Annotated in this window: 38 protein-coding genes and 1 pseudogene (1 of these 39 cut by a window edge); 24 read left to right on the forward strand and 15 right to left on the reverse strand. The window is 39.1% G+C overall.

Annotated elements, in window-relative coordinates; translation table 11 throughout:
- Positions 1-828 carry the start of a tetratricopeptide repeat protein gene (locus tag R2Q94_RS14950; RefSeq protein WP_316822272.1) on the reverse strand. 1,959 nt of this gene lie to the left of the window's left edge, so only the first 828 of its 2,787 coding nucleotides appear in the window; its start codon is at positions 826-828; its stop codon lies off the left edge, out of view.
- A gap of 107 nt (positions 829-935) precedes the next feature.
- On the opposite strand from R2Q94_RS14950, the gene R2Q94_RS14955 reads away from it, so the two are divergent.
- The 10 genes from R2Q94_RS14955 (at position 936) to R2Q94_RS15000 (ending at position 8,063) form a co-directional block, all read left to right on the forward strand.
- Positions 936-1,151, forward strand: a complete 216-nt coding sequence (locus tag R2Q94_RS14955) for an AtpZ/AtpI family protein (RefSeq protein ID WP_316822273.1) — start codon at positions 936-938, stop codon at positions 1,149-1,151.
- A 150-nt stretch (positions 1,152-1,301) separates the two neighbouring features.
- Positions 1,302-1,598, forward strand: a complete 297-nt coding sequence (locus tag R2Q94_RS14960) for a hypothetical protein (RefSeq protein WP_316822274.1) — start codon at positions 1,302-1,304, stop codon at positions 1,596-1,598.
- Positions 1,599-1,612: 14 nt separating this feature from the next.
- On the forward strand, positions 1,613-2,767 hold the full coding sequence (gene atpB / locus R2Q94_RS14965; protein WP_316822275.1) for a F0F1 ATP synthase subunit A: 1,155 nt from the start codon (positions 1,613-1,615) through the stop codon (positions 2,765-2,767).
- A 41-nt stretch (positions 2,768-2,808) separates the two neighbouring features.
- Positions 2,809-3,018: an ATP synthase F0 subunit C gene (atpE, locus tag R2Q94_RS14970; RefSeq protein ID WP_062551197.1), complete on the forward strand. Its 210-nt coding sequence runs from the start codon at positions 2,809-2,811 to the stop codon at positions 3,016-3,018.
- Between the two features lie 77 nt (positions 3,019-3,095).
- Entirely contained in the window at positions 3,096-3,590 is a 495-nt protein-coding gene (locus R2Q94_RS14975) for a F0F1 ATP synthase subunit B (RefSeq protein WP_316822276.1), read from the forward strand.
- Between the two features lie 31 nt (positions 3,591-3,621).
- Positions 3,622-4,170 carry an ATP synthase F1 subunit delta gene (gene atpH / locus R2Q94_RS14980; protein ID WP_316822277.1) on the forward strand — a complete coding sequence of 183 codons (549 nt, stop codon included), beginning with the start codon at positions 3,622-3,624 and terminating at the stop codon, positions 4,168-4,170.
- 51 nt (positions 4,171-4,221) lie between these two features.
- Positions 4,222-5,796, forward strand: coding sequence for a F0F1 ATP synthase subunit alpha (gene atpA, locus R2Q94_RS14985; RefSeq protein WP_316822278.1), 1,575 nt, complete (start codon positions 4,222-4,224; stop codon positions 5,794-5,796).
- Positions 5,797-5,824: 28 nt separating this feature from the next.
- Entirely contained in the window at positions 5,825-6,709 is an 885-nt protein-coding gene (atpG, locus tag R2Q94_RS14990) for an ATP synthase F1 subunit gamma (protein WP_316822279.1), read from the forward strand.
- A gap of 152 nt (positions 6,710-6,861) precedes the next feature.
- Positions 6,862-7,077 carry a hypothetical protein gene (locus R2Q94_RS14995; RefSeq protein WP_316822280.1) on the forward strand — a complete coding sequence of 72 codons (216 nt, stop codon included), beginning with the start codon at positions 6,862-6,864 and terminating at the stop codon, positions 7,075-7,077.
- A 140-nt stretch (positions 7,078-7,217) separates the two neighbouring features.
- Entirely contained in the window at positions 7,218-8,063 is an 846-nt protein-coding gene (locus tag R2Q94_RS15000; RefSeq protein ID WP_316822281.1) for a DUF4349 domain-containing protein, read from the forward strand.
- Between the two features lie 19 nt (positions 8,064-8,082).
- Here the strand turns inward: R2Q94_RS15000 and ruvC are convergent, their stop codons facing one another.
- Entirely contained in the window at positions 8,083-8,646 is a 564-nt protein-coding gene (gene ruvC, locus R2Q94_RS15005; RefSeq protein ID WP_316822282.1) for a crossover junction endodeoxyribonuclease RuvC, read from the reverse strand.
- 43 nt (positions 8,647-8,689) lie between these two features.
- Between ruvC and R2Q94_RS15010 the strand changes: the two genes are divergently transcribed.
- The 7 genes from R2Q94_RS15010 (at position 8,690) to R2Q94_RS15040 (ending at position 15,799) form a co-directional block, all read left to right on the forward strand.
- Positions 8,690-9,667: a lysylphosphatidylglycerol synthase domain-containing protein gene (locus R2Q94_RS15010; protein ID WP_316822283.1), complete on the forward strand. Its 978-nt coding sequence runs from the start codon at positions 8,690-8,692 to the stop codon at positions 9,665-9,667.
- Positions 9,645-10,781 carry a glycosyltransferase family 2 protein gene (locus R2Q94_RS15015; protein ID WP_316822284.1) on the forward strand — a complete coding sequence of 379 codons (1,137 nt, stop codon included), beginning with the start codon at positions 9,645-9,647 and terminating at the stop codon, positions 10,779-10,781. Before R2Q94_RS15010 ends, R2Q94_RS15015 begins: the two co-directional genes overlap by 23 nt.
- The gene (locus tag R2Q94_RS15020; protein WP_316822285.1) at positions 10,781-11,869 is read left to right on the forward strand and encodes an ABC transporter permease; all 1,089 of its coding nucleotides are present in this window, start codon (positions 10,781-10,783) and stop codon (positions 11,867-11,869) included. The genes R2Q94_RS15015 and R2Q94_RS15020 overlap by 1 nt, the downstream gene beginning before the upstream one ends.
- 78 nt (positions 11,870-11,947) lie before the next feature.
- Positions 11,948-12,559, forward strand: a complete 612-nt coding sequence (locus R2Q94_RS15025; RefSeq protein WP_316822286.1) for a ribonuclease HII — start codon at positions 11,948-11,950, stop codon at positions 12,557-12,559.
- A gap of 18 nt (positions 12,560-12,577) precedes the next feature.
- Positions 12,578-13,780 (forward strand): glycosyltransferase, encoded by a 1,203-nt coding sequence (locus tag R2Q94_RS15030; protein WP_316822287.1) that lies wholly within the window; start codon positions 12,578-12,580, stop codon positions 13,778-13,780.
- A gap of 169 nt (positions 13,781-13,949) precedes the next feature.
- On the forward strand, positions 13,950-15,029 hold the full coding sequence (gene gcvT / locus R2Q94_RS15035) for a glycine cleavage system aminomethyltransferase GcvT (protein ID WP_316822288.1): 1,080 nt from the start codon (positions 13,950-13,952) through the stop codon (positions 15,027-15,029).
- A 53-nt stretch (positions 15,030-15,082) separates the two neighbouring features.
- A complete protein-coding gene (locus R2Q94_RS15040; RefSeq protein ID WP_316822289.1) occupies positions 15,083-15,799 on the forward strand; it encodes a 2-phosphosulfolactate phosphatase in 717 nt (238 codons plus the stop codon).
- 84 nt (positions 15,800-15,883) lie between these two features.
- Here the strand turns inward: R2Q94_RS15040 and R2Q94_RS15045 are convergent, their stop codons facing one another.
- Together R2Q94_RS15045 and gldB are read right to left on the reverse strand one after the other, a co-directional pair.
- Positions 15,884-16,681, reverse strand: a complete 798-nt coding sequence (locus tag R2Q94_RS15045) for a patatin-like phospholipase family protein (protein WP_316822290.1) — start codon at positions 16,679-16,681, stop codon at positions 15,884-15,886.
- Positions 16,682-16,739: 58 nt separating this feature from the next.
- Positions 16,740-17,720 (reverse strand): gliding motility lipoprotein GldB, encoded by a 981-nt coding sequence (gene gldB / locus R2Q94_RS15050; protein ID WP_316822291.1) that lies wholly within the window; start codon positions 17,718-17,720, stop codon positions 16,740-16,742.
- Positions 17,721-17,907: 187 nt separating this feature from the next.
- Between gldB and R2Q94_RS15055 the strand changes: the two genes are divergently transcribed.
- Both R2Q94_RS15055 and R2Q94_RS15060 read left to right on the forward strand, forming a co-directional pair.
- Positions 17,908-18,579, forward strand: a complete 672-nt coding sequence (locus R2Q94_RS15055) for a porin family protein (RefSeq protein ID WP_316822292.1) — start codon at positions 17,908-17,910, stop codon at positions 18,577-18,579.
- 27 nt (positions 18,580-18,606) lie between these two features.
- Positions 18,607-20,247 (forward strand): NAD+ synthase, encoded by a 1,641-nt coding sequence (locus R2Q94_RS15060; protein WP_316822294.1) that lies wholly within the window; start codon positions 18,607-18,609, stop codon positions 20,245-20,247.
- 115 nt (positions 20,248-20,362) lie between these two features.
- On the opposite strand, the gene lnt is transcribed toward R2Q94_RS15060, so the two are convergent.
- From lnt to rsmI, 3 genes are all read right to left on the reverse strand, one after another.
- Complete coding sequence (gene lnt / locus R2Q94_RS15065) at positions 20,363-21,991, reverse strand: apolipoprotein N-acyltransferase (protein ID WP_316822295.1); 1,629 nt, start codon at positions 21,989-21,991, stop codon at positions 20,363-20,365.
- Between the two features lie 78 nt (positions 21,992-22,069).
- A complete protein-coding gene (locus tag R2Q94_RS15070) occupies positions 22,070-22,729 on the reverse strand; it encodes a PH domain-containing protein (protein WP_316822296.1) in 660 nt (219 codons plus the stop codon).
- Positions 22,730-22,865: 136 nt separating this feature from the next.
- The gene (rsmI, locus tag R2Q94_RS15075) at positions 22,866-23,582 is read right to left on the reverse strand and encodes a 16S rRNA (cytidine(1402)-2'-O)-methyltransferase (RefSeq protein WP_316822297.1); all 717 of its coding nucleotides are present in this window, start codon (positions 23,580-23,582) and stop codon (positions 22,866-22,868) included.
- Positions 23,583-23,702: 120 nt separating this feature from the next.
- On the opposite strand from rsmI, the gene serS reads away from it, so the two are divergent.
- Positions 23,703-24,974 carry a serine--tRNA ligase gene (serS, locus tag R2Q94_RS15080; protein WP_316822298.1) on the forward strand — a complete coding sequence of 424 codons (1,272 nt, stop codon included), beginning with the start codon at positions 23,703-23,705 and terminating at the stop codon, positions 24,972-24,974.
- Between the two features lie 100 nt (positions 24,975-25,074).
- On the opposite strand, the gene R2Q94_RS15085 is transcribed toward serS, so the two are convergent.
- From R2Q94_RS15085 to ileS, 5 genes are all read right to left on the reverse strand, one after another.
- Positions 25,075-25,389 carry a hypothetical protein gene (locus tag R2Q94_RS15085; RefSeq protein WP_316822299.1) on the reverse strand — a complete coding sequence of 105 codons (315 nt, stop codon included), beginning with the start codon at positions 25,387-25,389 and terminating at the stop codon, positions 25,075-25,077.
- 202 nt (positions 25,390-25,591) lie between these two features.
- On the reverse strand, positions 25,592-26,293 hold the full coding sequence (locus R2Q94_RS15090) for an SIMPL domain-containing protein (protein WP_316822300.1): 702 nt from the start codon (positions 26,291-26,293) through the stop codon (positions 25,592-25,594).
- Positions 26,294-26,501: 208 nt separating this feature from the next.
- Positions 26,502-27,104 (reverse strand): lipoprotein signal peptidase, encoded by a 603-nt coding sequence (locus R2Q94_RS15095; protein ID WP_316822301.1) that lies wholly within the window; start codon positions 27,102-27,104, stop codon positions 26,502-26,504.
- Positions 27,104-27,487 (reverse strand): TraR/DksA family transcriptional regulator, encoded by a 384-nt coding sequence (locus R2Q94_RS15100; RefSeq protein ID WP_062550535.1) that lies wholly within the window; start codon positions 27,485-27,487, stop codon positions 27,104-27,106. Before R2Q94_RS15100 ends, R2Q94_RS15095 begins: the two co-directional genes overlap by 1 nt.
- 4 nt (positions 27,488-27,491) lie before the next feature.
- Positions 27,492-30,878, reverse strand: coding sequence for an isoleucine--tRNA ligase (gene ileS / locus R2Q94_RS15105; RefSeq protein WP_316822302.1), 3,387 nt, complete (start codon positions 30,876-30,878; stop codon positions 27,492-27,494).
- 239 nt (positions 30,879-31,117) lie between these two features.
- Between ileS and R2Q94_RS15110 the strand changes: the two genes are divergently transcribed.
- Positions 31,118-31,381 carry an isoleucyl-tRNA synthetase gene (locus tag R2Q94_RS15110; RefSeq protein ID WP_316822303.1) on the forward strand — a complete coding sequence of 88 codons (264 nt, stop codon included), beginning with the start codon at positions 31,118-31,120 and terminating at the stop codon, positions 31,379-31,381.
- Positions 31,382-31,455: 74 nt separating this feature from the next.
- On the opposite strand, the gene R2Q94_RS15115 is transcribed toward R2Q94_RS15110, so the two are convergent.
- On the reverse strand, positions 31,456-33,840 hold the full coding sequence (locus R2Q94_RS15115) for a phosphocholine-specific phospholipase C (protein ID WP_316822304.1): 2,385 nt from the start codon (positions 33,838-33,840) through the stop codon (positions 31,456-31,458).
- Between the two features lie 218 nt (positions 33,841-34,058).
- Between R2Q94_RS15115 and R2Q94_RS15120 the strand changes: the two genes are divergently transcribed.
- Positions 34,059-35,516, forward strand: a complete 1,458-nt coding sequence (locus tag R2Q94_RS15120; RefSeq protein WP_316822305.1) for a PQQ-dependent sugar dehydrogenase — start codon at positions 34,059-34,061, stop codon at positions 35,514-35,516.
- On the opposite strand, the gene eboC is transcribed toward R2Q94_RS15120, so the two are convergent.
- A complete protein-coding gene (eboC, locus tag R2Q94_RS15125; RefSeq protein WP_316822306.1) occupies positions 35,509-36,402 on the reverse strand; it encodes a UbiA-like protein EboC in 894 nt (297 codons plus the stop codon). The two genes, R2Q94_RS15120 and eboC, sit on opposite strands and share 8 nt — an antisense overlap.
- A 252-nt stretch (positions 36,403-36,654) precedes the next feature.
- Positions 36,655-37,806 (reverse strand): glycoside hydrolase family 105 protein, encoded by a 1,152-nt coding sequence (locus tag R2Q94_RS15130; protein WP_316822307.1) that lies wholly within the window; start codon positions 37,804-37,806, stop codon positions 36,655-36,657.
- 224 nt (positions 37,807-38,030) lie between these two features.
- Here R2Q94_RS15130 and R2Q94_RS15135 point away from each other — a divergent pair, with 224 nt between their 5' ends.
- Together R2Q94_RS15135 and R2Q94_RS15140 are read left to right on the forward strand one after the other, a co-directional pair.
- The gene (locus R2Q94_RS15135; protein ID WP_316822308.1) at positions 38,031-38,852 is read left to right on the forward strand and encodes an ATP-binding protein; all 822 of its coding nucleotides are present in this window, start codon (positions 38,031-38,033) and stop codon (positions 38,850-38,852) included.
- Between the two features lie 2,306 nt (positions 38,853-41,158).
- Positions 41,159-41,371: pseudogene (locus tag R2Q94_RS15140) on the forward strand (hypothetical protein); the annotation flags it as partial.

Below are 41,371 nucleotides of genomic sequence, written 5' to 3' on the forward strand. Positions count from 1 at the left end.
GTTGAGTTTGATGCGGTTTAAGTTCGCATTAAAATACATTTCAAAAGGGGCGCTGCTTTTTTCTACTTTACGGTAATAACGCAGAGCCTCGTTGTAGTTTTCCTGTTTTTCATATAGCTGAGCAAGGATGTAATTCCATCGGATGCGTTGCGGCTGTGTAGGGCCTTCCTGGATGGCTTGTTCCAGCATGGCTATCGCGTCTCCTGCCATGCGTTGATGAATATAGATTTGAGCAATGGTAGCCAAGGGCTCTGCTTTATTTTTTTTTAAACTGGAGACGGTGTTGGATAAAGTATCCAGTACTTTGGCTGCCTGACTATATTTCCCCAGTTGCATTAAGCTCCTGGCTTTCCAGTCTAAAGCTTGTACGCGGCTTTTTATCTGATTAGGGTAAGTCTTTGCGGTATAATCAAAATACTCTTCGGCATTAAAGTAGTTACCATTGTAGAAATTGGCTTTTCCGAGCAGTAGGTAGGCATCGTCCTGATAGTTGCCATAAGTTTTTTCCAGGAGGAGTACCCTGGCCTTTTTGATGATTTCTCCCATCTCGGGTAAATTGCCTCCAGGTTGGTCATTAAAGATGTCGTAGGGCTCGGGACTGATATATACGGGCAATACCTCATCATAGTTGTCGGCATAAGCTTCCGCAAGTTCTTCCTGATGCTGATTCAGGATCTGGTTTGCATTGTATATATAATTGTATCTGGAGGTCAGATTTTGCATGGCCCTGCTCATGGCAGTATCCTTATTGGAACTACAGGCATATAAGAGAGCAGAACAAAGGATAAACAGCGTTACCTTAAGAGAGTTGATTGCGTAATTTTCCAAAAAACAGGTTGAGTTAATTTTATAAACAACAAAATATATACAAAAGTATTTTATTCGGCATTAAGTTCTTAACAAAATAGGTTTTATTTGTGCCAGATTTTAATCATATGGATCCAAAAGAAGAGAAAAAGAACGTCAATACTTTCGCGAAGTATTCGTCGATTAGCTTTCAAATGTTGGCTACAATAGGCGTTTTAGCGTTTGCAGGCTATAAAATAGATGAATACCAGCATACTAAGCACCCGATTTACACCGCAGTTTTAGGACTTTTAGGAGTAGTAGTTTCCTTGTATCAGGTTGTAAAACAACTGAATAAAAACTAAAATGGATTATTTAAAACCGTTGTAAATCCTTACTTTTGTAAAAAAATAGATACTGATTTGAGTTTAATCCGGTTTACCCTTTATTATTTAGCGTTCTGCATCGTTCTCGGTGGCATCGCTTATGCCCTTCCTTCTATATTCCCTGATCAGTTGATCTTAGTTCCTAAATTCTGGTTGCTGTTTGGCTTTTTGGCGGGCATTACATATATCGCTTATAGCGTGGCAGATTTGGGCTTAAAACGCAATCCAGATGTTGGCGTTATGGCCATAATGGGGTCAATTGCACTGAAGATGATTTTCGCAATGGCTTTTGTGCTGATTTACAGCCTTAAAAGCAAGGAAAACGGCTTTGTTTTCGTGCTGAACTTTTTTTCTTTATATTTATTGTTCAGCTTCTTTGAAATATACTGTTTGTTACGTAACTTGCGCCACCAAAATAAAAAGTAAAAATCTGCGAGTAAATGGATTGTAGCCACGTTTTTGAGTTTAAAGTGAAGAGGTTAATTGTTGTTTTTACGCTCTTTTTAGCGTTTTTTTCTGTTACACCTGCTGCTTTCGCACAGGTAGACACAGCGCAAGTAACAGAAGGTTCTCATGCCCAGCCGGCAGCTGAGAAAAAGTTTGACATTGGTAAGTTTGCACTACACCACATTGCGGATTCGCATAGTTGGCATGTAATCGGACATACTTATATCGACCTTCCGGTAATTTTGTACACCAAAGCTGGTGTTGTAAACTTCAGCTCTGCTGATTTCACCACGCTGGAGGACGGAAAAGTTGTTCGCGATGATGAAGCTAAAGTAGTAGTAGAGCGAAAAGGACAACGCTTTGTGAAGATGCACGAGAAAATCTATTATGCATCTGATGTTGCGAATGAGCACGGTCAGTTTGTGGATTTAGATGAGAAGCATCATGCCACAAATGCACGCCCGTTGGACTTGTCAATTACAAAGAATGTTTGCACATTGTTTTTGTCTATCATTATCTTATTGGTGGTGTTCCTGAATGTAGCTAAAGGATATAGAAAAAACAAAGGCAAATCGCCAAAAGGAATCCAGTCCTGGATGGAGCCGATCATCTTGTTTGTACGTGATGACATCGCTATTCCAAACTTAGGTCATAAATATGAGCGTTTCATGCCATATTTGTTAACCGTGTTTTTCTTTATCTGGTTTAACAACATGTTGGGCTTAGTTCCATTCTTACCTGGTGGTGCCAATTTAACTGGTAACATTGCTGTAACAATGATTCTTGCTTTGGCTACGTTCTGTCTGACGGTGTTCAATGGTAATAAGTATTATTGGAAACACATCTTTATGCCAGATGTACCATGGTGGATGTATGTAGTTATGGTTCCGGTAGAATTGTTCGGTATCTTTACCAAACCTATCGCACTAATGATTCGTTTGTTTGCGAACATTACAGCAGGACACATCTTGGTATTGTCGTTGATCTGCCTTGTGTTTGTATTCAACAGCCTTTATATTGCTCCGGTTTCTATTGCTTTCGCTGTATTCATTGGCGCTATTGAATTGCTGGTAGCGTTTATCCAGGCCTTTATTTTTACGATCCTGTCAGCCCTGTTTATCGGAATGGCAATTGAAGATCACCACTAATTAGAATTATTTTTTAACAACAATTAATATATAAAATCATGATTACAGGAAGTATTGCTGCAATTGGTGCAGGATTAGCTGCGATTGGCGCTGGTCTAGGTATCGGACGCATTGGTGGTTCAGCTATGGACGGTATTGCTCGTCAACCAGAAGCTGCCTCTAAAATTCAAACTGCAATGTTAATCGCTGCTGCCTTCGTTGAAGCTGTTGCGCTTTTCGCAGTAGTTGTTGCCCTAATGGGTAATGGCTAGAAATTAAACGGTGCCAGATAGTGATATCTGGTACCATTTATTGTTAAAAAAGAACAAAATATTTTATACATACACAGATGGAATTATTATTACCTGAATTCGGCCTAGTTATCTTTCAATCCATTGCTTTCTTATTGCTAATGTTCCTATTGGCAAAATTTGCCTGGAAACCTATTCTAGGAGCAATTAAAGAACGCGAAAAATCGATTGATGAAGCATTAAGCAAAGCTGAATTAGCAAAACAAGAGATGGCTCGTTTAACTTCTCAAAATGAAGAGTTAATGAAAGCTGCCCGTGCTGAACGTGATTTGATCTTGAAAGAAGCAAAGACACTTAAAGATAGCATCATCAATGAAGCAAAAACTTCTGCTCAGGCTGAAGGTGCTAAATTAATTGAGAAAGCTAAGATTGAAATCGAGAACTCAAAGAAAGCTGCTTTATCAGAATTGAAAAATCAGGTTTCTTCTTTATCATTAGATATCGCGGAACGTGTATTGCGTAACCAGTTACAAGACAAAGCTACTCAGCAGGATTTAGTTGCTAATCTTTTAAAAGACGTTGAATTAAACTAATCTGTAGTTTATTTAGCCAAATTAGATAAAAATGTTAGAAAATAAAGCAGCATCGAGATACGCCAAATCACTGATTGACCTTGCGAATGAGCAAAACTCATTAGAGGAAATCAAAAATGATATGGTTCTTTTAGATCAGGTGATTGATCAGAGTCCAGAATTGGAAGCTATCCTTAATAACCCTATCGTTCCTTTGGATAAAAAAGCGGGCATTTTAGAACAGGTATTTGGAGCCAAAGTAAACGCGGTGACGAATATCTACTTAAAACTGATCGTAAACAAAGGACGTTCAGCGATCTTATTTGGAACAGCAAAATCCTTTATTCAGCAATACAATGCCCTTAAAGGGATCGTGACTGCTGAAGTTACTTCAGCAATCGCACTGACTGACGCAAACAGAGCAGAGATCGATGCTTTAGTGAAAAAGGAAATAGGCGCTAAAGAAGTGGTGATTAAGGAAAAAGTTAATGACAAACTGATTGGCGGATTTATTTTAAAAGTTGGAGATAAGCAGTTTGATGCAAGTATCGCCAGCGGTTTGAATAAACTAAAAAAAGAATTTGCTCAGGGTATTGTTTAAACTGAGTATTTAAAATAGAAGATAACATATACTAAGAAATAATATAAAATTATGGTAGAGGTAAGACCAGACGAAGTATCGGCAATTATCAGGCAACAATTGGCGGGCTTTAAATCAGAAGCAGAACTTGAAGAAGTTGGTACCGTATTGCAGGTGGGTGATGGTATTGCCCGTGTTTATGGTTTAACTAAAGTTCAATCCGGTGAGTTAGTTGAATTTGAAAACGGCTTACAAGGTATTGTTTTGAACCTTGAAGAAGATAATGTTGGTGTGGTACTATTAGGCCCATCTGACACGATCAAAGAAGGTGATACGATTAAACGTACTAAGAAAATTGCCTCTATTAAAGTTGGTGAAGGTATGTTAGGTCGTGTAGTTAACACGATGGGTGAACCAATCGATGGTAAAGGACCAATCATTGGACAGACGTATGAAATGCCAATCGAGCGTAAAGCTCCAGGGGTAATCTATCGTCAGCCAGTTACAGAACCTTTACAAACAGGTATCAAAGCGATTGACGGTATGATTCCAATCGGTCGTGGTCAACGTGAGTTGGTTATTGGTGACCGTCAGATTGGTAAAACTGCGGTTTGTATCGATACTATCATCAACCAAAAAGAATTTTATGAAGCAGGTAACCCTGTTTACTGTATATATGTAGCTTGTGGTCAAAAAGCAAGTACTGTAGCAAATATCGTACGTACATTAGAGGAAAACGGTGCAATGCCATATACGGTTGTTGTTGCTGCTTCGGCTGCTGAACCTGCTCCATTGCAGTTCTACGCTCCATTCTCTGGTGCTGCGATCGGTGAATTTTTCCGTGATACAGGTAGACCAGCTTTAATTGTTTATGATGATTTGTCTAAACAAGCTGTGGCTTACCGTGAGGTATCTCTATTATTACGTCGTCCACCGGGCCGTGAGGCTTATCCTGGTGACGTATTCTACCTTCACAGTCGTTTGTTAGAGCGTGCTGCTAAGATTAACTCTAACGATGAGATTGCACAAGCAATGAATGACCTTCCTGAATCTTTGAAAGGTATCGTTAAAGGTGGTGGTTCATTAACCGCACTTCCAATTATCGAAACTCAGGCTGGTGACGTTTCTGCTTATATCCCAACGAACGTAATTTCGATTACAGACGGTCAGATCTTCTTAGAAACTAACTTGTTCAACGCAGGTATTCGTCCAGCGATTAACGTAGGTATCTCGGTATCACGTGTAGGTGGTAACGCACAGATTAAATCAATGAAAAAAGTTGCTGGTACTTTGAAATTAGACCAGGCTCAATACCGTGAGTTAGAGGCTTTCTCTAAATTCGGTTCTGACTTAGATGCTGCTACTAAATCTGTACTTGATAAAGGTTCACGTAACGTAGAAATCCTTAAACAAGGTCAGTTCTCTCCAATGACTGTGGAGAAACAAGTAGCGATCATTTATATTGGTACTAAAAACTTAATGCGTTCAGTTCCCGTAAACAAAATCAAGGAATTTGAAGCTGAGTACTTACAACAATTGGAATTACGTCATCCTGATACTTTGAAAGCTTTAAAAGCTGGTAAATTTGATGATGCAATTACCGGAGTATTGGAAACTGTAGCAAAAGAGCTTTCCAGCAAATACTAAATTACTCTTGACTGAAGAATAAAAAAGAATGGCTAATTTAAAAGAAGTAAGAATTCGTATATCATCGGTGCAATCTACACAGCAGATCACCAAGGCCATGAAAATGGTTTCGGCTGCGAAGTTGAAGCGTGCGACCAATGCGATTGTTCAGCTACGTCCGTATGCTACAAAGTTGAAAGAAATCCTAGGAAATCTTTCAGCGAGCTTAGAAGGATCATCGTCTCCGTTTATTCAGGAACGTGAACCAAATAAGGTATTGATTGTAGTGGTTTCTTCTAACCGTGGTTTAGCTGGTGCCTTTAACATGAACGTGATTAAAGAAACCAACAATTTAATCTCGGAAAAATATAGCGAACAATACAAAAAGGGTAACGTAAGTATCGTCGCTATCGGTAAGAAAGCTCATGATTTCTACGAGAAGCGCGGATACAATGTTATCGGAAATAATAATGAAGTATATGCTGCGCTTACTTTTGAGAATGTAACCAGGATCACCAACTCGATCATGCTGGGCTTTGAAAAAGGCGAATTTGATAAAGTAGAGCTAGTATACAACAGGTTTAAAAATGCGGCAGTTCAGATCTTAACGACTGAGCAGTTATTGCCTCTGCCTAAAACTGAAGTTGCCGAGGGTGCAGCTGCTGCGCATGCAGTAGATTACATCATGGAGCCTTCTCAGGAAGAGATTGTATCGCAGTTGATCCCTAAGTCGATCAAAACTCAGTTGTATAAAGCAGTATTGGATTCTCATGCTTCTGAGCATGGTGCCCGTATGACTTCAATGGATAAAGCAACTGAAAATGCTGGTGATTTGATTAAAGCCCTGAAGCTTTCTTACAATCAGGCGCGTCAGGCTGCAATTACTACAGAGCTTACGGAAATTGTAAGTGGTGCAGCTGCACTAAACGGGTAATACTCCATCAGGTATTAAAGCCCTTATCCATACGGATAAGGGCTTTTTTTATTTAGAATGGTAACGTTTTGGGAGAGATTGAAATTTATCCTTCCAATGTATCGCTTTTTGTTTAATTAATATTATTTTTGTGCCATCAAATAGAAAATACTATGGAACAGACACCAAAGCACAATACGCCAAGCATGAAAAGAGCTAACGAGACATCCATCTATAAATTAATGGCTGTAGGAATTGTAATCAGCGTTCTAGGCGTTTTTATGCGTTTCGCAGGCGATTCTTTAGCTTTGTCATTAACGGCATGGGCAGTTTTATTCATAGGTTCATTCATCGCTTGCAAAGGCGTATTCAAAATATTAGCTGCTTAGTTAAAAAAGCATTGCTAGAAATCCTCCCCGACTTCGGTTGTGGAGGATTTTTTTTGTCGTCACATTTCTATGACGAATTCTTTTCTTAGGTTACCTTCTCTACTGCGCTGTATTAATGGCAGTGCCTAATTACTGATCCTATGAAGAAATATATTATTTATTGCGCTGTGGCGATTGTATTCACGGCCTGTAGCCAGAATAAACAAGCCAATGAAGCAGCTGTTGATGCAAGTGCCATTAGCATACTGAGCGCAGACAGTAGCCTAACTGAAAAAATCATCAAAACTGCCGACATGCGATTCCGTGTTAAAGACGTGCAGCAGACTAAAGTTAAATTGGCTGAACTGATTAAAGAAGAAGGTGGCAGACTCTGGGAATTCTCCATTCAGAGTGAGGTATACCAATCGGAAAAGGTTCGTTATTCTACAGATTCCTTACTGGAACTAACTTCATATCGCACCGAAGGTTTGGTAGTTGCAAAGATACCTGCAGATAAACTGGATGTGTTTACAAATAAAGTGGCAGGTATTGCAGTATTTGTAGACCAGCAATCGATGAAACTAGACGACCAGAGTCTAAATTACCTATCTAACCAGATGAAAACTCAGAACAGGGAAGAGGCTGTCGCTCAGTTGAAAAGTAGTCATAAGAAAAGTACTCAAATAGGAAAGACTGTAGATTTAAAGGACGATGAAATTGACCAGAAAATTCAAAATAAAATGATCAATGATCGTGTAAAGTATAGTGACATCAGGCTTTCCTTTTATCAGGACAATACAGTAAAGAAATTAGTCGTAGGAAACGATAATTTATCGGACTACAAGCCCACTTTTTTTAGAAGATTGGGACTCAATGTCCAAAATGGATGGCTGATCTTTAAAGAGTTTTTGCTGATGCTGGCTAATCTCTGGATGTTGATCCTTCTTGCCATAGCAGGTTTTGTTGCTTACAGACAGTACCGTAAAAGCAGGAAATTAAAAGTTTGATTTTTTAAGATTCTGATCCTTACTTAAGCCGTTTCTTATTGTCTTTGGCAAAGGCCTCCCATCCGGAATAAGATTTTCCGGAGCCTGAAGTATTTACTCTTTGGAAGGAATGACAAACGGCTACAGCCAGTCCATCTGTTGCATCCAAAAACTGAGGCGTTTCCTTAAATTTAAGTAGATTCTGCAGCATTGCTGCTACTTGTTCTTTTCCTGCACTACCACTTCCGGTAATGGATTGTTTGACCTTACGCGGTGCATATTCAGTGATTGGGATGTTTCTGGTTAAAGCTGCTGCCATTGCCACACCTTGTGCGCGACCAAGTTTTAGCATAACCTGAATGTTTTTTCCATAGAAAGGTGCTTCGAGTGCCATTGCATCTGGCTTATACTCATCGATCAATACCATGGTTTTTTCAAAAATTCGCTGTAATTTCAGAAAATGATCCTCCAGGTGATCCATTCGGACAACCCCCATGCTTAGCAATTCAATTTTACTTCCTTTTTCCAATATCACTCCATAGCCCATAATTGAAGTGCCCGGATCTATTCCGATAATCACCCTTTCCTTTTTTTCCACCAACATAGAACAATATTAAGCATATTTGCACAGAGTAAATGCAAAAAAATTGACATCACAGTACAAAAAAATAGTTTCATACATTCTTAAAGCCGGAATTGTACTTGTTGCATTTTGGTTTGTCTATAGCAAATTAACAGAAAACAAAAACCTACAGGATTTCAAAAATCTGCTCAATAATCTACCCACATGGGAAATCGTAGCAGTGATTGGCTCTGTGCTGTTGCTCATGTTAGTAAATTGGGGGCTCGAAGCCATAAAGTGGCAACGACTAATTTCCAGCGTAGAGAAAATCAGCCTTTGGAAATCAGTATCCTCTGTTTTTTGCGGACTCACTTGGGCTATATTTACACCTAATAGGATTGGTGAATATGGGGGAAGGGTATTTTTTCTGTCGCCTAAAAGAAGGGTGATTGGCGTGGTAGCCATGGCTGTTGGTAACATCGGACAAATGGTGCTAACCAATGTATTTGGGGCGATCGCATTCTGCGTTTTTATGTATCGATTCGTAAATATGGATCCTTTGCTCTTTTATGCCCTCGTTTTCCTCGCATTTATCTTTTGCTTGTTTTTCCTGATCTTTTATTTTAATATCAAATGGTTGAATGGATTGCTACTTTCTATGAAGTTCACCCGAAAATATAAAAAGTTTTATAGTATACTGGCCAGATATCAAAAGAAGGAACTGCTGAAGATCCTTACTCTTTGTTTTTTAAGGTACCTGGTTTTTAGCAGCCAATATTTTATCCTGTTTTTCTGGCTCATTCCTAACCTTCAATATATGGACATTTTGATGATGGTGAGTATTCTATTCTTTGTACAATCTACATTGCCTTCTCTGGATTTGTTTGATATTGGAGTGAGAACAGCTACGGCCTCTTATTTCTTTAGCTCTATTACAGATCAAGAAGTAGCAGTGATTGCCTGTACAGCCAGTATCTGGCTGATAAATATTATTATTCCTGCTATATTAGGCACTTATTTCGTATTTAAACTTAATTTTTTTGGAAATCCACAACGTAGCTAGCTATATCACTTCTATTTTAACGATCTTATATGTGTTCGTCGTGTTCAGCTTTATCAGAGGCTGGAATAAATTGCGTCATTATCAACTTGAAAATCCCACTTTAAAAACAAAGGTGTCTATTTTGGTAGCAGCAAGAAATGAGGCTGAAAATATCAGGAAAACTCTGGACGATCTTTGTGCACAATCTTATGATAAATCATTGACAGAAATCATTTTTATAGATGACCATTCTACAGATGAGACAGCTGCAATTATTGCTTCTTATGCTTCAAAAGGAGTTAAGTTAATTCGTTTGAATGAAGATCGCGCACTGAATTCCTATAAGAAGAAAGCCATTCAAACTGCGATAGGAGAATCTACTGGGGATTTAATCATTACTACTGATGCCGATTGTAGAATGGGTAGGGATTGGCTTAAAACGATTATCTCCTTCTATGAGGAAAAAGACTATAAAATGATTTCCTCGCCCGTAGCTTATTTTGAAGAGAAGAGTTTCTTTGAAAGGGCGCAGGCACTGGAATTTTTATACCTGATTGGTTTGGGTGCTTCCACCATTGGCAATAAAAAACCATCTACTTGCAATGGCGCCAATCTCGCTTATGAAAAGGCTGCCTTTTATGAGGTGGGAGGTTTCAAAGGGATTGACGATCTGGCTTCAGGAGATGATGAATTATTGCTTCATAAGATGGCGGCACGTTATGAAAACAATATCGGATTTTTAAAAAATGAGGATGCGGTGGTTTATACCCATGCAAAAGCTACACTTGGTGAATTTATTCAGCAAAGAAAACGTTGGGCTTCCAAAAGTACACGTTATAAAAACAAAGCGATTATTGCCCTGGGAGTGGCAATATGGTTGTTTAATGTGAGTATTTTGTTGAATATTGGTATAGGTTTATTTGTGGGATTCTACTTCAAATTGGCTTTGGTACAGTTACTGATTAAGATTCTGCTGGAGTTTATATTTTTATTTCAGGTTACTGGTTTCGCCAGAAGGAGGGCATTATTGACGTTATTGCCGATACTCAATTTGATGCATATCATTTATATCGTGTATATTGGGATAGCGGGAAATTCAGGTAAATACAACTGGAAAGACAGAATGGTCAAATAATGGAAATCAATAATAGTCCGTCAAAGCAAGTATGGAAGCGGTTTAGGCACAATAAAATGGCTTTCTTCGGATTATTATTTATTCTATTCATGATGTTAATCGCGATACTGGGGTATCTGATCACACCTGATCAAAGCCCTTTTGCCAACACGATGCATTTGCAGCTGAGCAATAAGAAACCTGGCAGGAGCTTCGATTTCCTGATCATCAGCAGAAATCCGGAGGTTAAAAAAAATGGTATTCTGGATAAGATGCTATTTGGACAGGAGCCAGACTTTAAAAGTATTCCTATTACTTCTTATCGGGAATCAGGAAATATGGTATATGCCAGGGAATATATTGGGGATGATGAACAGGCTGAAGAAATGGGGTATCCTTTACTGGAAAATAACAGGTATCGTCAGACTTTCTGGCTCGGAACAGATATTTATGGTCGGGATTTACTGAGCAGGCTGATGATTGGAGTACGTGTTTCTCTATCAGTCGGACTAATGGCTGTTCTGATCTCCCTTTTTATAGGGATCAGTTTGGGTGCATTGGCCGGATATTTTGGTGGAAAAATTGATGCTGCCATTAGCTGGTTTATGAATGTGATCTGGTCTTTACCCTCCTTGTTATTGGTCATTGCCATTTCTTTTGCTTTAGGAAAGGGCTTCTGGCAGATATTTATCGCAGTTGGCTTGTCGACCTGGGTTGATGTATCCAGATTGGTAAGAGGACAGGTGATGGCGTTGAAAAATGTAGAATTTGTAGAGGCTGCAAAAGCACTAGGTTTCCCTACGCCAAGAATTATTACAAGACATCTTTTACCCAATATTGCCGGCCCGATTCTGGTACTGGCTTCCGCAAATTTTGCTGCTGCAATTTTATTGGAAACAGGACTAAGCTTTCTTGGGTTTGGTGCACAGCCCCCCATGCCAAGCTGGGGTAGCATGATCAAGGAGCATTATGGATATATCATTATGGATGCTGCATATCTCGCCGTTTTGCCAGGGCTGGCCATCATGACCACAGTTTATGCATTCAATCTCCTGGCCATAGGTCTGAGGGATGCTTTTGATGTAAAATCTCAAAATATTTCTATTTAGGAATTTCGTCATCTCTTTGGTTAAAAGAGGGGTAATTTTGACTGTCTTGAAAGGTCTTTAATTTATTAACTTTGTAGGATGCTGTTAAATTGTTACCAGAATGAACTAGTAGAAGCCGGCTGCGATGAAGCCGGTAGAGGCTGCCTTGCAGGCCCCGTTTTTGCTGCTGCCGTGATTTTGCCAAAAGACTTTAAGGCCGGTGAATTGAATGACTCTAAAAAACTGAACCATAAACAGCGGGAAGCTTTAAGGTGGATTATTGAAAAGGAGGCAATTGCCTGGGCAGTAGCCGAAGTTGATCACCATGAAATCGATAAGATTAATATTTTGAACGCTTCATTTTTAGCAATGCATAGGGCAATTGAAAAGTTAAGGCTGAAACCAGAATACCTGGTGATCGACGGAAATCGATTTAAAGCCTATCCGGAAATTCCTCATGCCTGTATCGTTAAAGGGGATGGTAAGTATCTTAATATTGCCGCAGCTTCTATCCTAGCAAAAACGCATAGGGATGAGTATATGGAGCGAATTGCAGAAGAATATCCCGTTTATCAATGGAAACAAAATAAGGGATATCCTACCATAGTTCATCGAAATGCCGCGTTAGCACATGGCTTATCACCATATCATCGTAAAACTTTCTCAATTTCTAAACCTCAATTGGCACTGTTTTCCGAAAGCGAAGGATAATTTGTATTTTCACCTAATTTGAAAGCACTCATACTCACTAACAGAATACCCTTTCCGCCCAATAGTGGCTATCCAATTGTGGTTTACAATACCATAAAAGGACTGTTGAAACTGGGGGTAGAAATCACTTTGTTTAGTATCAATCCCAAAAAATATCAGGTAGACATAGAAGAAATCTATGATCCTTTATTTCAGAAGATCAGATTTTATTCCTTTGATCTGGACACTGGAGTCAACGTGTATGGTGCTTTACTGAATATTTTTTCTAATCAATCCTATAATGTTTCCCGCTATTATGATGAGGATGCTGCCAGTTTACTTGGGGAGGTGTTGAAAGAAACGGAATTTGATATTATTCAGTTCGAGGGACTTTTTGTGGTACCTTATCTGGATGTGGTGAAAGAGAACAGCAAGGCAAAAGTGATTTATCGAGCTCATAATATAGAGTTTGATGTGTGGGAGCGGATTGCAATGACCGAGAAATTCACACCCAGGAGGAGTTACCTCCAGTTTCTTGCCCGTCGCCTGAAAGTTTACGAAACAGAACAGATCAATCGTTTTCATCAGGTATTTGCTATTTCTGAGCAGGATAGACAGAGTATTTTAAGATTTGGTTCCGTAACCGCATTGGAAGTGTTTCCAGTGGCGCTGGATTTTGAAAAGTATGTAACTGATTTTTCCAAGACGAGTTTTCCGACTTTATTCCATTTGGGAGCGATGGATTGGCGTCCAAATAGAGAAGGACTGGAGTGGTTTCTGGATGAAATCTGGCCAGATATTGAGAAATTGAATTCCGAGCTTCGGTTTTATATCGCAGGGAAAAATATGCAGCAACAGTTTTTTGAATATGATTCCGATAATCTGGTAGTGGAAGGGGAGGTTTTTGATGCGGTAGAGTTTATCAATTCTAAAGCCATCATGATTGTCCCTTTATTATCAGGAAGTGGAATGCGTGTGAAAATTATTGAAGGGATGGCCATGAGTAAGTGTATCATCGCCACCAGCATGGCTGCCGAAGGAATTCGTTGCGAACATGGAAAAGATATTCTAATTGCAGATACCGCTGACGAATTCTATCGTGCAATTTTGCAGTGTATCACTAACCCAAAGAAGTGGAGGGAAATCGGTGAAAATGCGAGGAAAACTGTGGAAAGAGATCATGATGTTAAAATCATCGCTCAAAGAATGCTGAATATCTACCAAAAATTACTTACTGTTTAATTTTTACGTACTTTTGCCCACGTTTTTGGCCGGTAATGGAGGGGAAGAGTGTGGATACAGCTACCAAAAACAAGAAGAATTCAGAAAAACAACATGGCCGATGAAATCGATCTTCATTACGCGTATCGTATGGGTTGGTTGATAACCGTAAAAAAATAAAATTATTCTAATGAAAAATACCGCATTAACAGAAAAACACATTTCATTGGGTGCCAAAATGGTGCCTTTCGCAGGTTACAATATGCCAGTTCAGTATGAAGGTATCAATGCAGAGCATGCAACCGTAAGAGGAGCTGTGGGCGTTTTTGACGTGAGTCACATGGGTGAATTCATCATTAAAGGTGAAAATGCACTAGATCTGATTCAAAGAGTAACTAGTAATGATGCTTCAAAATTATATGATGGTAAAGTACAGTATTCTTGTCTGCCGAACGAAGATGGTGGTATTGTAGACGACTTGTTGGTTTACAGAATGGATGAAACTACTTACATGTTAGTTGTGAATGCTTCTAACATTGAGAAAGACTGGAATTGGATTCAGAAATTCAATGATAAAGGAGTAGAGATGCACAATATCTCTGATCAGACTTCTCTACTTGCGATTCAAGGACCTAAAGCTGCTGAAGCATTGCAGAGCTTAACAGAGGTAGATCTTGCTTCTATGGAGTATTACAATTTCGTAAAAGGGACTTTTGCTGGTATTGATAATGTTGTCATTTCTGCTACAGGTTATACTGGTGCTGGTGGTTTTGAAATCTATTTCGATAATGCACATGCAGATGTGATCTGGGATGCGATTTTCGAAGCTGGAACAGCATTTGGTATCAAGCCAATCGGTCTCGGTGCTCGTGATACCCTGCGTTTAGAAATGGGTTTCTGCTTATATGGAAATGATATAGATGATACCACTTCTCCAATTGAAGCAGGTTTAGGATGGATCACTAAATTCAGCAAAAAATTCACCAATTCTGAGGCCTTACAAGCACAAAAGGAGGCTGGTGTTGCTCGTAAACTAATTGGTTTTGAAATGATCGACAGAGGTATTCCTCGTCATGATTATGAGATTGTTGATGCAGAAGGAAATGTAACTGGCAGAGTAACTTCTGGTACACAGGCACCATCTTTACAAAAAGCAATCGGTATGGGATATATTGATAAAGCTTTGGCAAAAGAAGGGACAGAGATTTTCATCAATATCCGTAACAATAAAATTAAAGCGAAAGTGGTAAAACTACCTTTCACTAAATAGTGTATACCAGATCAGCAATAGAAAAAATTTAGCGAAACCCCATTCATTTACCCATGCAAAAAAGTATAGAAGTTTGTTTAACACCCGCGTTATTAGATCTTTATTCTATAGAAGACCGTGTTGTGGTCGTTATTGATGTACTAAGAGCAACCTCTTCTATGGTTTATGGCATTGACAATGGGGCTAGCGCAATCATTCCTGTTTCACAGGTAGAAGATTGTCTGAATTATGCAGACAAAGGTTTTCTATTGGCTGCAGAGCGAAATGGAGAAGTGGTTGAAGGCTATGACTTCGGCAATTCTCCATTCTCTTATTCCCGCGGGAAGGTAAGCGGAAAAACAATTGTACTCACCACTACTAACGGAACTAAGGCCTTACATCTGGCTAGAAAACGTGCACATCAGGTAGTTATTGGTTCCTTTTTAAATCTGGAAGCACTTTGTAACTGGCTCCGCAAGCAAGATAAAGGGGTGTTGTTGCTTTGTGCAGGCTGGAAAGATAAATTCAATCTGGAAGATACTTTATTTGCTGGTGCGGTAGTTCGTGAATTGCGAAAGGATTTTACGCATTTCGATGATTCCTGTGTTGCAGCAGAAGATTTGTATGCACTGGCAAAAGATGATTTAAGGAATTACCTTCATAAATCATCACATAGCCACAGATTGGCAGAACTGAACATTGAAGAAGATGTGAAATTCTGTTTACAGCTGAACATTTGTAAAGCAATTCCTGTCCTGGTTGGAGATGCATTGGTTGCAATGGAAGCTTAGTCCAAAATATCTCTTTCGGCTATTATAGCAGTCTTTTTTTAGAGGAATAAATCAGAGAATATAAAAGCGGTTGTATTCCTATTTTTATTCCGGAAAGGATTTTTGTCTAAAGCTCAGGATCAGTTCCTGCAGACTTTCATTCGTTTTAATCGTTTTTAAGGTTTGTTCATAGGCCAGCCAGTAAATGGTTTCTGCTTTGTTCATATCAAAAGTACTGATATCACCCATGCCGGTTGGCTCCATCATAGCATTGCAAAAAGCAGCTTTTTGCTCTGTATCTTTATTAATGGACATTACACCCGCCCTTTTCATCAAGGTAGAGATATTCGTAATCTTATCTACTTTAGTCAAATGATTGCAGGAAGAACCAATGATATAATCGCAATTGCTCAATAATGGCTCAATAGGGAAGTTGTTTAAAATGCCGCCATCTACATACATTTGTTTGTCGATCATGATCGGCCTGAAAATTCCAGGAATACAACTTGAAGCCAATACCGCCCTAATCAGTGGACCGGAAGTAAAATAAACCAGTTTTCCCTCACTAAAGTTGGTAGCAGCAATGGTTAATGGGATTTTTAGGTCCTCCATACGGTCTACCGAAAGATGTTCTTTTAATAATTCTTCTACATGCTCAATATTGATCAATCCCAAAGAGCCCAATGCTGGTCGGATAAAACGGAATAGTTTGGCTTTAATAAAGATATCCAGACCGGCCTCCGGATCTATTCCGGATGCGAAAAATGCTCCGGCAATTGAACCTGCACTGGTTCCACTGATGTGGCTAAACTTGATTCCCGCATTTTTTAAAGCTTTTAAGACACCAAGATGGGCGATTCCCCGAATCCCTCCACCTGATAATACTATTCCTACCTTAACCATAATACTCGTTTCTTTGCTGGATTAACTCGCTTTTTTGTTCAGTAATTTTTTACCACTGCTATTTAGGTTTATATTTTGATAAGTTCAATATTTTTTGAGGATCTTTTTCTGACATTAACTGCTGCAGCGTAACTTCTTTATTTTCACTCATGTATTTTTTTACCATCTGCCAGCCCATCCATACGCCTAATTTTGGTGCTGATTCCTGTTTATCACCTAGTCCAGGAGTAAATGGACCTTCTCCCAAAAATACCTGGATTTTTTGATAGTCGGTTTCGAATAGTAAATTGTTTTGCAATAAATAGGCCCAGATGTCGACTTCGTATGTTTTACACCAATCTATTTGCTTTTTAGTATATCCGATTTTGACAGAATCTGGCACTTCATCTGCCAAAACCTGGTCCATAAAATACAAGATCTTCCCATTTTGGATCATTTTAGACAATAAAGTCCGGTCTTCATCTCTGGCGGGGAATAAATCTTCACGCGCATAAGTTTCTGTTACTCTAGGAACTATATATTCTGGACTGAACCGACGGGAAAGATAAACCGGCACACTCTCTACAATCGCCCCATAAAATTTGCTATCTTTTCCAAGAAACATATCCAATCCAATACCCATGTAATCATCCCCAATAGGTGTCTGCACTGCAAACCCAGAGATAAAAGAGATCATTCTTGGAATTTGGGCATTTGGATAATAATGCTTTATATATTTAAAGGTTTGAGTGAGGTCTTTTTCAATATTGCTCATGTTATTGAAAACACTGTCCACTTCCTTGTTCAGGTCGGTATAGGCCTGATCTTTATAGAGTGTGGTTAAAATCTCAGTACTGGTGTAGCTAGGGTCGCCTACCATACGGTGTACATAATCCTGGAAAAAGTTACCATACTTTTTCCGTAGCATTTCATCGGTCTGTTGCAGGTCTTTCGATTTTCCCCGAAATAGGTCCTGATCGAAACGTTCTACTTTTATGTCTAGCTTAATATCGCTTACATCGGGCTTACTGGCCTGCTTACATGAAAAAAAAGCAAGCATAGAAAGAAAAAATAGATAGATTTGGCTGGGTTTTACGTTATATATCATTTATAGCAAATATATATACATCCCAGAGGAAAATTGCAACACTTATAGATTGAAAATGAAACCCTCATCAGCTTTGGATCAAAATCGTAATGAATCAGCAGATGATGGCTTCATCTAATTAAAAACAAATGAAATACTAATGAAAAACACATACCTTACTTTATTCTTACTTCTTTTAACCGGACAACTCTTCGCACAACAAGGTGGATCCCCATATTATGGCTTTAGATTAGGATTAACGGCGCATCCTACTTTAGGATGGGTGAAACCGGAGGTCGGCAAGACAGAGGGTATAGCCCTTGGATTCTCCTACGGTTTATTGGGGGATTTTAATTTCGCAGAGAACTATTCCTTTGCTACTGGTCTGACCGTTACTACCATTAATGGTAAAAGTACAGAGGTAAATGCAAAACCATATTACAATCCTGCAGATGGTGGAACGGTTGCATATGATTTAAGATACCGATTACAGTACATCGAAATTCCATTAACGATAAAACTAAAAACCAATAAAATTGGACCATTGAGATGGTATGGACAGTTTGGTCTCTCCAACGATTTTAATATTAATGCAAAGCAGAATGCGCAAATGACAGGGAAAAAAGTGGAAAGTGATAGAAACATTTCTAATTATACTAAATTTTACCGCGCAGGAATGGTGGTTGCAGCGGGTGGAGAATACGATCTGGACGATCGGACCAGTGTTGCCATCGGTTTAACATTGAATAATGGATTAACAAATATTGTTAAGGATGGCGACCGCCGCGCTAAAAACCATTACATCGGCCTTAATTTAGGTGTCTTCTTTTAGGAAATTACGAATCTTAAGTACATATACATGAATATCGCACTGGCACAACTCAATTACCATATTGGGAACTTTGAACACAACACAAAAAAGATCATCGAAAACATTGAACTGGCAAAATCAAAGGGTGCAGACCTGGTTGTTTTTGCAGAACTGGCTGTTTGCGGTTACCCTGCAAGGGATTTTTTGGAGTTTGATGAGTTTATTGAATTATGTGAAAGCGCAGCTACAGAGATCGCGAGTAAATGTCATGGTATTGCCTGCATCATTGGATTACCCGTAAAAAATGATATTCTGGCAGGAAAGGACCTTTATAATGCAGCTTATTTTATCGAAGATGGTCATATCAAAAATATTGTAAAAAAGGCATTGTTACCCACCTACGACGTTTTTGATGAATACCGTTATTTTGAACCAGCCAACCATTTCGAATGTATACGTTTCAAGGGGCAAAAGATTGCCTTGACCATATGTGAAGATTTATGGAACATCAATAACAACCCTTTATATGCTTCTTCTCCGATGGATGAACTGATTCGTCAGAAGCCAAATCTGATGATCAATATTGCGGCTTCCCCTTTTTCTTATTGCCATGATGACGAAAGGGTGGTGGTACTTTCTGATAATGCCAAGAAATATAAATTGCCATTACTTTATGTGAACCAGGTGGGTGCGCAAACAGAGATTATTTTTGATGGGGGTTCGATGGTCTTTGATAAAAAAGGAAAGTTGGTTGATGAAATGCCTTATTTTCAGGAAGGACTTAAAATCTATGAACTTAAGGAGGGTCATTTTAAAGGATACGAACCAATTTTACATAAAGCGGCACCAGATATTGAGCAGATTTATGAAGCCCTGGTCCTTGGAATCAAAGATTATTTCGATAAATCAGGTTTCAGTAAAGCTGTTTTAGGGCTTTCCGGAGGAATTGATTCCGCCGTTGTTTGTGCATTAGCTTGTAGGGCATTGGGATCGGAAAATGTAATGGCAGTACTGATGCCTTCAAAATATTCGTCTGACCATTCTATTGATGATGCCTTGGAACTCGTGAAAAACTTCGGTTGTAATCATGAGATCATTCCTATTGCCCCAGCGGCGGAGGCTTTTGATCAAATGATGGCACCAGCTTTTCAAGGATTGCCATTTAACCTGACAGAGGAGAATATTCAGGCCAGATGCAGGGGAATTGTCCTGATGGCCATGTCCAATAAATTTGGCCACATCTTATTAAATACCTCTAATAAAAGTGAATGTGCTGTCGGGTATGGCACATTGTATGGAGACATGTGCGGAGCAATCGGTGTGATTGGGGATGTGTACAAAATTCAGGTTTATGAGTTGGCACACTATATCAATAAAGATGGTATTGTGATACCGGAAAACTCAATAGTTAAACCACCATCAGCAGAGTTGAGACCAGGACAAAAGGACTCGGATTCCCTACCTGATTATGATATTCTGGATAAAATTCTTTTCCAATACATTGAGTTGAAACAAAGTTCTGCTGCGATTATTGCGCAAGGTTTTGACGAAGCCTTAGTAAGAAGGATTCTGAAGATGGTTAATAATGCAGAATTTAAACGTTACCAAACCCCACCAATTTTAAGGGTATCTCCTAAAGCATTTGGAATGGGAAGAAGAATGCCAATTGTAGGAAAGTACCTTTCTTAAGGACTTTTATCCTTTAGTTATCAATAAAAGTTGATTATACACCAACATTTATAAAAGAAAAACGCCTGAATCATGCAAATGATCAGGCGTTTTTTTTATCAGCCGAATTGAAGTTTTATTTTGAGCTGCTTTTTTTAATCCATTTTTTGTAAGGAATGATCAAGGCAAGTAATACGGCAACCAAAGAAAAGAGTTTCGCGATCAGATCGCCACTTTTTACATAGAATGTCAGGTCACTGTTCAGGTTGATGTCTGCTTTTATAGCAGTGCGTGTCCACCATTTGGTCTGCTTGATGATATTTCCTTTTTGATCAATAAAGGCTGAGATCCCGGTATTTGCAGAGCGTACTACCCAACGTCGCGTTTCAATAGCTCGTAATTTCGCATATAAGAGGTGTTGATCCTTTCCGGAGGTGTTGCCCCACCAACCATCATTGGTGATGATAGCGATGAACTGAGCGCCGTCCCTTACCGATTGACCAACCCAGTCGCCCCATAAAGATTCATAACAAATCACCGGAGCAACGCCAACGCCGCTCTGAGCATAGAATACGCCCGGATGATCCTGCCATCCCCAGCCAGCAACAGTGCCACCTAGTTTTGCAAAAACAGGAGTAAGGAAGGCCAGTGTTTTAGGGAAAGGCATTTTTTCGACGCCAGGTACCAGTTTTGATTTATGATAGAATTGTACGTTCGCAGAGTTTTCTACCTGCATCGCTGCATTAAAATTATCGAAATAAAGACCATTATTGGGATTTAATTTAGCACTAATAGTCTGTTTATCATTATAAATTTTAATACTTTCAATTCCGGTGATTAATGTTCCATTTTTATATTTAGAAATGAAATCCTGTAGCTGGATATAATCTGGGTTACTTCTGATTCTTTCTTCATCGCTGTAGTTAGGAATTGCGGTTTCAGGCCAGATGAAATATTCCGTGTTGATCTGTCCTATAGAATCAGAAAGATGGCTGAGAATCCGCAATTGTTCCTGAGGAGAGATGCCTCCTAACTTTTCATAGGGATCGATATTGGGTTGAACAGCCACAACATTTACTGGAAGGGCTTTCTCTATATAAGAGGAGTATCTAATTAGAGATGCGATGATGGGAATCAGAACCACCGCAGCGAAAACCATTGCAGGTCTGAATTTAAGATACCCTTTCTGAATTCTCCAGGCCTGATAAGCTTCAAAGGCGAGGATATTACTTAACAAAATCCACAAAGAACCACCATAAACACCTGTCAACTCGTACCATTGCACCAATTGGTGACTTGCCGCAAAACCATTTCCAAGTGTCATCCAGGGAAAAGCGAGTTCCCAGGTTTGATGGAGGTATTCCATGGCAATCCAGAAACTGATCAATCCGGTATAAGCGATCCATTTGCTGTTATAATTACTTAAACGGTAATACAGCCAGAAAGCAAAAGTCATTAGCAGTGCGCCTAGTCCAAAAGGAATAAGGGAGATCAGGAAAGCAACAAATGGACTATTATAGGCACTAATAGCATTATATACCCAGTAAATGCATGCCGTATTCCAAACCAGAAAAGTAAGTCCGGCAGTTAAAAAAACTTGCTTTCCTTTTTTCTCACTATAGTTGCTACGGATTTTTGCAACAGCAATCAGTAAAGGTACCAGGCCAATCAGTAATAAGGGAGTCGTAAATGGGATAGGTGGCCAGGCTAGCCACATTAGAAAGGCGCTGAGCAAGGCAAGGAGCGTCGTTTTTTTCGAATTCATTGGTGTTAAAATGGGGTGGTGGATTAAGAAAACTGCCGATCGAAGTCAGCAGTTTTAATTTTTTTTTCAGCAATTTGATTAAAAGCTGTCCAGAATGTCAGCTTTTTTCGCTTCATATTCTTCCAGTGTAATCAATTGTTTATCATACAACGTTTTCAATTTTCTTAGTTTCAAGGTCGTTTCATCCTCAGGTTCTTCAACAGGAGCAGCAACAGCAAAGCTGGTTGCTACAGGTGTAGGAGGAATAAAAGTTATTGGCTCTTCTTCTATAGCTGAAGGAACGGTGTTTACCGTAACCGGGGAGGTTGAAGAACGTCTTTCCTCCAGTTCTATTTGTCTTTGTTGCTCTTTAAATGCTTCCAGTTGTTCATGTGCGGCCTGGTATAATTTACGTGCCTGAACCTTTGGGATGTATTCAGTAATGATGTTTTCGCCATAGGTAGGCACACAGATGAATTTAGAGCCGAAGATCTCTTCTTTAAAAGAAACCTCCTTGATCGTTTTCCAGGAAATGTCTTTGAAATTCATCGTGATTCCAAAATTTCCTGGCTCGCAATAGAAAATACGTTTATTACTGACTACAATACAGGTGGGAAGTAGATTTACTGCAGGTCTTTTTTGTACCGCCATATAAATCAGTTCTTCATTTGCACTGAGCATATCGTTTAGTTTTCCTAAAACTTTTTCAACAGCTTTGGGATCTTGTTCATCACTTAAAAATCTATCAATTAATATCATACAAACGCTTTTTATATTACTATCAAAAATTGAACCTGAATTTTCTTTTATATACTTGATTTGTGTTGATTAATCTGGGGTTTAGCCCTATTTAATCTTAAGCAAACAGCCGGCTAACTACTTTGTCGTCCGGAAACTAACCTTCCGAATCCTTCTTGTCATACTTAGACTTCTTCACTTCTGTTTTTCCGGCAATACAGATCACAAACTCGCCTTTAAGTATATTGTTCTCAAAATGTTCTTTGATTTCCAGTAAAGTACCCCTAACGGTTTCTTCATACATTTTAGTGAGCTCTCTACTTACTGAAGCCTGGCGATCTTCACCGCAGTATTCTGCAAATTCTTCCAGGGTTTTTAGTAATCTATGCGGACTCTCATACAGAATGATCGTACGGTCTTCTTCTGCCAGTTTCTTAAAACGTGTTTGTCGACCTTTCTTCACAGGCAAGAAACCTTCAAAGATAAAGGTGTCTGAAGGCAGACCCGAATTAACTAATGCGGGTACAAAAGCCGTAGCACCAGGTAAGCATTCCACAGCAAGATCGTTTTTGATAGCTTCTCTAACCAAGAAAAAACCAGGGTCGGAAATTGCCGGAGTTCCTGCATCAGAAATCAAGGCCACATTTTTTCCTTCCTTTAGAAATCTGATGATTTCCGAAGTTGCCTGGTGTTCATTATGCTGGTGGTGTGAATATGCTTTTTTATCGATTCCAAAATGCTTCAGCATCGGTGCACTCGTACGCGTGTCTTCGGCAAGAATCACATCTGCCTCTTTTAATATCCTTATCGCCCTGAAGGTCATATCCTCAAGGTTGCCAATCGGCGTGGGAACAAGAAATAATTTGCCTTCCATAATATTTTTTCATCAGCTCTGCCAAAATTGACACCAAGTTGAAGGATATTATCCTAATCTGGTACCCCTTAAGGTTCGCAATGACGTTTAAGTTATTATCTTTGTTTAAAATATAAAATAATGCTGCAAGTTAACTATATCCGCGAAAATAGAGACAAAGTTTTAGAACGACTGAGTGTACGTAAATTCAAGCAACCAGAACTGGTTGATGAAATTATTAAAATTGATGAAGAGCGTAGACAGGCTCAAACCTCCTTAGATTCACTTTCTGCAATTGCTAATTCCAGTGCTAAACAAATTGGAGAGCTGATGCGTAATGGAAAAAAAGAGGAAGCGGAAGTATTAAAATCGGAGACTACAGCGAATAAAGAGCAGATTAAAACCCTTTCAGAGCTATTGGTGGCTGCAGAAGAGAAGTTGTTTCAATTGATTGTTCAATTGCCTAACCTACCTCATGAATCTGTGGCGACAGGAAATACTGCTGAAGAAAATGAAGTGATATTGGTCCATGGTGAGCCTGCAATATTGAGCGAAAATGCTGTGCCACACTGGGAGCTGACTACTAAATATGATATTATTGATTTTGAACTGGGAACGAAGATTGCCGGTGCAGGATTTCCAGTTTATAAAGGAAAAGGTGCGCGTTTACAAAGAGCGCTGATCAACTATTTCCTGGATCATGCAGTTGATGCGGGATATAGAGAAATGCAGGTACCTCATTTGGTAAATGAAGCATCAGGTTTTGGAACCGGACAATTGCCGGATAAAGAAGGGCAAATGTATCATGCTGGTGTGGATAACCTTTACCTGATTCCTACGGCTGAAGTGCCGGTAACAAATTTATACCGTGATGTGATTTTGAAAGAAGAAGAGCTTCCGGTTAAAAACACGGCCTATACCCCATGTTTCCGTCGTGAAGCAGGATCTTATGGTGCACACGTAAGAGGTTTAAACCGTTTACACCAGTTTGATAAGGTGGAGGTTGTACAAGTAGTACATCCAGACAAATCTTATGAGACTTTGGAGCAAATGAGTGAATATGTACAAAGTTTGTTAAAAGAACTGGGCTTACATTATCGCGTACTACGCTTATGTGGTGGAGATATGAGCTTTACCTCAGCCATGACTTATGACATGGAGGTGTGGTCTGCAGCACAGCAACGTTGGTTAGAGGTTTCCTCTGTGTCTAACTTTGAGACTTATCAGGCAAATCGACTAAAACTAAGATTTAAAGGAGCTACAGGTAAAACGCAATTGGCGCATACATTAAATGGAAGTGCATTGGCATTGCCACGTATTGTGGCTTGCATCCTGGAGAACAACCAAACTGATAAAGGGGTTAAAGTTCCTGAGGTACTCGTAAAATATACTGGTTTCGAATATATCGACTAATGTTTTTATGGATGACGATTACCTTCCATAAAAGATAGTATACAAAAAAAACCTTCTCCATTACGGGGAAGGTTTTTTTATTCATCGGTAGATGAGAAGCTTATAATATTAGGATTAATAGCAGGATGATAATGATAATCGCTCCAACAGAAAGATAAACGCCGCCACCTAATGCTTTAGATTGTTTTTTCAACTCTCTAAGCTCTTTACGGAGTTCTTTTTTCTCTGTTCTGGACAAATTCGACTTATCCATCGATTTGATTTCCTCAACACGCTCTGTAATTCTTCTCAGTTGTGCCTGTTGTTCAACTGTCATTTCCGTTTTATTTTTTTCAGACTTATCTGCAGCAACAACTGTATTTGCGCTAAAGCCAAGCATAAAAATTAAGGCTAAGGAATAAATGAATTTTTTCATGTAATTAAGGTTAAGTGACTTACTGTGGGATGACAAACAAAAAACCTACCAAAAAATATTGGTAGGTTTTCCCTGAAGGCTTTCTTGTTGATAAATACCTAGTTTTTAGGCTCTCTCAGGTATATACTGGTTAATACATTAATTTCTATATGGAACCTTGTTCCAGCTAAACCAACAGAAAGTGTGTGTTCTTTTGGTCAGCTTATTTAATCTCAAACACGGTATTCATGGTGTAATTTAGTTTGATCTTTTTAAAGTCAATCTCAGGCGCCGGTGCTCCAGCCATATCCGCGCTTTCTGATTTCATCATCATCACATTACGGTACATTGGCTGTGGGTAAGACTCATTGTTTAATTCCTGAATGTCAATGATGCTTCCTAATTTATCTCCAATTGCTTCTACAAGGTATGTGGCTTTTGCTTTTGCGGCCTGTAGCGCCTTAATTTTTAATTCCTTTTTTAAAGTTTCAATTTTCGAATAATCATAGCTATCGATATTGGTATAAGCAATACCTTTTGGATCAATATCCCCAATGATTTCATTGAATTTATTTAGGTCGCTTACTTTCAGACGGTATTGTTTGCTCACCAAAAAGTCAGGATTTTTCTTTTTTTCTGCAATTGTATAACCTGACAAATTATTGATCGTTAAATTCTCTTTTGAAATTCCTGCAGTTTGAACTGCATTGTACAATTGATTTTCCAGAGTGGTGATCTCTACTTTTTTCTTGCTATTGTTATCTTTCAAATATTCTTTAAGAGAGATGCTGATGTAAATAATATCCGGAGTTACCTCTGCTTCTGCAGATCCGCTCACATTAATCTTTTTTCTCAGGTCTACTTGTTGAGCCATGGCACTTAAACTAAATAAGGCAACAAAGGCAAGGGCAAATAATTTTTTCATAATAGATGTTTTTCTTTTTGTGTATTTGAATAGAAGATGTAAATATCGGGCCAATTCCATATCGCTGTAGTTCACAATTTACAAAATATCACTTAACTCGTTAATAATGAGTTGTATTTTTTGTTAAAAATCTTTGCAGCATTGAGGACTAAAAACAAAAGAGCCCGTAAAACATTTGCTTTACGGGCTGATTATATTTTATAATTTTTTAATCTTCTGTAATCTCATTGTTAAGACCAATTTGTTCATTGATCTCTTCTTTGAAGTATGTCTTCTGATTAATCAGGATCAGAACTACACCAATAGAGATCGCTGCATCAGCAAGGTTAAATACGGGTCTGAAGAAGATATAATCTTCACCTCCCCAGATTGGCACCCATTTAGGGAATACGCCTTCTACCAATGGGAAGTAGAACATATCTACTACTCTTCCATGAAACCAACCTGCGTATCCGTAGATCTTTCCATAAAATACCGAGTCAATGATATTACCCAATGCACCTGTAAAGATTAAGGCAACATTCATGATTAAGCCTCTGTGGTATTTTCTTTGGATTAGGTAATGTAAACCATATCCAATACCTGCTACGGCAGCAATTCTGAATAAAGAAAGTGATAGCTTTCCAAATTCACCACCAAACTCAAGACCAAAGGCCATTCCATTATTCTCCGTAAAGTGGATAATACACCAGTCTCCAATAATCTTGAACTCCTGTCCAAGGAACATATTGGTTTTGACCCAGGTTTTAATCAGCTGGTCAGCGATTAAGACTAAAAATATAATCAGTAAAGGTTTAGTGTATCCCTTCATTAGCTCTGCTTCAATTTAGCTTCCATACTTAACGTCGCATGAGGAACTGCGCGCAAACGCTCTTTCTGAATCAGCTTACCTGTTTCACGGCAAATGCCATAAGTTTTGTTCTCAATACGTACCAATGCTGCCTCCAGGTTTTCAATGAATTTCTTCTGACGTGCAGCCAGCTGGTTCAATTGTTCTTTCTCTAAAGTTGCAGAGCCATCTTCTAAAGTTTTATAAGTACCTGAAGTATCTTCAGTTCCGTTAGAGTTCGGGCTACTTAATGAGCTGGTCAGTGAAAGAAATTCTTCTCTCGCCATACGTAGTTTTCCTTGAATAAGTTCTTTAAACTCTTGAAGTTCACTATCTGAATACCGTGTTTTTGTAGCTTTTTCCATAATATTATTGTTTTGCGATCGAAATATCTAGTTCAACATCATCAATGACGATTTTGTTTCCACCTTCTAAATTATCTATTAAATTAATTTTATCCGCTAAAATTTCTGAACAAATGTATGTTTTATTTTGAGCTACTGCATTTGCAATCAGATTATCGTTTTGTAAAGACACGGTAATCCGATCTGTAACCTCAAAGTTTAATTCTTTTCTCAGGTTCTGAATTCTGTTAATCAGCTCACGGGATAATCCTTCCTGCTTCAATTCATCGGTGATGGTCACATCTAAAGCGACAGTCAGGTTGCCAAGATTTGTAACTTGCCATCCCGGAATGTCTTCTGCAATGATCTCCACATCAGACAATTGAACTACATAGTCGGTATTGGGAATCTGGTACTCACCAGTCGCCTCAAAACCTGCTAAATCTTCCGGGCTCATGTTACTGATCAGATCTGCTACCAGCTTCATTTCCTTACCTACTTTAGGTCCTAAAGCTTTAAAGTTAGGTTTGATTTTTTTCTTAATAAAACCTGCAGTATCAGTGATGTATTCAATCGCTTTAATGTTGGTTTCCGATAAAATCAGTTCCTTCACCAATTCCACCTGCTCGGCAAATTTCTTATCCAATACTGGAATTAAGATCTTCGCTAGCGGCTGACGTACATTGATACTGCTTTTTTTACGTAAAGAAAGGACCATCGAAGAGATGTTTTGTGCCAGTTCCATACGTTCGTTTAATGCAGTATCGATCAATGAGTGATCTGCTTCATTCCATATCGTTAAGTGGACTGATGCTTCAGCCGTATTCACAGAAAGATTTTGGAACAACCAATCAGAGAAGAATGGTGCTACCGGCGACATGATCTGTGCGATGCTCGTTAAACAGGTATATAAAGTTTCGTAAGCTGCCTTTTTATCCGCAGTCATCTCACCTTTCCAGAAACGGCGACGAGATAAACGGATGTACCAGTTGCTCAAATGTTCATCTACAAATGTCTGGATGGCTCTTGAAGCCTTCGTAGGCTCATAAGCCTGGTAATTCTCGTCTACTTCTGCAATCAGTGTTTGCAATAATGATAAAATCCATCGGTCAAGCTCACTGCGTTCTGCAACAGGAGTCTGATTTTCTACATCAATCACAAACTTATCAATATTTGCATATAAAGCGAAGAATGAATAAGTGTTGTAAAGGGTACCAAAAAATTTACGGCGAACTTCGTCGATACCATCGGTATTAAACTTAAGGTTATCCCATGGTGAGGCATTACTGATCATGTACCAGCGCGTCGCATCAGCACTATAAGTATCAATGGTAGCAAAAGGATCTACACCATTGCCCAATCGCTTAGACATTTTATTGCCGTTTTTATCCAATACCAGTCCATTGGAAACTACGTTTTTAAATGCTACACCTGGATTACCTACACGTTCATTGATGGCTTTAATCTCTTCACTGGATTCACTTAACATCACCGCAATGGCGTGTAAAGTAAAGAACCAGCCACGTGTCTGATCTACACCTTCGGCGATAAAATCCGCAGGATAAGCATTTGCAAATTCTTCTTTGTTTTCAAAAGGGAAATGCCATTGTGCGTAAGGCATGGCACCGCTGTCGAACCAAACATCAATCAGGTCTAGCTCCCGAACCATTCTTTCGCCATTTTCAGCTGTAAGGATCACCTCATCCACATAAGGACGGTGCATATCTTTCAACTCAAAACCAGCTTCCATATAACCTGCAGCTATAGATTTCTGGATCTCTGCATTCAATTCTTCCACAGAACCGATACATTTTTCATGTTTTCCGTCTTCAGTTCTCCAGATTGGTAAAGGAGTACCCCAATAACGCGAACGGGAAAGGTTCCAATCTACGAGGTTTTCCAGCCAGTTGCCAAAGCGACCAGTTCCGGTTGCCTCAGGTTTCCAGTTGATGGTTTTATTTAAAGCTACCATTTTCTCTTTTACTGCAGTAGTTCTGATGAACCAGCTGTCTAAAGGATAGTAAAGAATCGGCTTATCAGTTCTCCAGCAATGTGGGTAACTGTGTTCATATTTCTTAACGTCGAATGCTTTGTTGTCTTCTTTTAATTTGATGGCAATCAGCACATCTGTAGGTTTAAAATCAGCAGCAGCACGTTCTTCGTCAGTATAGTATTCTTCTTTAACAAATCGACCGGCAAAATCAGTTACCTCCTTTACAAACTTACCTTGTTTGTCAACTAAAGGCACTTCATTCCCATTTTCGTCTTTTACCAAAACCGATGGAACACCAGCTTCTTTGGCGATACGAAAATCGTCTGCACCAAAGATAGAAGCGGTATGTACGATACCAGTACCATCTTCTGTGGTTACGAAATCACCAGAAATTACGCGGAAAGCATTGGCTTCTAAATCCTCATTGGTAACATAAGGCATTAATTGATGATAATGTAAACCGATCAGCTCTTTACCTGTAAATTCTTTAGCAATCGTCCAGGGAATCAGTTTGTCCCCAGCTTTGTAGTCATCCAGCGCCAATACCGAGGCATCCGCTTTAAAGTGCTTCCCAACCAGATCTTTAGCCAGAATCACACTCACCGGAAGGTAAGTATAAGGGTTAAAAGTTTTCACCTTCACATAGGTGATTTTATCACCAACTGCTAATGCACAGTTAGAAGGTAAAGTCCATGGGGTAGTAGTCCAAGCAAGGATTGCAGTTTCTTCCTGATTATTTTCAAAAAGCTGTGCCATCAATGGATGGTTCTGGTCCTTTTTAAGGAAGAATTGAGCCGTGATTGAAGTGTCTTTCAACATTTTGTACGTGCCCGGCTGGTTCAGTTCATGCGAACTTAACCCTGTTCCTGCAGCAGGAGAGTAAGGTTGAACAGTATATCCTTTGTATAAAAGGCCTTTGTCATAGAAAGATTTTAAGATCGACCATAAAGATTCAATATAATCGCTTTCGTAAGTGATATATGGGTTTTCAAGGTCTACCCAGTAGCCCATTTTTTCGGTAAGGTCATTCCATACATCTGTATATTTCATGACCTCCTCTTTACAGGCTGTATTGTATTCTTCTACGGAAATCTTCTTTCCAATATCTTCTTTAGTAATGCCTAATTTCTTTTCTACAGCAAGCTCAATAGGTAGTCCATGTGTGTCCCATCCGCCTTTACGCTTTACCTGAAAGCCTTTTAATGTTTTATAACGGCAAAAAATATCTTTAATCGCACGTGCCATCACGTGGTGAATCCCAGGCATTCCATTTGCTGAAGGCGGGCCTTCATAAAAAGTGAATGGATTCGCTTTTGAACGTGTAGAAATGCTCTTCTCAAAGATGTTTTCCGCTTTCCAAAATTCAAGTATTTCTTTTCCTATTTTAGCTAGTTCCAGCTGTTTAAATTCCCTATACATCAATCAAGTATCTCCAAAAAATTAAGGTTGCAAAGTTACATTTTTAGAATTAAATAATGTAGTCTTATCCTCAGCAATACACCGGGAGTCTCCGCAAACCAAAGGTTATTATATTTAAGGATCGTAAATTAGGAAAAAAAATAGATTTATCTCCTTCCTGTGGGAATACAACCCGATTTCTTTTTGAACATTGGTTTGGTTTTTGTTAACATTAAAAGGTAAACTAAATTCCTCTTGTTATGATTAAAGTCATGAAACTTCAGAAAGCAGTGATTGCAATTATCCTGGGAATAATTGCTTTGATCGCCTATTTCATCATGGTGACAAATGAGCAGCCCGCTGCGATCTATGCACTCGAAGTCACTGGTGTGCTTTTTATTGCTGCGGCAATTCTTTTTTTATACCCTTTATGGAAAGCAAAAGAAGATGAACGGGGAGAAGTAGAGCTCGATGTTGAAAAACAGGAAGAACAGGATTTAGACGAAATTAGTGGAGGGCATTGACAGCCCCCATTAAAATCGATATTCGTATTTTCCGGGGGCTATCAAATATTAAGTAATCACTTGGTTTTAGTTAATTAAACGACTCCGCCCATAAATGGATCGGTAATTCCTTCTTCACCAGTTTCCACATGACCTGCATATTGTTTGCTAAAAGCATCATGACCATCCACCTCAATAGAGAAATCGTACCAAAACCTGTTTTTCTGTAAATCGACGATCACCTTTGCTTTTCCTTTTGGTGCTAAAGTGATTTTCTGGCTTTTATTCTTTTGATAAGTCAGGTCCCTGATCTGAACTTTCATCACCGAATTGCCTTCGTTTTCCAATAGTAATTGAATATTCCCGGTGCCTCTTTTACTTAACAAACCGTTTACTTCGTAACCGCAACTGGTTTTTAAAGCAGGATCATGTTGATTTCCTTTAAATTGGCGGAAGAATCCATTCGGACCATTGATACATAGATGATAATTGTCTTTTTCAAAGTTTGATAATTTCAACTGATCGGTGATCTGATCCCCGGCAACAACTGCATAATTCCAGGTTTTGCCCGGCACTTGTTGATAATTCACAGGCGTGTACATTAAAAATGGAACACCAACAGGAACTAATTTTTGTCCGAAGTTCCCTTTTCCTGATTCAAAATCTATTTTAATAGTTTTATTAATCGGATCAACATGTGCATCAGCAAAAAGCTGGTATGGTAAAGCACAGGCAGGCCTGGTTCCTCTTTCCTGTTGTGGCATAGCCGATGGAGATAACGAATCAAAAGGAGGATGGGCATTGATGGCTGAAATTTCGGCTGTGGTTAGTGCATCTGGTTTTATTTGTGCTGGTTTATTCTTTGCATTTTGAATTCCGGTAATTACAGCCTCTTTTTTTAAAGTGGCTATCGGTTTCGATGAATCTGCCTTAGCAGGTCTGAATACTGAAGTTAAATCGCCACAGATTGCCCTTCTCCAGCTGCTGATGTTTTTACTTCGGATTTTTTTTCCAGTTTTTTGACCCAGGAAATTTTCCAAGAACATCAGACAAGAAGTGTGATCAAATACCTGGGAATTCACATATCCACCTTTGCTCCATGGAGAAGCAACCAGCATGGGTACCCGATAACCCAATCCAATGGGACTATCTTTTGTCTGTTCATGATCGGCTGAAATATCTATCTTTTCAGAAACTTTTCCGGTACTGGCATCCCCAGGTTTGGGCACAACATAAGGAGGGATATGGTCGAAATAACCATCATTCTCATCATAAGTCAAAATAAAAATGGTCTTCTTCCAGACTTCAGGATTTTTGGTCAGGATGTCTATTGCTTCAGAAACATACCAGGTGCCGTATAAAGGAGAGCTGGTATGGTCAGAAAACCGCTGCGGCGCTACCAACCAGGAAACGGTAGGTAGTATGCCCTTGTCTACATCCGAGCGAAACTGATGAAAGATGTCATTTTTGGGAATGTTTACTGTTTGTGTTTTTCCTTGATCATCTGTAAATGAGAAAGGAGCTAATTCCAGATAATTTTCCGGGGCATTAATGTTACTGGCGAAAGCTTTGTCGATGAGGTTCTTTTCTCTGTCACTTAGTTTATTGTATTTTTCTGTCACTTCTGCCGGACTAAGCGGAGGTTTAGCCGTTTTATCTCCATTCTTTCTGAAATAAGCAGCAAGTTTTACATGATAGCGTTTCACATATTCAATGGCATTGTCGCCATAATTACCCAACCAATCGTCTACTGTATCACCCTGCAGATCGGCAGTCCAGATTTCATTCTGGTAGATTTTCCAGCTGATATCATTATCTTCCAGTATTTCCGGGAAAGTATCCCAATCTACAAAGGCGTTCTCTCGTGATTCTGCCTGAGAATTATTGACGGCCGCAATACATGTTCCATTGAGCTCCGGGCGGATGGTTCCCGTCCAGAAAAACAACCTGTTCGGAGTAGTTCCGGTTAAAGAAGAGCAAAAGTTATGGTCGCAAATCGTGAAAGCATCTGCCATTGCATAATAAAAAGGAACATCAGTACGATCGTAATAACCGAGGCATAGATGAGATTTCACAGGCAGCCATTTGTCATATTTCCCTTGATTTCTTGCCGCAAGCTGGTCGGACCAGGAATGTGGTAAGCCACCTTGCCAGGTGATTTTAGTTTTATTGATGTCAACATGAAAAGGAGCATATGTTTTTCCTTGTGCATCTTTTTGTAGCCATACTTTGTCCTGGTTAGGAAGGGTAAAAGTTCTGGGATCATTAAAGCCTCGTACCCCTTTTAGCTTGCCAAACATATGGTCAAATGATCGGTTTTCCTGCATTAGGAAGACCACATGTTCAGCATCATAAAATGTAGATCCAGGGTCGGCACTGATGGCCATTGCCTTCTGAATAGACATTGGGATAACGTTTGGTAGTCCGGCAGCCCCTGATAATAAGGCCGCTTTCTTTAAAAATGATCTTCTTGAATTCATGTGGTTCTTTGGTTTGTGTGTTTTCAAATGTAATAACATTGACCTTAAAAAGTAATGTTCTATAAAAAAACGGCAGCAATAAGAAGGATATGTTATGATAAAATGGATTACTTCATTTTATCATAACAATTATTATAGAATAGCTTCACATTCAAAATCGGATTTCTCTGGATTTATATGTATTTTACGTGTTCAAACACACTAAACTGAATTTTAATATGATAAAGTATTTTGGCAGCGCCCTGGTTATTGGTGGCGTGTTGACAACTTTGCTGAGTTTTGATGAACAGCCTCAAATCAATTCTCAGGTAAGTGCATTAAAAAGAGCAAGTCTTAGCGATTCCCGCTTCCGGGAGGAGAAAGCGGCAGTAAACTACCGAAATTTCTGTGGTGGATGTCATGGTGAAAAGATGGATGCTTTTGTAGACCGTCAATGGAAACATGGCAGTAAGAAAGAAGACCTTGTGAAAGCGATAAAACATGGGTATGCCAATGAAGGAATGCCTTCTTTTGATTCGGCATTTACTGATGTGGAGATCAAGGAACTGGCGGATTACATTTTAAAAGGGATCAAAAATGTAGATCGCTATTCAGCTTCTGATAAGCCAACCAGCAATATTTTCAAAACTGAAGCAATGACTATTCGTCTGGATACAGTGGCAAAAGGAATGGATATACCTTGGGGGATTGCATTTTTGCCCAATCAAGAGCTGTTGGTTACAGACCGTACGGGTAAATTTTACCGAGTGAGCAAAGACAAATCACTCCATGCCATCAGTGGAGTGCCTGTACTTTTAAACAAAGGACAAGGTGGATTGATGGATGTGGTATTGGATCCGAATTTCGCGAAAAATAAAACCATATATCTTTCCTATTCTAAACCTAAAACAGAAGGTGCTGTGGTACTGGCAACTACTGCAGTATTAAAAGCAAAATTGGAAGGTGATCAGCTGATCGATCAAAAGGATATTTTTGTAGCCAAACCGTGGTCAAAAACTCAACACCATTATGGATCCAGACTGGCATTTGGTAAAGATGGCTCTCTTTATATCTCTGTTGGCGAACGTGGAAATGAAAAAGAAAATCCTCAGGTGATCGAAGGAAATGATCTCGGCAAAATCCACAGAATTAAAACAGACGGTACCATTCCATCTGATAATCCTTTTGTGAAAACAGCAGGTGCATCCAGCTCTATTTATACTTATGGAAATAGGAATCCTCAGGGAATGACGATCCATCCACAAACTGGTGCGATCTGGGAGAACGAACACGGACCAAGAGGTGGCGACGAGATCAATATTGTGCAGCCAGGTAAAAACTATGGCTGGCCGGTAGCTACTTATGGGATCAATTATAATGGAAAAGTTATCTCTGACGTATCCGAAAAAGATGGGATCACCCCACCTCTACATTACTGGATTCCTTCCATTGGTCCAAGCGGCATGGCTTTCGTGACAGGAAATCGCTACAAAGGATGGGAAGGTAACCTGCTGACGGGTTCTTTACGATTCCAGTACTTAAACAGATCTGTACTAAAAGATAATAAAGTGACTAAAGAAGAGATACTTTTCAAAAATATCGGTAGGTTAAGAGATGTGAGAATGGCACCGGATGGCTTTATCTACATCGCAGTAGAATCTCCAGGGATCATTTACAAACTGGTTCCAGTTAATTAACGGAAAAGTTTTTACTCAGCCATAAGGATAAAGGGAGTAATAGCAGGATCAGCAATGCAATATACCAGATGCCAAAAGCACTAGCCCAAGCAGCATTAAGCAGAATGAGCGCAATTACTCCCGCCTTTACTGATTTGTGAATGTTTTCTCCTATAGGATTGTCCAATGCCTTAAACAAGGGCGTGAAAATCATCAGATAAAAAGGAATTACAAACAGAATTGTCATTAGAAAAAAGCCTTTACTGCTGGCAATAATTAGAATACAGGCGATCACAAAAGCGTATAAAAAAGCGGCCAGATATAACGAATTTTTGCTTAGATCATTTCCTTTTCTTCTGTTAATAATTGTTAATGAGGCAATGTACACTATAGGAATAAGGGCGATCACTAGCCACCACAATTCAGGTGTTCTTGAAAAAACACTAACCCCTAAAAGTAGGTTCAATCCCCTGCATAAACCCATATTGATCGGTCCTATCACTGTTAAGTGTTTAGTCCATTTGTCATAGGTCAGGGCTGCAACTAAAATCAACATTGCCAAGGCCAGTGAAGTCAGATTTACAAATGCCGCTGCAACGATACCTATTGTAAAGCAAATCCCTCCAAATACGATTGCATCTTTCTTAGTAATTGCTCCGTTTGGAATTGGGCGCCCCGGACGCTCTATTTTATCTTTCTCCGCGTCAAATACATCATTGAATATGACTCCGCCGCTATAAAGCCCGAGTGTAGAAGTACAAAGTAAAAGAATGGGAAGGAAGTCGTCGAACTCGAATGTCGTGGTTAAAAAGTATCCTGAAATGGCCACTCCTGCCAGTACATCTGCAACAGACGTAACCAGGTTGGCCGGACGAATGATGGTAATATAGGCGGTTTGGTTCTTCACAGAATACAGAGTTTTAGGTTACATGTTACAGTTGAAAACACAGCTTTCAGCTTTTATAACAATGTAAATTAAGTTTAGGTTGGTTTGTTTCTGCAAATAAACATATAAAAAAACCTTTTTAGCTCTAATAAGAACTACAAGTAACGGTTTTTATACTTAAAAGAGGTGTTAAATGACAATTTTAAGGAAGATGCCATTTAATGTTAATGAAATTTTATAAATAATACACTCGCAGAATTTTTTTTGTAATGCCTACCTGCTGATCAATGCGGTAGCGCACCATAATATCGGCGCCTGACCGTGCAAATCTCCGGTATTGCGTTTACGGTCTAGGTAATACTGGCGGTCATTCTTTTTGTTGGTACCTTCGCACACATCCGAAACATCAGCATCTGAGTTGATATAACTGATTAATCCCAGCCAGCCCTTTCTTGCTGCTTTTCCATAAACTTCCTTGTCCAGCCAGCCGTTTTTAACGCCTTTAATCATCGCAAATGTGAACATACCAGTTGCTGAAGTTTCCGGCCATGCTTCAGGATCATCAATCAGCTGGTTCCACATGCCATTTTTACCCTGATATTTTAGTAGCGAAGCCATCATATCGGTATACCCTTTCATAATTCTAGCCCTATTTGGATGCTTTTTAGGCAATGAGCTTAGTAATTCTGCCATTCCTGCAGCCATCCATCCATCTCCTCTTCCCCAATAGTAGGGTACGTCGGGTGCATGATAAAATAAACCATTTGGTTTCTGTAGTTCGTCGAGGTAGAATACCATTTCTTTTGCTGCGCGGTCAATATATTTCTGATCTCCCGTAGCGCGGAAAGCCTGAGCTTGTAAAGCAGTAATCATGTACATGTCATCAATCCATAAGCGGGTCTGCCAGGTATAACCCTTATCATAAAAATCATGTGATTCAGGTTTTACTCTTGGTCCTTCTGGCGGTCCCCATTGCTTATCGGCAATGCTGAGACCCATTTTTAGGTATTTTTGATCCTTAGTTTGTTGATATAATTCCAGAGGAACAGCACCAAATACACAGTAATCTACGTGATCCGGAATAGGAATCAATTTCGAATCGACACCAAAAAAGGGTTCAAATCGTTCTGCCAATTGTTGGGTCAACTGCTTATTACCGGTAGATTTTGCGAAAGTAAGGGCTCCATACCAGGCCACGGATTCCGGATAGGTAATTACTTTTGGTGGACCAGGTTTATTAAAATTCGTATGGGGGCTAGCTACAAAACGTGCCGCAACCCGAATCCCGATTTCTTCGGGAGAAGCTCCTTTTGGCCAATTTTTTAAATCTGCTGATTTTGATTGCGCGTTTAGATTGCTCAGTCCGCAAAAGAATATTGAAAAGATAAGGCAACTTATACGATACCTGATGGCGCTGTTATTCATAACGATGCTTTGCTTGGTGGTTATCTGGTTTAGGTCTTTAAAGTTAATCTTTATTTGATTTTTAAAAGGCCGTTGGTTTTGATGAGTCCTTTATTCCTAGTCAATTATATTGATAATTGCCAGTTTATGATCATATTGTTGAGTAATTTGCTAACTTGAAATAGTAATTTCGGTACCCGAATTATTTAATTGCAGTCGTTCAATTTATCAAACAACAATTAAACATGAAAAAATATTTCTTTTTGATTTCGATGGTTTTTGTATCCATATCCTTAAAAGCGCAACGGGAGCTGGTCAAAATTTGGGAAACGGATAGCGTGGTCAACATGCCAGAATCTGTTTTACATGATTCTAAAGCGAATTTGCTATACGTGTCGGTGATGGGAAATAGCCCGGATGCGGTAGATGGAATTGGTGGTGTTGGGAAGCTTCAAACAGATGGTAAAGTAATCAATCTGGATTGGGTAACTGGTCTGAATGCTCCAAAAGGTCTTGCGCAATATGGAAACCTGTTGTATGTTGCAGATTTAACGGAAGTAGTGGTGATTGATGTTGCTAAAGCTCAGGTTGTCAGGAAGATTCCGATTGAAGACACCAAGTTTTTAAATGATATTACCGTGAGTGATAAAGGAATTGTATATGTGTCCGATACCAGAATGAAAAAGATTTTTAAAATCGAGAAGAATCTTCCGTCGCTCTATCTGGACAGTATGAATGGTGTGAATGGATTAAAAGCGATAAAAAATGATCTTTATATCCTTTCAGGTAAGGAATTCCTGAAAGCAGATCGAAATAAAAAAATCAGTAAAATTGCACTTTTACCTGCTGGTGGTGATGGATTAGAACCTATTGGTAATGGTGATTTCATTTGCTCGAGTTGGGGCGGTTATATCTATTATGTAAATTCCGATGGAAAATGCGAGGTGCTGCTGGATACGCATCTAGAGAAAAAAAACACAGCTGATATAGGTTATGATCCGGTAAAAAAAATGATTTTTATCCCTACATTTTATAAAAAATCAGTGATGGCCTATCAATTAAAATAATGGGTTAAGCATTGGATTGGCCATATAACTTGCCCGGCTTTACATATGGTAATAAGGCCAATTGTATGTAGGGCTGGTCCGATCGGTTACTCCAGATATGGTTTGTTTCTTTCGGGGTCACAATATCGTTTTCAGTAAGATTCCTTCATCATCAAGCATAAATTTATCATTCTCGTGATAGAATGATGATGTAATCCAGTGTTTCTGTCTTATACGTCAATGGATAAGGCTGATTTGTTGTTTTTTCATGAATGATAGCCGGGGCATTGTGGGGGAGGAGATATTTAAAATAACTACTTAATTTTCGCAGATCCGGTAATCCTCGTTTTCATATCTCAGAGAAACCTAATTTGGTGAGAATTTCAAAAGAAATATAAAGGAGAATTTCCGCGACTATTTAATGCAGTCCAAGTCAAAAGGGGCCTTTTATAAACCACTTTTGGGATCCTAGTACAAATACTTCCTTCTTTTGATCAATAGCGATTCCTCGTGAATGTCTTTTTGAGGAATTCGAGCATATGTAGCTGAAAGCATTACCTGAGCTCAAAAGCGACCCTGGACTGGTATTACCATTTTTAGAAAACAAAAATAATGATCCCCGGGGATAGCTGATGCGTAGTGTGACCAATCACCTAAACAACATCGTTAAAGAGCTTCCTAACCTTGTTTTTCAAATCGCAAAACGATGGAGGGAGAATATAAAGAAGCAGATGCGATCATTAAATATGGATGTTGAAGTTTTTAAGACAAGGGCATGTAGGAAAGATGAGATGAAATTGCTTGAATTGTCTTTTTAAACATCGGATTCTTAACTTATAAACATGTTGTTAACGTTTTACTAACGACTTTTACACATAGTTGCCAACATCAATTTGCTGTAGTATTTTAGATTTATCTTACTGGTAATCAGTAGTTTTTGCTTTTTTTTGGATTTTGGAAATGTGGATAACTGTTATGGATGTGAATTCACATAATATAAGTCCGGGATTATCGGGAGAAAACTGCTGAAGAGGTATTGTCTTTTGCTTGTATAAGTATAAGTTGCTAAAGTGTGTGAGGGTTGCTAAGTATTGACTAGGGCGGGATTCTGCTAACAAGCCTACAGAAGCCCTACCTAAGCCTTAGGTAAGCTTCACCAATTCCCGAATAAACCTTAACCCTGTCTTAGCTTTTCTCCTAAAAAATAAGCCCCTTTTCAACTGTAATTTGAAAAGGGGCTTTAAGCTTATAAAAGGTATTTTTATTTGTTCAATTTAAGGAAGTTTTCTACTGCCTTTACATTTTTTGTGTCAATATGATTTGTGCTCATTGTTTTTGCTAAGGACGCAGAAAGAGTGATCACTTTAATATCAAAAGTATAAGCCCTCACAAAATCTTCGTGCGTAAGACTTCTATCATCAAACTCACCATAAATTTAGATGTAATCCTTTAGATTCACTGATTTAATGCTTAAAGATGATTCTTCAATTCTTGTATTCCAACTCGCTTCTAGGTTATTTAGATCTTTTAAGTAAACCAATACGAGTCCATTTTCAGCATCGTCAGTGTAATTGGTAGGCGTAATCTTTAGACTGGTTGTCCATATATAAAGCCCCCCCCCGCGTAATAAGGTTCTTCCAGAATGACGTTGGTAAAGCGTTGAGCTCTATAAAACGCTATTTTTATACCGTTACCATTACCTGAATCACTTTGTGGTCCTCTAAGGCTTATCGGGCTTCCCCATGAATTGGTAAGTTTTGGACCGTAAAATTCTGATGTAGCTGTGTTAATGTAAAAATCACCAATTTTTTCCAGGATTAATGCCGGGGCAGCTGTTCCATTTAAAATGGTTGAGCCATCGGTTCCATTTGATCCGTTAGTCCCATTGTTTCCATTCTGGCCATCATTTCCATTAGTTCCTGCTTCTCCTTTTAGATTGATGGAAGTATTCCAGGCTGAACCTGTTTTGGGACCATAAAAAATACTACTGGTTAGGTCCAGGTAATAGTCTCCTTCCTTTCCTAAAGAAGCGGCTGGTGCTCCTGTACCAGATAATATTAAGCTTCCGTTTGTTCCGGGAGCTCCTGGGTTTCCAGGAACTCCTTGTTCACCTGGTTCACCCTTGATGCTATTTTTCTTACAGGAAGAAAAGGTAACTACTGTTGATGCAATGCAAAGGCATTCAGGGCAACTTCCAGGGGAGTTAGGGATGTTAGATTTTTCCTTTTCAGACTATCTAAAATCTATGCTTAAATCGGATCAATGCCAAAAGTTGTGGAGAAAGTTATAAAAAGTTAGGTTTGTATTTTTAATAATGACTTCCATTTATGCCATCTTCTGCCTCTTCCCTGTTGAAATTATTTCTACCAGATTTTATATTAGATAATTTTGAATTTACTGGTGTTATCGAAGACACTGATACGCTTCATTTTCATCTTGAAGAAGTAAATAGACTTCCCTCGGATTGGGAGTCTATTAAAGTACATTCCAAAGGTTTTTACCCTGAAGTTGTGGTTCAGGACTTTCCCATTCGTGGGCAC

Origin of the sequence: Pedobacter gandavensis (genome assembly GCF_032678465.1) — a bacterium.
GTDB lineage: Bacteria > Bacteroidota > Bacteroidia > Sphingobacteriales > Sphingobacteriaceae > Pedobacter > Pedobacter gandavensis_B.

Excerpts from the sequence above, each read along its gene's own strand:
- R2Q94_RS14955 (WP_316822273.1), top strand. The coding sequence starts at position 936 with ATGGATCCAAAAGAAGAGAAAAAGAACGTCAATACTTTCGCGAAGTAT.
- atpB (WP_316822275.1), top strand. The coding sequence starts at position 1,613 with ATGGATTGTAGCCACGTTTTTGAGTTTAAAGTGAAGAGGTTAATTGTT.
- R2Q94_RS14975 (WP_316822276.1), top strand. The coding sequence starts at position 3,096 with ATGGAATTATTATTACCTGAATTCGGCCTAGTTATCTTTCAATCCATT.
- atpH (WP_316822277.1), top strand. The coding sequence starts at position 3,622 with ATGTTAGAAAATAAAGCAGCATCGAGATACGCCAAATCACTGATTGAC.
- atpA (WP_316822278.1), top strand. The coding sequence starts at position 4,222 with ATGGTAGAGGTAAGACCAGACGAAGTATCGGCAATTATCAGGCAACAA.
- atpG (WP_316822279.1), top strand. The coding sequence starts at position 5,825 with ATGGCTAATTTAAAAGAAGTAAGAATTCGTATATCATCGGTGCAATCT.
- R2Q94_RS14995 (WP_316822280.1), top strand. The coding sequence starts at position 6,862 with ATGGAACAGACACCAAAGCACAATACGCCAAGCATGAAAAGAGCTAAC.
- R2Q94_RS15000 (WP_316822281.1), top strand. The coding sequence starts at position 7,218 with ATGAAGAAATATATTATTTATTGCGCTGTGGCGATTGTATTCACGGCC.
- ruvC (WP_316822282.1), bottom strand. The coding sequence starts at position 8,646 with ATGTTGGTGGAAAAAAAGGAAAGGGTGATTATCGGAATAGATCCGGGC.
- R2Q94_RS15020 (WP_316822285.1), top strand. The coding sequence starts at position 10,781 with ATGGAAATCAATAATAGTCCGTCAAAGCAAGTATGGAAGCGGTTTAGG.
- R2Q94_RS15025 (WP_316822286.1), top strand. The coding sequence starts at position 11,948 with ATGCTGTTAAATTGTTACCAGAATGAACTAGTAGAAGCCGGCTGCGAT.
- gcvT (WP_316822288.1), top strand. The coding sequence starts at position 13,950 with ATGAAAAATACCGCATTAACAGAAAAACACATTTCATTGGGTGCCAAA.
- R2Q94_RS15040 (WP_316822289.1), top strand. The coding sequence starts at position 15,083 with ATGCAAAAAAGTATAGAAGTTTGTTTAACACCCGCGTTATTAGATCTT.
- R2Q94_RS15045 (WP_316822290.1), bottom strand. The coding sequence starts at position 16,681 with ATGGTTAAGGTAGGAATAGTATTATCAGGTGGAGGGATTCGGGGAATC.
- gldB (WP_316822291.1), bottom strand. The coding sequence starts at position 17,720 with ATGCTTGCTTTTTTTTCATGTAAGCAGGCCAGTAAGCCCGATGTAAGC.
- R2Q94_RS15055 (WP_316822292.1), top strand. The coding sequence starts at position 17,908 with ATGAAAAACACATACCTTACTTTATTCTTACTTCTTTTAACCGGACAA.
- R2Q94_RS15060 (WP_316822294.1), top strand. The coding sequence starts at position 18,607 with ATGAATATCGCACTGGCACAACTCAATTACCATATTGGGAACTTTGAA.
- lnt (WP_316822295.1), bottom strand. The coding sequence starts at position 21,991 with ATGAATTCGAAAAAAACGACGCTCCTTGCCTTGCTCAGCGCCTTTCTA.
- R2Q94_RS15070 (WP_316822296.1), bottom strand. The coding sequence starts at position 22,729 with ATGATATTAATTGATAGATTTTTAAGTGATGAACAAGATCCCAAAGCT.
- rsmI (WP_316822297.1), bottom strand. The coding sequence starts at position 23,582 with ATGGAAGGCAAATTATTTCTTGTTCCCACGCCGATTGGCAACCTTGAG.
- serS (WP_316822298.1), top strand. The coding sequence starts at position 23,703 with ATGCTGCAAGTTAACTATATCCGCGAAAATAGAGACAAAGTTTTAGAA.
- R2Q94_RS15085 (WP_316822299.1), bottom strand. The coding sequence starts at position 25,389 with ATGAAAAAATTCATTTATTCCTTAGCCTTAATTTTTATGCTTGGCTTT.
- R2Q94_RS15090 (WP_316822300.1), bottom strand. The coding sequence starts at position 26,293 with ATGAAAAAATTATTTGCCCTTGCCTTTGTTGCCTTATTTAGTTTAAGT.
- R2Q94_RS15095 (WP_316822301.1), bottom strand. The coding sequence starts at position 27,104 with ATGAAGGGATACACTAAACCTTTACTGATTATATTTTTAGTCTTAATC.
- R2Q94_RS15100 (WP_062550535.1), bottom strand. The coding sequence starts at position 27,487 with ATGGAAAAAGCTACAAAAACACGGTATTCAGATAGTGAACTTCAAGAG.
- ileS (WP_316822302.1), bottom strand. The coding sequence starts at position 30,878 with ATGTATAGGGAATTTAAACAGCTGGAACTAGCTAAAATAGGAAAAGAA.
- R2Q94_RS15110 (WP_316822303.1), top strand. The coding sequence starts at position 31,118 with ATGATTAAAGTCATGAAACTTCAGAAAGCAGTGATTGCAATTATCCTG.
- R2Q94_RS15115 (WP_316822304.1), bottom strand. The coding sequence starts at position 33,840 with ATGAATTCAAGAAGATCATTTTTAAAGAAAGCGGCCTTATTATCAGGG.
- R2Q94_RS15120 (WP_316822305.1), top strand. The coding sequence starts at position 34,059 with ATGATAAAGTATTTTGGCAGCGCCCTGGTTATTGGTGGCGTGTTGACA.
- R2Q94_RS15130 (WP_316822307.1), bottom strand. The coding sequence starts at position 37,806 with ATGAATAACAGCGCCATCAGGTATCGTATAAGTTGCCTTATCTTTTCA.
- R2Q94_RS15135 (WP_316822308.1), top strand. The coding sequence starts at position 38,031 with ATGAAAAAATATTTCTTTTTGATTTCGATGGTTTTTGTATCCATATCC.